48 protein-coding genes and 1 other RNA gene (2 of these 49 only partly in view) are annotated in these 57,671 nt (G+C 63.8%); 32 read left to right on the top strand and 17 right to left on the bottom strand.

What is annotated here, in order from left to right; translation table 11 throughout:
* The 3 genes from hpf to secA form a co-directional block, all read left to right on the top strand.
* Positions 1-478: the 3' portion of a ribosome hibernation-promoting factor, HPF/YfiA family gene (gene hpf, locus BS38_RS0107215; protein WP_028270189.1), read on the top strand. It extends 248 nt beyond the left edge of the window; only the last 478 of its 726 coding nucleotides appear in the window; its start codon lies off the left edge, out of view; its stop codon occupies positions 476-478.
* A 49-nt stretch (positions 479-527) separates the two neighbouring features.
* Complete coding sequence (locus BS38_RS24595) at positions 528-1,775, top strand: winged helix-turn-helix domain-containing protein (protein WP_051628773.1); 1,248 nt, start codon at positions 528-530, stop codon at positions 1,773-1,775.
* A 70-nt stretch (positions 1,776-1,845) separates the two neighbouring features.
* A complete protein-coding gene (gene secA / locus BS38_RS0107205; RefSeq protein ID WP_028270188.1) occupies positions 1,846-4,587 on the top strand; it encodes a preprotein translocase subunit SecA in 2,742 nt (913 codons plus the stop codon).
* Between the two features lie 129 nt (positions 4,588-4,716).
* Here the strand turns inward: secA and BS38_RS0107200 are convergent, their stop codons facing one another.
* Together BS38_RS0107200 and BS38_RS0107195 are read right to left on the bottom strand one after the other, a co-directional pair.
* A complete protein-coding gene (locus BS38_RS0107200) occupies positions 4,717-5,169 on the bottom strand; it encodes an Rv3235 family protein (protein WP_231511110.1) in 453 nt (150 codons plus the stop codon).
* Between the two features lie 54 nt (positions 5,170-5,223).
* The gene (locus BS38_RS0107195) at positions 5,224-5,985 is read right to left on the bottom strand and encodes a hypothetical protein (RefSeq protein WP_043437956.1); all 762 of its coding nucleotides are present in this window, start codon (positions 5,983-5,985) and stop codon (positions 5,224-5,226) included.
* Positions 5,986-6,143: 158 nt separating this feature from the next.
* Here BS38_RS0107195 and BS38_RS0107190 point away from each other — a divergent pair, with 158 nt between their 5' ends.
* The gene (locus tag BS38_RS0107190; protein ID WP_028270185.1) at positions 6,144-6,716 is read left to right on the top strand and encodes a hypothetical protein; all 573 of its coding nucleotides are present in this window, start codon (positions 6,144-6,146) and stop codon (positions 6,714-6,716) included.
* A gap of 63 nt (positions 6,717-6,779) precedes the next feature.
* Here BS38_RS0107190 and BS38_RS0107185 read toward each other — a convergent pair whose 3' ends face one another.
* Positions 6,780-6,995: a helix-turn-helix domain-containing protein gene (locus BS38_RS0107185; protein ID WP_028270184.1), complete on the bottom strand. Its 216-nt coding sequence runs from the start codon at positions 6,993-6,995 to the stop codon at positions 6,780-6,782.
* Between the two features lie 154 nt (positions 6,996-7,149).
* Between BS38_RS0107185 and BS38_RS0107180 the strand changes: the two genes are divergently transcribed.
* From BS38_RS0107180 to BS38_RS0107165, 4 genes are read left to right on the top strand one after another with little or no spacing between them, the layout of a single operon-like run.
* Positions 7,150-7,791: a hypothetical protein gene (locus tag BS38_RS0107180; RefSeq protein ID WP_028270183.1), complete on the top strand. Its 642-nt coding sequence runs from the start codon at positions 7,150-7,152 to the stop codon at positions 7,789-7,791.
* Entirely contained in the window at positions 7,788-9,098 is a 1,311-nt protein-coding gene (locus tag BS38_RS0107175; RefSeq protein WP_028270182.1) for an AAA family ATPase, read from the top strand. The genes BS38_RS0107180 and BS38_RS0107175 overlap by 4 nt, the downstream gene beginning before the upstream one ends.
* Before the next feature lie 57 nt (positions 9,099-9,155).
* On the top strand, positions 9,156-14,009 hold the full coding sequence (locus BS38_RS0107170) for an NAD-glutamate dehydrogenase (protein WP_028270181.1): 4,854 nt from the start codon (positions 9,156-9,158) through the stop codon (positions 14,007-14,009).
* A gap of 33 nt (positions 14,010-14,042) precedes the next feature.
* A complete protein-coding gene (locus tag BS38_RS0107165) occupies positions 14,043-15,512 on the top strand; it encodes a sensor histidine kinase (RefSeq protein WP_028270180.1) in 1,470 nt (489 codons plus the stop codon).
* Positions 15,513-15,606: 94 nt separating this feature from the next.
* Here BS38_RS0107165 and BS38_RS0107160 read toward each other — a convergent pair whose 3' ends face one another.
* Positions 15,607-15,855 (bottom strand): WhiB family transcriptional regulator, encoded by a 249-nt coding sequence (locus BS38_RS0107160; RefSeq protein ID WP_003804966.1) that lies wholly within the window; start codon positions 15,853-15,855, stop codon positions 15,607-15,609.
* 349 nt (positions 15,856-16,204) lie between these two features.
* Between BS38_RS0107160 and BS38_RS0107155 the strand changes: the two genes are divergently transcribed.
* Entirely contained in the window at positions 16,205-16,600 is a 396-nt protein-coding gene (locus tag BS38_RS0107155; RefSeq protein WP_028270179.1) for a hypothetical protein, read from the top strand.
* Here BS38_RS0107155 and BS38_RS24590 read toward each other — a convergent pair.
* The gene (locus BS38_RS24590) at positions 16,557-20,615 is read right to left on the bottom strand and encodes an FtsK/SpoIIIE domain-containing protein (protein WP_051628772.1); all 4,059 of its coding nucleotides are present in this window, start codon (positions 20,613-20,615) and stop codon (positions 16,557-16,559) included. The two genes, BS38_RS0107155 and BS38_RS24590, sit on opposite strands and share 44 nt — an antisense overlap.
* Positions 20,616-20,813: 198 nt before the next feature.
* Here BS38_RS24590 and glf point away from each other — a divergent pair, with 198 nt between their 5' ends.
* The 5 genes from glf to BS38_RS0107125 all read left to right on the top strand — a co-directional run bounded on the left by glf (position 20,814) and on the right by BS38_RS0107125 (position 27,886).
* Positions 20,814-22,001 (top strand): UDP-galactopyranose mutase, encoded by a 1,188-nt coding sequence (glf, locus tag BS38_RS0107145; RefSeq protein ID WP_028270178.1) that lies wholly within the window; start codon positions 20,814-20,816, stop codon positions 21,999-22,001.
* The gene (locus BS38_RS0107140; protein ID WP_028270177.1) at positions 21,998-24,013 is read left to right on the top strand and encodes a glycosyltransferase; all 2,016 of its coding nucleotides are present in this window, start codon (positions 21,998-22,000) and stop codon (positions 24,011-24,013) included. The genes glf and BS38_RS0107140 overlap by 4 nt, the downstream gene beginning before the upstream one ends.
* Entirely contained in the window at positions 24,010-24,891 is an 882-nt protein-coding gene (locus tag BS38_RS0107135) for an ABC transporter permease (protein WP_028270176.1), read from the top strand. The genes BS38_RS0107140 and BS38_RS0107135 overlap by 4 nt, the downstream gene beginning before the upstream one ends.
* Positions 24,892-25,617 carry an ABC transporter ATP-binding protein gene (locus BS38_RS0107130; protein WP_028270175.1) on the top strand — a complete coding sequence of 242 codons (726 nt, stop codon included), beginning with the start codon at positions 24,892-24,894 and terminating at the stop codon, positions 25,615-25,617.
* Between the two features lie 124 nt (positions 25,618-25,741).
* On the top strand, positions 25,742-27,886 hold the full coding sequence (locus BS38_RS0107125; protein WP_028270174.1) for an acyltransferase family protein: 2,145 nt from the start codon (positions 25,742-25,744) through the stop codon (positions 27,884-27,886).
* 4 nt (positions 27,887-27,890) lie between these two features.
* Here the strand turns inward: BS38_RS0107125 and BS38_RS0107120 are convergent, their stop codons facing one another.
* Both BS38_RS0107120 and rfbA read right to left on the bottom strand, forming a co-directional pair.
* A complete protein-coding gene (locus BS38_RS0107120) occupies positions 27,891-29,888 on the bottom strand; it encodes a DUF6541 family protein (RefSeq protein ID WP_028270173.1) in 1,998 nt (665 codons plus the stop codon).
* Positions 29,889-29,944: 56 nt separating this feature from the next.
* The gene (gene rfbA, locus BS38_RS0107115) at positions 29,945-30,808 is read right to left on the bottom strand and encodes a glucose-1-phosphate thymidylyltransferase RfbA (RefSeq protein ID WP_028270172.1); all 864 of its coding nucleotides are present in this window, start codon (positions 30,806-30,808) and stop codon (positions 29,945-29,947) included.
* 83 nt (positions 30,809-30,891) lie between these two features.
* Between rfbA and BS38_RS0107110 the strand changes: the two genes are divergently transcribed.
* Positions 30,892-31,974, top strand: coding sequence for an acyltransferase family protein (locus BS38_RS0107110; protein ID WP_051628771.1), 1,083 nt, complete (start codon positions 30,892-30,894; stop codon positions 31,972-31,974).
* Positions 31,975-31,995: 21 nt separating this feature from the next.
* On the opposite strand, the gene BS38_RS0107105 is transcribed toward BS38_RS0107110, so the two are convergent.
* The 6 genes from BS38_RS0107105 to BS38_RS24585 all read right to left on the bottom strand — a co-directional run bounded on the left by BS38_RS0107105 (position 31,996) and on the right by BS38_RS24585 (position 38,192).
* Positions 31,996-33,894 (bottom strand): hypothetical protein, encoded by a 1,899-nt coding sequence (locus BS38_RS0107105; protein ID WP_028270170.1) that lies wholly within the window; start codon positions 33,892-33,894, stop codon positions 31,996-31,998.
* A gap of 178 nt (positions 33,895-34,072) precedes the next feature.
* The gene (locus BS38_RS0107100; RefSeq protein ID WP_028270169.1) at positions 34,073-34,972 is read right to left on the bottom strand and encodes a glycosyltransferase; all 900 of its coding nucleotides are present in this window, start codon (positions 34,970-34,972) and stop codon (positions 34,073-34,075) included.
* A 12-nt stretch (positions 34,973-34,984) separates the two neighbouring features.
* On the bottom strand, positions 34,985-36,079 hold the full coding sequence (locus BS38_RS0107095; protein ID WP_051628770.1) for an NAD-dependent epimerase/dehydratase family protein: 1,095 nt from the start codon (positions 36,077-36,079) through the stop codon (positions 34,985-34,987).
* A gap of 25 nt (positions 36,080-36,104) precedes the next feature.
* Positions 36,105-36,992, bottom strand: coding sequence for a glycosyltransferase (locus tag BS38_RS0107090; RefSeq protein ID WP_028270167.1), 888 nt, complete (start codon positions 36,990-36,992; stop codon positions 36,105-36,107).
* A 3-nt stretch (positions 36,993-36,995) separates the two neighbouring features.
* The gene (locus BS38_RS0107085; RefSeq protein WP_028270166.1) at positions 36,996-37,439 is read right to left on the bottom strand and encodes a DUF2304 domain-containing protein; all 444 of its coding nucleotides are present in this window, start codon (positions 37,437-37,439) and stop codon (positions 36,996-36,998) included.
* 3 nt (positions 37,440-37,442) lie between these two features.
* A complete protein-coding gene (locus tag BS38_RS24585) occupies positions 37,443-38,192 on the bottom strand; it encodes a glycosyltransferase family 2 protein (RefSeq protein ID WP_043437974.1) in 750 nt (249 codons plus the stop codon).
* Between the two features lie 146 nt (positions 38,193-38,338).
* Between BS38_RS24585 and BS38_RS0107075 the strand changes: the two genes are divergently transcribed.
* The 4 genes from BS38_RS0107075 to BS38_RS24580 are packed head-to-tail and all read left to right on the top strand — an operon-like array spanning position 38,339 to position 42,590.
* Complete coding sequence (locus BS38_RS0107075) at positions 38,339-39,109, top strand: glycosyltransferase (RefSeq protein WP_028270165.1); 771 nt, start codon at positions 38,339-38,341, stop codon at positions 39,107-39,109.
* Positions 39,110-39,159: 50 nt separating this feature from the next.
* Entirely contained in the window at positions 39,160-40,158 is a 999-nt protein-coding gene (gene rfbB, locus BS38_RS0107070; RefSeq protein ID WP_028270164.1) for a dTDP-glucose 4,6-dehydratase, read from the top strand.
* Between the two features lie 3 nt (positions 40,159-40,161).
* Entirely contained in the window at positions 40,162-41,586 is a 1,425-nt protein-coding gene (locus BS38_RS0107065) for a sugar nucleotide-binding protein (RefSeq protein ID WP_028270163.1), read from the top strand.
* An 11-nt stretch (positions 41,587-41,597) separates the two neighbouring features.
* Entirely contained in the window at positions 41,598-42,590 is a 993-nt protein-coding gene (locus BS38_RS24580) for a glycosyltransferase (protein WP_051628769.1), read from the top strand.
* An 8-nt stretch (positions 42,591-42,598) separates the two neighbouring features.
* On the opposite strand, the gene BS38_RS0107055 is transcribed toward BS38_RS24580, so the two are convergent.
* Positions 42,599-43,861 carry a lipopolysaccharide biosynthesis protein gene (locus tag BS38_RS0107055; protein ID WP_156037077.1) on the bottom strand — a complete coding sequence of 421 codons (1,263 nt, stop codon included), beginning with the start codon at positions 43,859-43,861 and terminating at the stop codon, positions 42,599-42,601.
* A gap of 119 nt (positions 43,862-43,980) precedes the next feature.
* Positions 43,981-46,200, bottom strand: a complete 2,220-nt coding sequence (locus tag BS38_RS0107050; RefSeq protein ID WP_442853336.1) for a lysozyme — start codon at positions 46,198-46,200, stop codon at positions 43,981-43,983.
* 589 nt (positions 46,201-46,789) lie between these two features.
* On the opposite strand from BS38_RS0107050, the gene BS38_RS0107045 reads away from it, so the two are divergent.
* From BS38_RS0107045 to ssrA, 13 genes are all read left to right on the top strand, one after another.
* Entirely contained in the window at positions 46,790-48,013 is a 1,224-nt protein-coding gene (locus tag BS38_RS0107045) for a CpaF family protein (protein ID WP_028270160.1), read from the top strand.
* A complete protein-coding gene (locus BS38_RS0107040) occupies positions 48,013-48,867 on the top strand; it encodes a type II secretion system F family protein (protein WP_028270159.1) in 855 nt (284 codons plus the stop codon). The genes BS38_RS0107045 and BS38_RS0107040 overlap by 1 nt, the downstream gene beginning before the upstream one ends.
* A complete protein-coding gene (locus BS38_RS0107035) occupies positions 48,864-49,805 on the top strand; it encodes a type II secretion system F family protein (RefSeq protein ID WP_028270158.1) in 942 nt (313 codons plus the stop codon). Before BS38_RS0107040 ends, BS38_RS0107035 begins: the two co-directional genes overlap by 4 nt.
* A gap of 95 nt (positions 49,806-49,900) precedes the next feature.
* Positions 49,901-50,152, top strand: a complete 252-nt coding sequence (locus tag BS38_RS0107030; RefSeq protein ID WP_028270157.1) for a hypothetical protein — start codon at positions 49,901-49,903, stop codon at positions 50,150-50,152.
* Positions 50,153-50,227: 75 nt separating this feature from the next.
* On the top strand, positions 50,228-50,602 hold the full coding sequence (locus BS38_RS0107025) for a TadE family protein (RefSeq protein WP_043437952.1): 375 nt from the start codon (positions 50,228-50,230) through the stop codon (positions 50,600-50,602).
* Positions 50,583-51,080: a hypothetical protein gene (locus BS38_RS0107020; protein ID WP_028270155.1), complete on the top strand. Its 498-nt coding sequence runs from the start codon at positions 50,583-50,585 to the stop codon at positions 51,078-51,080. The genes BS38_RS0107025 and BS38_RS0107020 overlap by 20 nt, the downstream gene beginning before the upstream one ends.
* Positions 51,081-51,124: 44 nt before the next feature.
* Positions 51,125-51,538, top strand: coding sequence for a pilus assembly protein TadG-related protein (locus BS38_RS0107015; protein ID WP_028270154.1), 414 nt, complete (start codon positions 51,125-51,127; stop codon positions 51,536-51,538).
* Positions 51,539-51,592: 54 nt separating this feature from the next.
* Positions 51,593-52,708, top strand: a complete 1,116-nt coding sequence (prfB, locus tag BS38_RS0107010; protein ID WP_028270153.1) for a peptide chain release factor 2 — start codon at positions 51,593-51,595, stop codon at positions 52,706-52,708.
* A gap of 187 nt (positions 52,709-52,895) precedes the next feature.
* Positions 52,896-53,693, top strand: coding sequence for a cell division ATP-binding protein FtsE (gene ftsE / locus BS38_RS0107005; RefSeq protein WP_028270152.1), 798 nt, complete (start codon positions 52,896-52,898; stop codon positions 53,691-53,693).
* Positions 53,690-54,604 carry a permease-like cell division protein FtsX gene (gene ftsX, locus BS38_RS0107000; RefSeq protein ID WP_028270151.1) on the top strand — a complete coding sequence of 305 codons (915 nt, stop codon included), beginning with the start codon at positions 53,690-53,692 and terminating at the stop codon, positions 54,602-54,604. Before ftsE ends, ftsX begins: the two co-directional genes overlap by 4 nt.
* Positions 54,605-54,631: 27 nt before the next feature.
* On the top strand, positions 54,632-56,020 hold the full coding sequence (locus BS38_RS0106995; protein ID WP_028270150.1) for a M23 family metallopeptidase: 1,389 nt from the start codon (positions 54,632-54,634) through the stop codon (positions 56,018-56,020).
* A 92-nt stretch (positions 56,021-56,112) separates the two neighbouring features.
* On the top strand, positions 56,113-56,583 hold the full coding sequence (smpB, locus tag BS38_RS0106990; protein WP_028270149.1) for an SsrA-binding protein SmpB: 471 nt from the start codon (positions 56,113-56,115) through the stop codon (positions 56,581-56,583).
* A 137-nt stretch (positions 56,584-56,720) separates the two neighbouring features.
* Positions 56,721-57,089: a transfer-messenger RNA gene (ssrA, locus tag BS38_RS26660) on the top strand.
* Positions 57,090-57,203: 114 nt separating this feature from the next.
* Here the strand turns inward: ssrA and BS38_RS27815 are convergent.
* Together BS38_RS27815 and BS38_RS0106980 are read right to left on the bottom strand one after the other, a co-directional pair.
* A complete protein-coding gene (locus BS38_RS27815; protein WP_268760395.1) occupies positions 57,204-57,338 on the bottom strand; it encodes a hypothetical protein in 135 nt (44 codons plus the stop codon).
* Between the two features lie 79 nt (positions 57,339-57,417).
* On the bottom strand, positions 57,418-57,671 hold the 3' portion of the coding sequence (locus BS38_RS0106980) for a hypothetical protein (protein WP_028270148.1). It continues 118 nt past the right edge of the window; only the last 254 of its 372 coding nucleotides appear in the window; its start codon lies beyond the right edge, outside the window; its stop codon occupies positions 57,418-57,420.

The raw sequence follows: 57,671 nt of genomic DNA, 5'->3' as shown, positions 1-57,671 counted from the left end.
TTACAACAAGCTTCTTGAGCGCCTTCGCCGGGCCAAGGATCGTAAGAAGGTCCACCACGGGCGGCACACACCCAAGGCCGTCCGCGAGGCAACTGCCAGCCTTGAGCCGGCAAGCACCACCGAGCCTCTGTATGTGGAGGCCATCAACCACCAGGAGCCCCAGGCCGCGCCCGTTGAAAAGTCGCCCTACGAGGTCGACAACGACATCCCCGCAGGGGATTCTCCGGTTCTGATCCGCCGCAAGGTGTTCCCCGCGGCGTCCCTCACGCTCGACGATGCCGTCGACAACATGGAGCTCGTGGGCCACGACTTCTACCTCTTCGTGGACAAGGAAACCAAAGCACCGTCCGTGGTGTACCGCCGCGACGGGTGGACCTACGGCGTCATCAGCCTGGACCAGACGTGCGAACCGGGCGAAGCAGCTGTCGAGGAAAAGATCCTCGCCTACCGCTCGGAGGATGAACCTGCGCGCCCTTAAGCCGCGCGTCCGCCTAAGCTGGTGTTGACCAGCCAACGGAAGGACTGACATGGGCGCATCGCTGAGCCTTATCCAGGCGCGGCGGATCGCTTTGGCAGCCCAGGGATTGGACAAAGGACGGCCCGCCGGACCCGTGAGCGCACGGGCGGTGGGCCGTACCTTTGACCGGCTCCACCTGGTTCAGATTGATTCCGTCAACGTTCTGTCCCGCAGCCACTATCTGCCCTTCTTTTCCCGGCTCGGAAATTATGACCGCGGCATTCTGCACCGGATGGCCTCAACGCATCCGCGCAGAATGACGGAGTACTGGGCACACGAAGCGAGCTTCATCCGGCCGGACCATTTTCCGGACCTGCTGCTGTGGCAGAACCGGAAATGGGTCGGCGCATCCGGCATGGATCCCGAACTGCGCACGGACGTCGCCGAGAAAGTCCTCAGCGCGCTGACCAGCAGTAAACCCCTGACTGCCGCAGAACTCACCGCACGGATCGGGCATGTCGAAGACCGTCGGACGGACAACTGGGGGTGGAACTGGAACGCGGTCAAGCGGGTCCTGGAGCATCTGTTCGAGGAAGGACTTGTCTCGGCCTCCTCCCGGACCGAACAGTTCGAACGCCGCTACACGCTGTCCGCCAAGGTCTACACCGCGTTTGACGGCGGCGGAGCTCAGGACGCGGATCCCGCGGCGGCAATGGACAGGCTCATCGAGGCCGCCGCAAGGGCCCACGGCATCGGCACCGTCCGCTGCTTCGCCGACTACTTCCGCACGCCGCTGAAGGCTGCGGCCACCGCTGTGGAGCACCTGGTCGACGGGGGCACCCTTGAGCCGGTGTCGGTCCGGGGCTGGGACCGGCCGGTGTACCGGCACGTTGACGCCAGGCTGCCCCGCGCAGCAACAGGGCGGGCGCTTCTGAGCCCTTTTGACTCGCTTGTCTTTGAGCGTCGGCGGCTGGAGGAGCTCTTCGGCTTCCACTTCAGGATCGAGATCTACACTCCGGAGGCCAAACGGCGCTTCGGCTACTACGTCCTCCCGTTCCTCCTTCGGGACGGCATCGTGGCTCGGGTGGACCTCAAAGCTGACAGGCCGGCCGGGCTGCTCCTGGCGAGGGCGGCGCATGCCGAACCGGGTGCCCCAGCCGACACCGCCGTCGAACTTGCCGCGGAACTCCACCTCATGGCTGAATGGCTGGGGCTTGACGGTGTGGTTGTCTCGCCGGTCGGCGACCTTGCCGCTTCCCTTGCCGAGGCCGTCGCTGCCCACGAAACCGGACTATCCGCTCTCAGGGAACAGGCGTAACGTGCCGTGCGTGACTCCCGTAGACTGAACACGCCAGAATTCGGCAGCTTGAGACTGGGAGCAACTTCACGTGGCATCACTTATCGAAAAACTTCTCCGTACGGGTGACAAAAAAACCCTGAGGCAATTGAGGAACTATGCCGATTCCATCAATGCCCTGGAGAGCTCTTTCAAGACCTTCACGGACGCCGAACTGCGTGAAGAAACCGACCGGCTCCGTGGACGCCACCAGGACGGCGAGAAGCTCGACGATCTCCTGCCGGAGGCCTTCGCCGCCGTCCGCGAGGCTTCCTCGCGGACTTTGGGAATGCGGCACTTCGACGTTCAGCTGATGGGCGGCGCGGCGCTGCACCTGGGCAACATCGCCGAAATGAAGACCGGTGAAGGAAAGACCCTCGTGGCCACCGCTCCGGCCTACCTCAACGCCCTGGCCGGCAACGGCGTCCACGTCATCACCGTGAACGACTACCTCGCCGAGTACCAGTCCGACCTCATGGGCCGCGTCTACCGTTTCCTCGGCCTGAGCAGCGGCTGCATCCTGTCCAACCAGGACCCGGCCGTGCGCCGCGAGCAATACGCCGCGGACATCACCTACGGCACCAACAACGAATTCGGTTTTGATTACCTGCGCGACAACATGGCCTGGGACAAGTCAGAACTGGTCCAGCGCGGCCACCACTTCGCGATCGTTGACGAAGTGGACTCCATCCTCATCGACGAGGCCCGCACCCCGCTCATCATTTCCGGTCCGGCCCAGGGCGACACGAACCGCTGGTACAGCGAATTCGCCAAGGTGGTCCTGCGGCTCAAGGCCGACACCGACTACGAGGTCGACGAGAAGAAGCGCACCGTGGGTGTGCTCGAAGCCGGAATCGAAAAGGTCGAAGACTACCTCGGCATCCACAACCTCTATGAGTCCGCCAACACGCCGCTGATCGGGTTCCTGAACAACGCCATCAAGGCCAAGGAGCTCTTCAAGCGGGACAAGGACTATGTCATCCTCGACGGCGAAGTCCTGATCGTGGACGAACACACCGGCCGCATCCTGGCCGGCCGCCGTTACAACGAGGGAATGCACCAGGCGATCGAGGCCAAAGAAGGCGTCGAAATCAAGGCGGAGAACCAGACGCTGGCCACTGTCACGCTGCAGAACTACTTCCGCATGTACGACAAGCTTTCAGGCATGACCGGCACCGCCGAGACCGAAGCCGCGGAGTTCATGGGCACCTACAAGCTCGGAGTGGTGGCCATCCCCACCAACCGGGACATGCAGCGCATCGATCAGTCTGACCTGGTCTACAAGAACGAAGCGGTCAAGTTCGACGCCGTCGTCAAGGACATCGCCGAGCGCCACGAAAAGGGCCAGCCCGTCCTCGTAGGAACCACCAGCGTGGAGAAGAGCGAGTACCTCTCAAGGCTGCTGGCCAAGGAAGGCATCCGGCACGAGGTCCTGAACGCGAAGAACCACGCCCGTGAAGCCGCGATCGTCGCGCAGGCCGGCCGTAAGGGAGCCGTGACTGTCGCCACGAACATGGCCGGTCGCGGTACGGACATTATGCTGGGCGGCAACGCCGAATTCACGGCCGTCGCCGAACTGGCCGCCAAGGGCCTGGATCCGGAAGAAAACTCGGAAGAGTACGAGGCAGCCTGGCCTGCTGCGCTCGAAGCGGCCAAGCAGGCAGTCAAGGACGAGCACGAGGAAGTGCTGAACCTTGGTGGGCTGTACGTCCTGGGCACGGAACGCCACGAGTCGCGCCGCATCGACAACCAGCTCCGCGGCCGTTCCGGACGTCAGGGCGACCCCGGCGAGTCCCGGTTCTACCTGTCGCTCACCGATGACCTGATGCGTTTGTTCAATTCGGGCGCGGCCGAGCGGCTCATGAACAGTTCTGTGCCGGACGACGTTGCACTGGAATCGAAACTGGTGTCCCGGGCCATTGCGTCCGCGCAGGGCCAGGTTGAAGGCCGCAACGCGGAACAGCGCAAGAACGTCCTGAAGTACGATGACGTCCTCAACCGCCAGCGTGAAGCAATCTACGGTGACCGCCGGCGCATCCTCGAGGGAGATGACCTGCACGAGAAAGTGCAGTACTTCATCGAGGACACCATCACTGCCCTCATCGACGCAGCAACCGCCGAAGGCACCGGCGACGACTGGGACTTCAACCAGCTCTGGACGAACCTGAAGACGCTCTACCCCGTCAGCGTTACATCCCACGACGTCATCGACGAGGCCGGCGGCAAGTCCCGCATCACGGTGGACTTCCTGAAGGAAGAGATTCTTTCCGACGCCCGCCTGGTCTACCAGGCCAGGGAACAGGTCATCGGATCCGAGAGCATGCGCGAACTCGAACGCCGGGTGGTCCTGTCCGTGATCGGCCGGAAGTGGCAGGAACATCTCTACGAGATGGACTACCTGAAGGAAGGCATCGGCCTTCGGGCGATGGCCCAGCGCGATCCCCTGGTGGAGTACCAGCGCGAGGGCTTCATCATGTTCCAGGCCATGATGGAGGCCATCCGTGAGGAAAGCGTCGGATTCCTGTTCAACCTTGAGGTCGAGGTGACTCCTGCGGAAGACGTTGTGGTCGCCGACGGCGCCGGAGAACACACGGAGCACCACGAGCCGCAGATCCGTGCGGCCGGCCTGGAAGCTCCGGAGAAGCCCGCGCAGTTGCAGTACACCGCACCGGGAGAAGACGGCGCCAGCCAGACGCGTGTCGAGGGAAGGACTTCCGGGCGTTCAGGGAACCCGGCCAAGGCCGCTGCCCAGGACGGCACCCGGAAGGCCGCTGCGAAAAAGAAGAAGCGCTAGGAATTGACGGCTGCCGGAGCAGCCGCACCTTGAAAACGGATGAGGACCGGAACCACTGTTCCGGTCCTCATCCGTGTTCGCAGGGGGTGGTGGGGCAGGGTTGTGCGGCGGCACCTTTGCAAAGAACCGTCAGCCGATCTCCAGCGCTGTGATCCGCCACACCTGGTTGCTGCGCTCCAGCCTTACTGCCACGGCGCGGACCCGTAGTTCATCCACGACGACGGCACTTGCCTCGTAGATCCCCGCTGCGACTTGGCAGGCGCGGACCGTGCGGACGGCCGGATTGCGGTGCAGTCGCCCTGCTGTCGGGGACGGTCCGGCCGCAACCCGTCGGGTCAGTGCGGCGCGGTGCTGCAGTGATGCCAGGCATCGTTGGTCAAGCCTGCGTGAGAGCTGCTGGATGGGACGAGTGCCCGCCAGTACCTCGATGGCGGCCTGTACCGTCCCTCGGGCAATGGCACAGATTTCCCTGTTCTCATCCACCAGCTGGAGGACGCGGCGGTTCTCCGTGGCTTGAACCGGGCCGCCGGCTGCGGTGTGTTCCGCCTGCGGCAGGGCGGGGACCAGATGCAATGCGCTCATGACGTTTTCCTCTGATTGATGGCGGATATCTATAGGTTCAGGGTTGCTGCGGATTTAGGACGTGGACGGAGGCCGGAGTACCTGTCCCGGAAGAAGGAAATCGGGGTTGTCACCCAGAACGGCCCTGTTCGCCTCGTACCAGCGCGGCCATTCCAGGGCGATGTCGCGATCAGAAGCGGAGCCGCCCAGCTGGTTGGCCGCAATGGTCCACAACGAGTCACCGGCCACCACCGTCACGTATCCGTCCTCGTCAACCGGGTGTTGGCGGGCCGACCGCACAGGATGTGCCGTCATTGGACCCGGGCCGACGACAGGAGCATTCGGTTTCCACCGTGGATCCGTGCCGCCGGGACCTGGGTGAGGTGCTGACGCCGCCTGTTCGGTGGGCATCCACACTGCTGCAGTGGCCTGTGGGGAGGTTGGACTCCACCGAGGGTCGGCACTCACCGTGCCGGCATGGGCAAGCGGGGCTCCCAGCAGCTGAAGTCCCACTGCGGCGAGGGCGAGGCGGCGCATGAAGGCAGGACTGTATTTTCCGGTGATCTCCGCGGCCCGGCGGCTTCCGGCCCGTTCCAGGCCGGCGGATGTTATTGCAATCACCAGCGACAAGATCCACCAGGCGACAATGATGAGTCCCGTTGTGGCGACGACGAATCCGAGCAGGTCTTCGAAAGCCAGTGATTGGTCCCGTGCAGATGATCGCTGCCATCGCTCCGTCAGCGAGGCGCCTGTTGCCGCCAGAAAGAGACCGAGAAGCAGGATCGCCACTGCCAGCATTGCGTCCGAGCGGAGCAGCCTGCCGCGGGAAACTTCCATAATCCCTCTCCTCAAGTCATTTGATAGCGTTTGATGCTGTTTGATCTATTTGAATCCAGTTTGAACTCACTTTCCGACTTTTGTCCAGTGATTTGTTTTTTCGTCGCATTGGCCGGCCGCGAATTGACCGCGGCACGGTGCGCGCCTAGATTGGCGGCATGCGTTGGGACGCCTTGTTTGAGGACATGGAGGCACAGCTGGCCTCAGTTGGCCGGCTGGAGCTCGAATCGGAAATCGCCGAACGGTCGCGGGCAGATGTCGCAGGCGTGGAGCTGGCCGACAGGTTGCGCGGTTCGTTGGGGCTTAGGGTGGCGGTTCACCTGGGATCGGGGGCCGTGTTCGAGGGCGTCTTGAGTCACGTGGGCGGAGAGAGCCTGGTGCTCAACGATCCTCCCCACCAGGTGCTGGTCCCCTTTGCTGCAGTTTCCCGGTACCACGGCCTGGGGAGGTTGGCGATGGCGGAGCCGTCATCCGTCCGGCGAAAGCTGGGGCTGGCCAGTGCCCTTCGCGGGCTGGCGCGAGACAGGGCAGATCTGACGGTAGTTCTCATCGGCGGCCCGCAGGGCGTGGCGGGACTGAATGGAGTTATCGACCGCGTGGGGCGGGACTATTTCGATCTGGCCATGACCAGGCCCGGAGAAGTCCGCCGAGCCGCCAACGTCAGCCAGATTGCCTCGGTACCCTTTTCCTCGCTGGGTGCACTACGTTCGGTACGCGGAGCGGATCTGTGAGCGCACTCCTGCGCTGCGGTGCGTACACCCGCGCACGGTCCCGGCCCCGCCCGGCATCCCAGCTCAGACTGACTTGGACTTGGCTTCCTGGATCATGCGCTCGGCTTCCGCGTACCGCTCTTCGATGTACTGTTCCAGCATCTTTTCTTCCACGCGCCACTGTCCGCGGCCGCCCACCTGGATGGCTTTGAGTTCGCCGCTGCGCACCAGCGCATAGGCCGCCGGGGAGTTGATCTGCAGCTGTTCGGCTACGTCTGCGAGGGTGAGGAATCGGGGCATGCTTCTATTTTGCCACCATTGGCGTCGGGTGGTGCTGTTATCCACAGTTTGACGTTGTTTGTTCTTTTGACTTTTGATCAGGCCCGTTTGCCGTAACAATGAGGTAGTCCGGCGCATCAACCAGTCCGTCGGCACCGATGGGGGGAGCGGGTACGTGAGTTCAGGTACGACGGCCACTGCAGTCAGGCTCAAAAAGCCGTCTTGGAAAGATCCGCGGCTCCTTCTCGGGTTCCTGCTGGTCCTGGCCTCCGTGGCCGGTGTTGTATCGCTGGTCGGGGCCGCCGATCAGACCACCGAGGTGTTTGCGGCAAAGGGCCAGATCGCCGTGGGTGAAAAACTCACTGCCGAAAACGTCAACCGAGTGAAGGTCAGGCTCGGCGACGTGGAATCCCACTATGTCACCGCAGAGGCGGGACTTCCCGAAGGCATGGTCGCTGTACAGCGGATCGGTCCGGACCAGTTGGTCCCTCGGGGAAGCCTTGGCAAGTCCGATGTGCTGAACCGTAAGCCGGTCGCAATTACTATCGACGAAGCCCTGCCGGAACAGGCCGCGGCTGGATCACGGGTTGACGTCTGGGTGGCCCTGCCTGATGCCCGCAACGGCTTCAGCGAGCCGAAGTTGCTGCTTCCAGGGGCCGAGATCGCTGAAGTCACCCCGGGTTCGACCACACTGGGATCGTCACGCTCCACGGTGGTCATGGTCCTTGTCACTGACGAGCAGATGCCAAGGCTGCTGGGTGCCCAAGCGAACAAGGCGAGGATTTCGGTGGTCTGGAACCCGGGCGGAACGTCATGAGTATTCCGGTCGTCACGGTGGGCCAGTCCCGGGAGGACCTGGTCGGCGGCCTTGAACGCCTCCATGGACCGGTCACCGTCGTGAGGAGATGCTCGGAGCTGACAGAGCTGCTGGCTGCTTGCCAGAGCGGCCTCGCCCGGGCGGCCGTTGTCGCGGAGGGCAGTGACGAACTGACGGCCTCGCTCGTTGACCGGCTCACCGCTGTGGGCGTCGTCGTCATCGCATTGACGGACAGCGCAGAAGAAACGGCGAGGCTGACAGCGATCGGTGTCACGGCAGCGCCGGCGGGGGTTGACTCGGCAGCACTTGCGGGCAGGATCTCAGGCGCGGTTGCTCGGTGGGCCAGTCCCGCGCCGTTTCAGGGGCGGGACAGTGGATTCGCGGACACGGGTGCCGCCATCCGGACCGTGCCGGAGGAGATCGATCCCGTCCCGGAAGAACCGTCCGGCAGCGGACAGGTCATCACTGTCTGGGGTCCCACGGGTTCCCCCGGCCGGACTCTGCTGGCCGTCAATGTGGCCGGTGAACTGGCCGCTGCAGGCAATTCGGTTCTTCTGATTGACGCCGACAGCTATGGCGCCAGCGTCGCGGGCATGCTGGGGCTGCTGGATGAATCCGCAGGTCTCGCCCAGGCATGCCGGCTGGCCGACCTCGGACAACTGGATGCCGGCGCGCTCCTGAAAATTGCCACACCCGTCGTCCTCAAGTCCGGGACGCTCCGGATCCTGACAGGCATCACACGTGCGGATCGCTGGACGGAATTGCGCGCAGCAGCCCTGGGTGTTGTGTTTGAGAAGGCCAGGGAGGTGGCGGACTTCGTCGTAGTGGATGCCGGCTTCTGCCTCGAAGCGGACGAGGAACTCAGCTTTGACACCATGGCTCCACGCAGGAATGCCGCCACGCTTCGGAGCCTCGAGCTTGCAGACACCGTCTATGCCGTGGGATCGGCCGACTCCATCGGCGTGCCGCGACTCGTCCGCGGCCTTTCTGAACTCGAGGCAGCGGTTCCGCAGGCTTCACCGAAGGTGGTTCTGAACAAGGTTCGGGCCGCGGCCGCCGGACGCTTCCCCGAGCGCCAGCTGCGCGAGGCATGGGAAAGGTACGGGCCGTCAGAAGGGATCTTCGCATTCCTCCCGGCAGACAGTGCAGCAAGTGATGCGGCGCTCATCGCCGGGAGCCTTCTGCTGGAGGCTGCACCCGAGTCCGGACTTCGCCAGGCCATTGCCGAATTGGTTTGTGCACCTGCCCAGCAAAAACGCAGATCCTCTGTCTTTTCTTCCACAGCGAAGCGACACCTAAAGGGCTAGGCTCGCCATAAGGGCTGCAATGAGGCAGCCATGAACTTGTGATGGAGGCGTTTGTCGATGTCGTCTGGCTCCAATGTGGAGGATCAGTCCGTTTTGCTCGGAGCCCGTGAAGGGTACTTCGGAGACTATTACGAGCATCTCGCGGAGGAGGATTCCCGGGCGTATTCCCCGGACGTCCTGGCCGCCCGCGCCGAGACCCACCGCGAAGTTGCCGCTGTCCGCAGACCGGGCACGGCCAACATCAGGATCGTGGACGAATCGGACTGCAGCGTCGTGTATATCGTCACGGACGACATGCCGTTTCTGGTGGACTCCGTCAACGCCGAGCTCGTTCGCCAGAACTCGGCAATCCACCTTGTCCTCCACCCGCTGTTCGTCGTCACGCGCAACCGCGAAACCTCCCGGCTGACGAAGGTGGACAGGGTTCCGTCCAGCATCGGCATCTCCAGCGGTGACACTGCCGCAATGCCAAGCCTGTCGCACCTGATTGCCCAGGGTGACAACGCCTCGCACATGGAGTCCTGGATCGCCGTCGAAATCGGCCTTGCCAGTGAGGAAGCGCAGGCGCGGCTCATCGAAGGCGTTGAACGCGTGCTCGGCGATGTGCGGGCGGCCGTTGAAGACTGGCCGAAAATGCGCAACAAGGCCCTGCAGATCGCCCAGGGCCTGGACAACGTGGCCAATGCCTCCCAGATCGAGGAACTTCGCCAGGCCCAGGACCTCCTCCGGTGGCTCGATGACGGAAACTTCACCTTCCTCGGCTACCGGGAATATGACCTGGTCACTGAGTCCGGCGAGGACGTCCTGGAACTGCGGGAGGAAAGCGGACTCGGACTGCTGCGCAGCGGCGCGGACGGGCACCACGTCCAGCACCTCACCGTCGCCGGCCGGAGGAAAGCGCGGGAAAAGCGCGCTCTGGTGATCACCAAAGCCAACTCCCGCTCGACAGTGCACCGCCCGGCCTACCTCGACTACATCGGTGTGAAGAGCTTCGACGCCGCCGGCAACGTCAACGGCGAGCAGCGGTTCATCGGCCTCTTCGCCACCAGCGCCTACGCGGGGTCGGTTCGGAACATTCCGATTGTCCGCGAGAAGGTCGAAGCCGTCCTGCGCAGCGCCGGGTTCCCGCCGCATTCCCACTCGGGCAAAGACCTGCTGGGTATCCTCGAAACCTACCCCCGCGATGAACTGTTCCAGATCGAGGTTTCCGACCTCGCCGCGACGGCAACAGGCATTCAAAGACTGCAGGAGCGGCGGCGCACGCGCTTGTTCCTGAGGCCCGACATCTACGGCCGGTTCATGTCCGCACTCGTGTACCTTCCCCGCGACCGCTACACCACCAACGTGCGCCTCCGCATCGAGCAGGAGCTCCGCGAGACATTTCACGCCGTCTCCATTGACTACGAAGCCAGGATGACCGAATCCGCGCTGGCCAGGCTCTTCTTCCGGATCCGGCTTCCGAAGGACGCAGACGTCAGCGACGTCAATGTCGAGGAACTGGAGAAGAGGCTTGTCCGGGCCGCGCGTTCATGGAGCGAGGGCATCACGGAAGTGCTTCGTGCCAGTGGCGCCAACGGCGACAACAAGGCGATTGCCTCTGCCTGGGCCGAGGCCTTCCCGGCCAGCTACCGGGTGGACTACGAGGTTGAAGATGCGCTGACGGACATTGCGCGCTTTGAGAAGTACGGCTCCGCAGCCGAACCGACCGAAAAGGGGCGGCTCGAAAAGCCCGGCGTGCACGTGTACCTGCCCGAGGGCGCAGGGGCAACACTCGAAGAGGACGCCCGCGTTAAGCTCTACATGCTGGAGCCGAAGAGCCTCAGCCAGATCCTGCCGTTCTTTCACAACCTGGGGCTCGAAGTGCTCGACGAGAGGCCCTTCGAAATCGAGACGGCCGACAAACGGGACTTCTTCCTGTACGACCTGGGCCTGAAGTACCCCTCCGGTGTTGCTCCCCTCGCGACGGGCCAGCTGTTGGCGGAGGCTTTCGGCGCCGCCGTTTCCGGCGACGTCGAGTCGGACAGCTTCGACCGCCTGGTCCTGCGCGAGCGCATGCCGTGGCGCCAGATTGTGGTTCTCCGCGCGTATGCGAAGTACATGCGTCAGATGGGCAACACAAATTCGTTCGGATTCATCGCTGACACGCTCCTGGCAAATCCCGACGTGACACGTTCGCTCGTGGCGCTCTTCGCGGCACGGTTTGACCCCGCACTCGAGGACGACGTCCGGGCGGAGCGCCAAGCCACCGTCCGCGCGCAGCTGGCGGCCGCCATTGAACAGGTTGCCACCCTGGACGCCGACCGCGTGCTCCGGACTTTCGCGAACCTCATCGAGGCCACGCTCCGGACGAACTTCTATCAGCAGAAGCCGTACCTGAGCTTCAAGCTAAATCCTGCCGCCATCGACGGGCTGGCCTTCCCGCGACCCATGTTTGAAATCTGGGTGTACTCGCCCAGGGTGGAGGGCGTGCACCTCCGCTTCGGCAAGGTGGCCCGCGGCGGGCTGCGCTGGTCCGACCGGCGTGAGGACTTCCGGACCGAAATCCTTGGCCTTGTTAAGGCGCAGACTGTCAAAAACGCCGTCATTGTGCCCACCGGCGCCAAGGGCGGATTCTTCGCCAAGCAGCTCCCGGATCCTGCCGCTGACAGGACCGCGTGGATGGCGGAGGGCGTGGAAAGCTACAAGACATTCATCCGGGGCCTGCTGGACCTGACGGACAACCTGATCACCACGCCGGACGGTGAAGCTGTGGTTCCGCCGGCCGACGTCGTCCGCTACGACGACAACGACAATTACCTGGTTGTCGCAGCAGACAAGGGAACCGCAACCTTTTCGGACATCGCCAACGGGCTCTCGGCGGAATACGGCTTCTGGCTCGGGGATGCCTTTGCTTCAGGCGGGTCCGTGGGCTACGACCACAAAGCCATGGGGATCACTGCCCGGGGCGCGTGGGAATCGGTCAAGCGCCACTTCAGCGAACTCGACCTTGACACGCAGTCGGAGCCGTTCACCGTGGTGGGCGTCGGTGACATGTCCGGGGACGTCTTTGGCAACGGCATGCTGCTGTCGAAGCACATCCGGCTGCTGGCCGCGTTCGACCACCGCCACATCTTCCTGGATCCGAATCCAGACGAGGCGGCGTCCTACGAAGAGCGGCTGAGGCTGTTCAACCTGCCGCGGTCCTCCTGGGATGACTACGACAAGGCCCTGATCAGCGAAGGCGGCGGCGTGTACGGACGGCAGGCCAAGTCCATTCCTGTCTCCGACCAGGTGCGGACGGCCCTGGGACTCCCGGACGGCACATCCGAGCTGAGCCCGCCTGAGCTCCTTCGCGCGATTCTCCTGGCGCCTGCCGATCTGCTGTACAACGGCGGCATCGGAACCTACGTCAAGGCAAGCACCGAAACGCATGCAGAGGTGGGGGACAAGGCCAACGACGCTATCCGCGTTGACGGGCGTGACCTCCGCGTCAAGGTGGTCGGCGAAGGCGGAAACCTGGGCATGACCCAGCGCGGACGCATTGAGGCAGCACTTCAGGGTGTCATTCTGAACACGGACGCCATCGACAACTCGGCCGGAGTCGACTGCTCGGACCACGAGGTCAACATCAAGATCTTCGTCGACCGGATGGTCGCCGCGGGCAAGCTCGAGTCCGCCGAGCGGGCCGATTTCCTGGCGTCCATGACGGATGAAGTCGGGCGGCTCGTCCTGGAAGACAACATTGACCAGAACATCCTGCTCCTCAATGACCGTATCCGGGTGGCGGAGTGGAGCCCCAGCTACGAACGGCTGATGGACTGGCTGGAGAAGTCCGCCGACCTCAAGCGCGAGCTCGAAGCGCTGCCCACAACCGCGACCCTCCGGGAACGCCTGGCCCAGGGGCAGGGGCTGACGTCGCCGGAACTCTCGGTGCTGGCGGCCTATGCCAAGATCGAACTTGCAACGGCTCTGCGTGAGAGCGATCTCGCCGACGATCCGTGGTTCAGGCAGACGCTGCGCTCCTATTTCCCGAAGCAGCTGAGGGAGAGGTTCGACGTCGAGCTCGACAGCCATCCGCTGCGGCGCGAGATCATCGCCACGGTCGTGGCCAACGACATGATCAACCTTGGCGGCATCACGTTTGCCTTCCGCACCATCGAAGAGACATCAGCCAACGAAGCCGCGGTGGCCAAGGCGTTTGTGGCCCTCCGCGAAATCTACGAGCTGGACATCATGGTCGGCGAGCTCAACGAACTGCCGGCCTCCTTCCCCACCGAGCACTGGAGCACCGTCCACCTGGACATCCGCCGGCTCCTGGACCGGGCTGTCCGCTGGGTGATCGGCCAGGGCAACGCTTCCCGGCCGATCTCCGAAATCGTGGCTGAGTTCAAGCCGCTGATGGATCCGATGCGGGCACGGCTCCTCGATTACCTGCGCGGCGAGGACCGCGCCCGGGTGGCTGCATGGCTGGACAAGGCCCGCAGCTGGGAGCTTCCGGAGGATCTCGCCCATCGCTGGGCCGAACTGTTCGAAAGCTTCGTACTGCTCGACATTGCCAAGATCGCCCACATCAATGCGGAGCCGGTGGAAGACATCGCACACGTGTATTACACGGTGTTCGACCGCTTCCACGTCGATTCCCTCCTGGAACGCATCACCAAACTCCCGCGCCGCGACCGCTGGCAGGCGCTGGCCCGCGCCGCCTTGCGTGATGACCTCTACTCCACCATTTCGGACATTACGACGTCGGTGCTTGAATCGACGTCGCCCGGAACCCCCGCGGAGGAGCGGGTACTGGAGTGGGAAGGCCTGAATGCCGAACAGCTCGGCCGTGCCAGGAGCATGTTTGAGGAGGTCAACTCGCTCGAAGCGGACGATATGGCGTCACTGTCGGTAGCATTGAGGCTCTTGAGGTCAATCGTCCGGCGCTAGGGATCCGTTCCTTGCGTCGAATCTGGAGGTGTAGTGGCAATCTTTACGGACCCCATCAGGGAACACGCTGATTTTGGGCCGGGGGATGCCGAGTGGCTTCACCTCCTGGTGGGCGACTGGCAGATGGTCGCCGACCTCGCCTTCGCTGACCTTGCCTTGTGGTTTCCGCATCCTGAGTTCGGCTACGTGGCCTTGGCCCACGTCCGCCCCTCCACCACGCACACGGTGTTCCACACCGACTTCGTGGGGGAGGGGATCAGGTCGGATCTGCAGCCGCTGGTTGATAAGGCGTGGAGCAGCCGGACCATTGAGCGCTCCAGCGAGACCAACTGGAGCAGCGACATGGCCCTCCGCGTCGAGGCTGTCCCCATGGTCAGGAACGGCCGGACGCTCGCTGTCGTGACCACACACATGGACTTGTCCAGTTCACGGATGCCGTCCAGGCTCGAACTGACGTACAGGCAGTGCGCCTATGACCTTCTCCGGATGGGAACGCTCGGACTGTGGCCCGACTTCGCCTCGCCCACCGGATCCCGCCGCGGCGCGCCGCGCGTGGGAGACGGGCTGATCCGGCTCGACGCAGACGGGATTGTGCAGTACGCAAGCCCCAACGGCGTCTCCGCATTCCGGCGCCTGGGTGACGGTGAATCCCTTGAAGGCAGGTCGCTCGCCGAGGTCACGGCGGGACTGCTGCGGGACCGCCGCATGGTGGATGAAACGCTGCCGCTCGTGGTCACCGGCCGGATGCCGTGGCGGAGCGAAATCGAATCCCGCGGAGTCAGCCTCTCACTTAGGGCCATCCCGTTGCGCGATGAGCAGCAAAGGTTCGGAGCCCTGGTGCTCTGCCGCGACGTCTCCGAGCTCCGCCGCCGTGAAATGGAGCTTGTGACCAAGGACGCCACCATTCGGGAGATCCACCACCGGGTCAAGAACAACCTTCAGACTGTCGCGGCGTTGCTGCGAATGCAGTCGCGCCGGATGGTCAGTGATGAGGCCAAGCAGGGCCTGGAGCAGGCGATGCGGAGAGTCGCAACGATTGCCTTGGTCCATGAGACGCTGTCCCAGGGTTTGACGCAAAGTGTTGACTTCGACGAGCTGATCGGACGTCAGTTCCGCCTGTCCGCCGAGGTCGCCTCGCCGTCGCAGCAGGTCAAAACCGCCAGGTCCGGGCTGTTCGGCGAACTGCCCAGCGACTTCGCCACCCCGCTTGCCCTGGTTATCAACGAACTCGTGACCAACGCCGTCGAGCACGGCCTGGAGGGACGGACCGGAACCGTCTGGCTTCTCGCCGACCGATCGGAGGGCGACGACGGCGACGAGTTCCTGACCGTGACGGTGGCCGATGACGGTGTCGGGCTTCCGGAAACGCCACATGTTGAAGGCCTGGGATTGCAGATCGTCAGGACCCTCGTCACCAGTGAGCTGGGCGGGAGTATCCAGTGGAAACCCCGCGAGGGTGGCGGCACCGCTGTGCAGATCGTCCTGAACCTGCAAAAACGGTGACCGTGAAACCCTAACGACCTTTAAATAGGAAGCGGCCGCGGACTCTGAAGTCCGCGGCCGCTTCACTTTGGCCGGAGGCCGGAAGTTCAGACGGTCAGGAGGCCCGGCGAGCGCGTGCAGCACGGCGCTTAAGGGCACGACGCTCGTCTTCACTCATTCCGCCCCAGACGCCGGCGTCCTGTCCCGATTCGAGGGCCCACTGGAGGCAGGTGTCCACCACCGGACAGCGGCGGCACACACTCTTGGCCTCCTCGATCTGCAGGAGAGCGGGCCCGGTGTTTCCTACTGGGAAGAACAGCTCCGGGTCCTTGTCGAGGCACGCTGCGCGGTTACGCCAATCCATGCTGATCAGTCACTCCATTCCTGGGAACTCGTTTTAGCCACTTGTGAAAATATTCACTAGAAGCAACATAAGAAAGGGACCCAGCCGGGTCCCCTTGGTCATCTGAATTAAGCGTGTCATGTTAACGCTGTGTAAACAAGGGGTAATCGTCCACGAAGTGCCTTATAAGCGTGAGCGATACGTCACATAGCTCGCCAGCGCTCTCCCCGGAGTCGACTATGTCCGGTATGGTGCCAGTGTGTCAAGACCCCCAGAGGACCACTCCGACGCCAGCCCCGAGCCCCGCTTGCCGGGCGACGCCGACGATTCGGTTGCATCCCCGCGCCCTGTTTCTCCGGAAGTTCGGGCCATCCGGCCGCCGCCGGTCACCGTCCTGTCCCTGATCGTGGCCGCTGAAGCAACGGCACTTCTTGCGGCAGCGGGCTGGTATGCAATTCAGCTGATCACGGGAGCGCCCGTCGTTTCCTTTTGGGGGGCTGTTTTTACCCTGGCACTTCTGCTGTCGTTTTCGGCCTGGCTTTACGCCGTTGCCTATTTTCTGTTCCGGGGATTCCGCTGGCCGCGGGCGGGGGCTTTGGTGGCCCAGCTGTTTGTTCTGACGATCGGATTTCCGACGCTCACCGGCGGTTACATTGCCGCGGGATTCGCGATGCTGGTTCCTGCGGTCCTTGCCGTGGTCCTCCTCTTTAACAAGCGCGTGATCAGCTTTGCTTCACGTGCCGGGGGGGCTCCTCCGGCGTTGTGACCCCGGAGTCGGGTCCGGCCGCCAACTGAACGGGCACTGCCCGGCCCTCGGCAATGATGACGGCCCTCCCTGCGGGCGGGTTGGCTTCCACCTCAAAGCGAATGCCGAAGAAATCGCCGTCGCTGATGTGCCGCGGCGCGATCAGGATGCCGGCCCCCTGGCCCCGGGCATGTGCAGCCAGCGGGACGCGTTGGCTGAGTGAAGGACTGAACCCCGCAGTCAGGATTACCCTCAAACCAAAACCATGCAGGGCCTCGAGATGCCGGTGGGCCTCGGGGGTCAGCGTGTCCGCATCGTCCACGAGCAGGACCCCGTCCTTGTTAAGCGTCCCCGCCTCAGCGTCGGCCAGCACGCCGGCCCAGTAGCTGGCGGCTGTATCTTCCGGGCCGGGGCAGAGCCATCCTGGAGCATCAGCGTTGAGCTCCGGGATGGCTGCAAGAAGGGAACTCTTGCCGGAAGACGGGCCTCCCAGAACCGGTAGGACGCCTCCCGGCGGAAGACGGACTGCAGCCGGGACAAGTTCATCACCGCCGAGCCCCACAAGTATCTGGCGGCTGCTGTTGCCGTGTCCGGCTGCAGCAGCGGTGCCGGCTGGTGGTGCGGGAACGCCCGGGACGCGTGCCAGGACATCCGCAACGCTGAGGCGCCTGGGCAGGGCCTCAATTCTGAAGGGCCTGACGGCAGGTTCCTTGCCCGTGGGAGGGGCTGCCGTCGATGCACGAGGGGCTGTGTAAAACTGGGCCGATGAGGCCGGGCTGACCGTCAGCGGGCCGAACATCACTGCCCGTCCGCGGATTAGCGGTATGTCGGGGAGCCGTGGCCAGGCAAGCCGGCCCTCGTCGGTGGAGCCGGCGGGGAAGTAGGCCCGGTTGGGGATGGAGGCGAAGTACCGGGCTGTTACTACTTCCCGGTCTCCGGCAATGAGCACCGTCACGCCCGCTTTGGCACCGTCCCGGACGATGTCCTGGACGAGGTCTTCCGCCCAGGCCAGCGGCCCGGCCCGGAGTGATGAGACCCATGAACCCCAGCCGGAAAGCACCAGGACGACCGGTGGCGGCAGTGACTCCGTCGGGCCGCTGAGCCGCACTGAAAGTTCGAGGGCAACACGTTCCAGGATCCTGACGGCCCGGCGGAGTTCGTGGAGGCCGGCCGCCGCGCCGACCCGGGGCTGGGAACGGACCGAGCTGAAGGCATTTCCTGCATCGAGCAGGTAAAGATGCGATTCCGTGTCATGTTGGATCAGTTGCTGAAGTATTAGGTCCAGGGCTTCGTCCACTCCGCTTCCCGTTCCGCCGACCAAGGCCAAGTGACCATGGTTGGCCGGCTGCCACGTCAGCCGGGAGACCCGTTGCCTGTCCGGTTCGTCCAGCAGGCCGAGCGGTACGGACCAGATGCCGGGATCGGGCCCGCACTCTCTGCCGGCCTCGGGGAGGAGCACTGTCGTTGGCAGGGGCAACGCCACGGGACGGCGAGGCGGGTCTCCCAGATCGTCCCAGAGTTGCACCAGCGACTCCACAATGGGACCGGCCGCCCGGGCCGGCGACAGCCGGCACCCCGGGTCGGCGTCGTCCTCCTGGCCGGCCACTGGCGACACAAGGGCCTCGGCTGCAGGGCGAACCCGGACCGGCGATGCTCTCAACGCTGCCCCGGCACCCGCGAGCGTCGCCGCTTGGAACTCGACCGGATCCTCCGACCCGCGGGCGAGGTAGGCGCGCCCGGGGTTGGCCACAGGAATGCCGGCGGCGAGCCGTGAATTGATAATGTCCACCGATTCCATATCCGACTGGACGCGCAGGGCAATGCTTGTGGTGACGTTGGCGCGGATGTCTGCCGTAAGGGCGCCCTGGGGCCGTTGCGTGGCCATGATCAGGTGCAGGCCCAACGACCGTCCGACGGCCGCGATCCTCATCAGCTCCTTCAGGGCGTCGGGGGCGTCTTCAACGAGCATGCGGAATTCGTCAATGATGAGGACCAGATGGGGAAGCGGACCCGACGGGGAGCCAACGGTCCGATAGCCAGCCAGGTCCGGAGCCTGCGCGGCCTGCAGCAACTCTTCCCGGTGCCGGATTTCCGCACGCAGGGAGATCAGCGAGCGGTCCAGTTCATTTCTGGTGAGGTCGGTCAACATGCCCACACAATGGGGCAGCCCGGTCAGCGGTCCCAGGCCCGAACCGCCTTTGAAATCAAAAAAGAGGAAGTTGATCCGGTCCGGCGGGTGGCCGAGTGCCAGTCCAGCGGCCAGGCTCCGGAGTAGTTCGGATTTTCCGGACCCGGTGGTTCCGGCCACCAGAAAATGCGGGCCGTCCGAGTCGAGGTCCACCACGAGGGGCCCATGCGCAGTCATCCCGATGGGAACGCAGAGTCCTGGCCTTGTGCTGCCTGCAACCCAGCGGCCCGAGACGTCTTGTGCAGCATGAGGAAGGACTTCAGCCAGCGAGCAACTCTGCGGCACGACGGGTGTGGCATTCGGGCTCTGCTCAAGCTTCACGGCCATGTTCCGGCAATACCGGTCGAAGACTCCCTCCGGGACGAGGTCGGGCAGGAAGTCCGTCGCCGTGCCCTCAATCCGCAACCTTGCGGCGGCTCCTCCCAGTTCGATGACCGCACCCGATTCGGGGTGGCCCTCCTGCGGGTCGCCATCCTGGGTACAGTCAACAACGTGCCAGCCCCGGCTGATGGCGGCGGCAGTCATGCCGTGGGACCGGGGCTCGCCGCGGGCATCAGGTGTCAGTATCAGCACGCCCCGCTCCCGGGTCAGGTCGATGCCGCGTTCGAGAAGCTCCGACGTCGTCCGTGCATTGGACGACAGCATGACCCGCGCTAGGTACCGTGCAGTCAGCGGCAGGGAGGTGGGTGTTCCATGAACAACGACCCGGGTCCGGGCCGCTGACCTGAAGCTTGTGAGCTGCATCAGCATGAACCTGACCATCCCGGCCACGTCCTGCCGCGGTCCGCGGACAAGCGTAAGGTCCGAAAGCTGCAGGATAGTCGGCATGAGGCCCGCCGCCGGCGCCTCGAAATCCGGGTCGACCGGGTCCAGTCTGATGTTTGCCCGTTGCTCGGCCACTCCGAGTCGGAGCCCGATATCGTCGGGCACGGCTGGCCCGCCCCGCCGGACGGTGTGTTCCGAGCGCCCCCTCAGGGCGAGTTCGGCCGCTGACGGTGCGGCCCGGCGTCGTCGTTCCCGGTCTTCGTCGACGGCGGCAGCCACCAACGCCTTGAGCCGCCGCCGTTGACGGCGGCCGGCGAGCACGGGAACCAGGACAGAGACAGCAGATACGGCTGTAAAAGCCAGGAACATCCACATTCCGGTGATGACGGCCAGGCCCACGCCAATGAGTAGCGGCAGTATCGCTGTGAGGAGGAGAATTCCCCGGTTGCCGCCTTCCGGCCGGTGCGGAATCGTGAGGGGGTCGACCACGCTGGATCCGGCGGCCTCCCACTCCGGCAGACGTCCAGCAGGACCAGCCCCGAACACAATGGACAGCGTCGAATTTCCGCAGCTGATGAGCGAGTCTGTTGCGACCGCTGCCTGCCCCGCCCGCTTCCCGTCGACGAAGGTCCCGTTGACACTGTCCAAATCGGTGATGGTAACGGCCGTGTCAGTGACATCCAGCCTGGCGTGCTCGCGGGAGAGGGCAGCATCCGGTAAGGCGATTTCCGTGCCGCTCCGGCCGATCCGGTAGCTGCCGCGCCTCAGCGGCAGCACAGTCCCCGCCGCCGGACCGCTGTGTACGGCAACCAGCAGAGTCTCGGCCCTTCCGTCGCCGCTGTCCGGCGGGCGCTCCCGGGCGCCGTCAACGATGACCGCCCCGGTAACCAGCGGCGGTAGACCAACGACCAGGCTGCACAAGGGAAGGCCGGACACGGAGAGTTCACGGGCATCGTACTCCTGCGCTAATGCCTGCTGCAGCATGAGCCCGGAGCCTCCCGGTGGCGCCTCGACGGTCAGTTCGAGCGGTGGTCCCGGACTGGCGGCATCGGGGCCGCGGACCAGGGTGCAGTGGAGCGTCATCAGGTGCTTTCCCTTGGGGAGGAGGTGGTTTCTGCCCAAGCTACCGGCTGGCAGGGCAGCGGGGCATCGCCCCCAACGCACTATGTGGATAAGCCCTGCCAGGTCCTTCGAATCGTTAGTGTCGGCGTAGTCTCGGGTAGGCTAGAGCAGCAGCCAATGCACAACATTGGGCTGCCCGCATTCGAACCAGGAGATTTTGTGACCGCTGACCTCGTCATCGTAGGGTCGGGCTTTTTCGGCCTGACAATCGCAGAACAGGCCGCCACTGAGCTTGGCTTGAAGGTCGTTGTCCTCGACCGCCGCCACCACATCGGCGGCAATGCCTACAGCGAAAAGGAAGAGCAGACCGGCATCGAAGTGCACCGGTACGGTGCCCACCTGTTCCACACGTCCAACGAGCGTGTTTGGGAGTACGTCAACCGGTTCACGACGTTCACGAATTACGTGCACAAGGTCTACGGAGTCCACAAGGGCGAGGTGTACTCGCTGCCGATCAACCTGGCCACGATCAACCAGTTCTTCCGCGCTAACCTCACGCCGGGACAGGCGCAGGCCCTCATCAAGGAGCAGGCCGGCGAGCTCGCAGGCACCGATCCCCAGAACCTGAACGACAAGGGCATCCAGCTGATCGGACGGCCGCTGTACGAGGCGTTCATCAAGCACTACACCGGCAAGCAGTGGCAGACGGATCCGAAGGACCTGCCCGCGGGTATCATCTCCCGCCTCCCGGTGCGCTACAACTACGACAACCGCTACTTCAACGACAAGTACGAGGGACTGCCGACCAACGGCTACACCGCGTGGATCGAGAAGATGGCGGAGCACCCGAACATCGAGGTCCGGCTCAACACCGACTTCTTCGATGAGTCGCACGAGTACAGCAAGAACAAGGTCGTCGGCCAGATCCCGGTGATCTACACGGGGCCGGTGGACCGGTACTTCGACTTCGCGGAAGGCGACCTGTCCTGGCGGACGATCGACTTCGAGGAAGAAGTGCTCGACGTCGGCGACTTCCAGGGAACGTCGGTGGTCAACTACAACGACGACGACGTCCCCTACACACGCATCATCGAACCGCGCCATTTCCACCCCGAGCGCGACTACCAGACGGAAAAGACCGTCATCATGCGCGAGTTCTCCCGCGCGGCGGAGAAGGGCGATGAGCCCTATTACCCGATCAATACTGCCGCCGACCGCGAACGCCTGCTGAAGTACCGCGACCTCGCGGCTGCGGAGAGCGATGTACTGTTCGGCGGCCGCCTGGGCACGTACAAGTACCTCGACATGCACATGGCAATCGGCTCAGCCCTGACCATGTTTGACAACCAGATCCGGCCGCATTTTGAGAGTGGCGCAAAGCTTGAAAGCGGAGGCGTAGACGCATGAGTGTCTCAACCGAAAGCCCGAAGGGCACCGACAGCCTGGAGTCCAGCGAACAGCGTTGGGATACGCTTCAGCGCGTCATCCTGCCGAGCTCCAGCCAGATGGACACGGTGCCCCTGTACATGGACATGGGCACGGCCACCGGCATCCAGTTGCCCACCGTCGGCGACCGCGACGGAAAGGCCAGCAAACCGCAGGCCTTCAGCAGCCCTACCAAGGAAGCCCATGTGGAGGACTTCCTTTCCCGGTTCTCCACGTCCGTGCGGTCCGGCGAGCGGGTTTCCTTCGGCAGCTACTTCAACGCGTTTCCCGCCAGCTACTGGCGGCGGTGGACCACTGTTGAGAAAATTCGCCTCCACGTCCGCACCCAGGGCACCGGCTCGGTCATCGTCTACAAGTCCAACGCCCGGGGATCGCTCCAGCGTGTGGACACCCGCAGGGTCGAAGGAATCTCGGAGAACTTCTTCGATCTGTCCCTCGCGCCGTTCGGCGACGGCGGCTGGTACTGGTTCGACCTCGTGGCCGGCTCGGAACCGCTCGTCATGCTCGACGCGGAATGGCAGGGCCCGGCAGCCGAGAGCAATGCCGGTTCTGTAACCCTGCAGATCACGACGCTGAACAAGACCGACTTCTGCCTCAACAACCTGAGGCTCCTCGCCGAGAACGGCGAGGCACTGGAGCACGTCAAGGAAATCCTGATCGTGGACCAGGGATCGCAGAAGGTCGCGGATGCCGAGGGCTTCGACGAGGTCCAGGATTCCCTGCAGGGGAAACTGCGGATCATTAACCAGTCCAACCTCGGAGGCTCCGGCGGGTTTGCCCGCGGGATGTTTGAGGCAGTGGAGAACGGCAGCGACTACGTCCTGCTGATGGATGACGACGTCGTTGTCGAACCGGAAAGCATCATCCGCCTGTTGACCTTCGCGGACCGCTGCAAGACCCCGACCATCGTGGGCGGGCACATGTTCGACCTCTACAACCGGACGGTTCTGCACACGTTCGGCGAGATTGTGAACCCCTACCGGTTCCAGCCCTCGCTGCCCAGCGAGGAAATGATCCTGGGGCACGACTTCATGTCGTCGAACCTCCGCCAGACGTCCTGGCTGCACCGCCGTTGCGACGTGGACTACAACGGCTGGTGGATGTGCCTGATCCCCACGAAGGTCATTCGCGAAATCGGGCTCTCCCTTCCGCTGTTCATCAAATGGGACGACTCCGAATACGGTCTTCGGGCGAAGGCCCACGGGTTCCCCACGGTTTCCCTGCCCGGCTCGGCCGTCTGGCATGTCTCCTGGATCGACAAGGACGACCTGGTGGGCTGGCAGGCTTACTTCCATGCCCGCAACCGCGTCATTGCGGCCCTGCTGCACAGCCCTTATGAACATGGCGGACGAGTTGTCCGGGAATCACAGTACATCGACGTGAAGCACATGGTGTCGATGCAGTACGCCACGGCCCAGGGCCGCGGCTGGGCGCTCGAGGACATCCTTAGGGGCCCCGAAGCCCTGCGGGAGCTGCTCCCGACCAAGCTGCCGCAGATCCGGGAAATGATGTCCGGCTACTCGGATTCAGTGATCCGCCCCGATCCGGATGAATTCCCTGCACCCAAGATGGACAAGCCCCCTCGCCGGGGACACGGGATATCGCAGCCGTCCAAGGTATCGCTGCTGCCGTGGGCCGCAAAGACTGTCATCCGGCAGCTTGCCACTCCGGTTAGCGGTTCCAGCGCCGAGCGGCCGCAGGCGACTGTTGCCCACCAGGACAACCGCTGGTGGCGGATGGCCCAGTACGACAGCGCAGTAGTGTCCAACGCCGAAGGAACCGGTGCGTCCTGGTACCGCCGCGATCCGAAACAGCTTCGGAAGATGCTGGCTGAAAGCGCACGGCTGCACGCTGAACTCCTGAAGGACTGGCCGGCGCTCAGCAAGAAGTACAAGGCTGCAATGAACGACCTCACGTCGATTGAGTCCTGGAGGAAGACGTTCGAGCAGCACACTCAGAACGAGATCAAGTGAGCGCGACTACTCCTGGGGAACTAACCACGCCCGGACTGGGCGGCGGCCTGCGCGATCTTCGCCAGTCGGGGTTCCTGCTGAAACTCCTGGTGCGGAAGGAACTCAAGGTCCGCTACCGGGGCTCCGTTCTTGGACTCCTGTGGTCCTACGTGAAGCCCGGTGTGCAGTTCATTGTTTTCTACGTGGCTTTGGGGGTGTTCCTCGGACTTGAACGCAGTCCGAGGAACCCCGAGGGATTGTCCAATTACGCCGTGTACCTGTTTTCGGGCATTGTCCTGATCAACTTCTTTTCCGAGGCGCTGGGTAACGCGGCCCGGTCAATAGTCAACAACGGCAACCTGATCAAAAAGATCTACCTCCCGCGCGAGCTGTTCCCCGTCGCGTCCGTCTGGGTGTCAGGTGTCCACTTTTTCCCGCAACTTGTGGTTCTCGTGGCGGGCTGCCTCATCGCAGGATGGCATCCGGACGTGTTCCAGCTCCTGGCCGCGGTCGCCGGCTTTGTGATCGTCGGCCTGCTGGCAACCGGTCTGGGGCTGTTGTTCGGCGCAGCCAACGTCTATTTCCGCGACTCCGAAAACCTCGTGGACATGCTGCTGATGGTGGCCACCTGGGCGTCGCCGGTGATGTACGCATGGACGATGGTGCAGGAGAAGCTTGGCGCCGCGGCTTTCGCGGTCTATCAGGCCAACCCGGTGACGATCGGCGTCGAGCTGTTCCACTATGCTTTCTGGTTCCCGACGACGGACGGCTCCGCGGCCGTTCCGCCGAACCTGTTCAGCCTCTGGACACCGGTCGGACTGGGCGTTGCCCTGTTGGTCCTCGTCCTGGGCCAATTAACCTTTCGGCGGCTCGAAGGCCGCTTCGCGCAGGAGCTGTGAGTGGTCAACGCAATCGAAGTCTCTGACATCAGCAAGCAGTTCGTGCTTCGCCACACACGGTCTATCAAGGAAGCCGTCGTCTGGCTCGCCAAAGGGCGAAAGGGCGACCTGTCCGAGAAGTTCCATGCATTGAAGAATGTCTCCGTAGAGGTAAAAACGGGAGAGACGGTTGCGCTCCTGGGACTGAACGGCTCGGGGAAGTCCACGCTGCTGAAGCACATTTCCGGCGTGATGCTGCCCGACTCCGGCACAGTGCGGACCAGGGGCCGCGTCGCCGGCCTCATCGAAGTGGGCGCGGGATTCCACCCTGATCTTTCGGGCCGCGACAACGTGTTCCTCAACGGTGCCATCCTGGGCATGACCGAGCAACAGGTCAACGACCGGTTCGATGACATTGTCGAGTTTTCCGAAATCGGCCAGTTCATTGACACCGAGGTGAAGTTCTACTCTTCGGGTATGTATCTCCGGCTGGCGTTTTCCGTGGCGGTCCACACCGACCCGGAGGTGTTCCTCATCGACGAGATCCTTGCGGTCGGTGACGAGCCGTTCCAACGGAAATGCATCAGCAAAATCCAGGAACTCGCACAGAACGGCAAGACGCTCGTGGTGGTCAGCCATGACCTCGACCTTGTTTCCCGCATTTGTGCCCGCGGAATCCTGCTGGAGCACGGCGTCGTAAAGTTTGACGGTTCAATTCACGACGCCGTGGCGCTGCTGCGCTCCTAGCCAGGGGTCCGGCTAACCAGAGTTCCGGCGCCGCCGTCGCCGGCCAGCCACGGCACCAATCCGTTTCGTACGGATAGTCCAGCAACGGAGCGGACAACTATCGCTCTCAACCGGAAGGATAGTTGTGCCCGCTCTGCCCGCGCCCGCATCCCTTGCTGCGCCGCCAGCCCCGAACCGTCCTGCACCCAGGCGCGACATCCAGGGCCTCCGGACAGTGGCCGTGGGGCTGGTGATTATCTACCACATCTGGCCGGCGGTGCTGCCCGGCGGTTTCGTCGGCGTGGACGTATTCTTCGTCATCTCGGGTTTCCTCATTGTGGGATCGCTCGTGCGCGAAATCGAAGCGACCGGACGAATCGCACTCCGGTCTTTCTACGCCAAACGGATCAGGCGGCTGCTCCCTGCAGCCAGCCTGGTCCTGGTGGCAACGCTGGCGGCCATGGTGCTGCTGCTCCCGCAGAGCCGCTGGCAGTCAATTTCCTTTGACGTGATCATGGCCGCCCTCCAGGTGCAGAACTGGAACCAGGCCTTCGGTTCCGGCAGCTACGAAGGAGCCACGGCCCTCGTCTCTCCGGTCCAGCACTACTGGTCGCTGGCCGTGGAGGAGCAGTTCTACGTAATCATCCCGCTCTGCCTGATCGCCGCGGCCGCGTGGGCAACAAGGACCGGGATGGCCAAGAAGTCGCTGTGCCTTTACCTGCTGGTTGCACTGTCCGCGGCGTCGTTCCTCCACAGCGCCTTCTTCTCGGTCTCCGACCACGACGTCGCCTATTTCGCCACCACTACCCGTATGTGGGAACTTGGGCTGGGCGGGATCCTGGCGCTGGTTCTTCCGCGGTTCCAGCTTGGGGAGCGGTTACGAATGCTCCTCGGATGGGCCGGACTACTGGGCGTTACGTGGTGCGCCTTCACGTTCTCCACGTCCATGGCCTTCCCGGGTTACGTCGCACTGCTACCCGTTGCGGCCACCGTTTTCGTTCTGGCCGCAGGCACGACGGCGGCGGGCAACCACTCTGCAGCGGCCGCCTCGGTAGTGAAGCCGGGTAACGGCCGGTTCAGCGCGTCCTCGCTGCTCTCAACCGGTCCGGCGAAGTTCCTCGGGGACATCTCTTATTCCCTTTACCTGTGGCACTGGCCCGTGGTTGTACTGTATGTGTTCTTCCTGGGGAGGGCACCGGGGCTCCTGCATGGCTCCGCAATGGCCGCCATCAGTCTGGTGGCGGCGGTGGCGTCCTACTACCTTGTCGAGCAGAAGTTCCGCCACGATGGCGGGCACGGTGGCGTGGAGGTCCCCGTCCGAGGGTCGAGGCACAGGGGCCATCGCAAGGCCTTTGTCATGGCAGCCGGGCTGGTTGCAGCTACCACGCTGACCGCACTCGCTCCCTGGGGAATCGTTGAGGCGAAATCTCAGCAGCTGGACGGGGCCCTTAACTTGCGTCAGTATCCGGGAGCAATGGCGCTCGATGGTGACCGGCCGGCGGCGGTGCCTTCAGGACTGGCGGTGCGGCCCGATCCGGCCGTGGCGATGAAGGATGTTCCCGTGACAGGCGGCAACGAATGCGGAGCGTTCGACCCGGCGAAAATGGGCGAGGAGAAGTGCCGCTACGGGAGTGCCGACGCCGGGAAGACCATGATCGTCGTTGGTGACTCGCACGCAGCGCAACTGGTGGATCCGTTGCTGCTGGTGGGGGAGCAGTCCGGCTGGAACGTCCACGCGATGGTCCGGAACGGCTGCCCGTTCACCCTGGCCCCGCCGGAATCCGCAGACACGGTCTTCCACAACTGCTCCAACCAGAACCGGGAGACGCTGGGCCGGATCCTGCGCCTGAAACCTGACCTGGTAGTGGTCTCGGGCATGACGCCCGCAGGCTACGAACGGGCCCTTCAGTGGGGGTGGAAGGACCCGGAGGCCCTGGTCTCGGGCTATGCGGGCCTGCTGAAGCCGCTTCGGGACGCCGGAATCAGGGTCTCGGTCGTAATGGATATTCCGTATCCCGAGTTCGCCGCACCGGACTGCGTGCAGGCGAACGGCAGCGGCTCGGACGCCTGCGTCATCCAGCAGCCCGTCGGGGACCGCCCGGTCGATCCCTTGCCTGCGGCTGCCGCGAGGGTTCCCGGTGTGGACGTAGTCGACCTGTACCCGTACTTTTGCACCGACGGCCGCTGCCCGTCCGTCATCGGCAACGTGATGGTCTATCGGGACAACCACATGACCAACAGCTATGCCAGGACGCTCGCATCGCCGCTGGCGAGGATGCTCCGGCTCTAAAACGTCAGTAGCAGGCGGTCACTTCAAACAGCTTGGCGTCACCGTGGCGGGCCAGCAGTTCAAACCCGGGCGTTGCGTCGGGTATCTGCAGGCCTACGAAACCATGGTTTCCGCCGTGGACTTCCCGCGTTCCAAAATCGAGGACATAGCGGACGTTGTCCGCGCGGGCGGCGTCGCAAACGGCAGGATCGGTGCCAGCCTCCCGCAACTTGTCGTTCAGCAGTTCGGTGGCCTTCGTGTACGTGGTGAGCGTGTGCTTGGACGTGGTGTTGCGGTCGGCGATCGCAAAGGCCATTGCGCCTCCGGTCCAAGGGTTGACGGCGATGGTTGCATCGGCGGGGACGATGTCGTCCAGCTCGTCGATCAGGGCCATCTCGTCTGAACTGACCAGGGCGGAGTCCGGGGTTGTTGAGTAATTGACCTTGGCCGACTGGATGGAAGCACCCAGCGGCACTGTCTGGGCGGCCAGGATCAGGCCAAGGAGTGCCAGCGGCACCACAGCGGACACCATGAGGCGGGATTTCCGGATTCCGGCAGGGACGGCCTTCAGCGAGTCACGGTGCGTCACCCAGATGTGCTGAAGCTTTCCGACAAGCCAGCCCGCTCCGGCGGCTGCCAGCGGGACGGCGGCAACGGGCAGGAGGGCCGCAAGGCGGTAACTGTCGTTGTACCAGACGCCGGTCAGCGTATTGCGCAGCCACCCGGTGGGCCCGGCGGAGACAACGATGAACAGGGCGGCTATGACAGCGAACGAGCCAAGGAGCCAGATGCGCTTGTGACGGCGGCACAGGACCACAACGCCGGTGATCAGCAGGATGCTGACAGCCCATGCTGGCGGACGCTGCATTGCGGAGTTGGTGAGGATCTCACCCACGGCTTGGCCGGGTGTCTGGAAAGGAAGCCAGGTTGCCGCCGCCGCGGGCGGACGAATGTACTTCCACATGACGGCGATGACGCCGAGAATTCCAAGCAGTCCGGCCCCCATGAGAAGGGTTCCCCTGTGGCCATGACCGTTCCTGTACCTTGCCAGCGAGAACGCGACGAAGGACACCAGAAGGATGGGGATCGACAAGGCCAGCAGGGACATGAACCCGTTTGGATGCGCCAGGGCGACGCCGATTGCGGCCACGGGGGCCAGGACGAACCGTGCCATCCCCATGGGGCCCGGAGCATCGCTGACGCCAAAGAATATGCTGACGCTTGCCAGCGCGGCCGGAATCAAGCTGACGGACAGGAAGTTCGGGTAGAGCACCCCGAAGTCCAGCAACAGCAACGGGAATGATCCAAACCCGGCGGCCAGCACTCCGGCGGAGGCAACGGCGTAGGCGTTGGGTCCGATGACTGTCCGCGCCAGGAACATGCAGCCTGCGGTCCAGACGGCCGCGGCAACGCACAGGTTGACGATGTTGACGGCGACGCTGATCTGGGCGCCGGTCATTTGGACCAGGAGGGATGCCAGCCCGTGCCACGCGGCAGGGTAGAAATAGGGCGGGCTGTCGCCGCTGGTCATGCCGGAAAGGGTCAGGGACGAAGCGTTGCCCGAATCCAGGATGTATCGGATCGCATTGAGGTGAAAGACATTGTCGAACGTCTGGGAGATGTTTTCCGGCCTGCCGAAAGCCCGGTGGAGTTGCAGCGCGATGGCACTCGAGCCTGCGAGGAAGCCCACGGCAGCTACGATGTCCGCTTTGGCCGGCTTACGCAGTGCCCGACGTGCGCGGAGCGACGCGCCGGGCCCGGCGCTATGACTACGGATCTTGCGGACTCCGAAGAGCACGCCGGAGACCAGAACAGTGGTGACGGCAACTGGAAGGGGGGACCAGCCGATTCCCAGATATGGTGCCGCTATGGCAGTGACCGCTGCGAGGCTGACGGTCAGAACGGGCGCGAGGGCCAGGTAGGACCAGCGCTGCAGCCCGAGTCCGGCGAGCACCAGCGTGCCCGGCGCAAACAGCAAAAGCAGGCACGCCAGAACGACGGGCACGGTAGCAAACCAACTCATTGAGACTCCACTCGAAAATACGACGGCGGTAGTCCCGCCAGCTGGCCGGAGATGCCCTAGTTCTCCAAGAGGCCCAGAAGGTAGCTTCCGTAGCCGCTCTTGACCAGCGGTTCAGCACGTTCGCGAAGTTCGTCGTCGGTCAGGAAACCCTGGCGCCAGGCGATTTCTTCGGGGGCGCCGATTTTGAGTCCCTGGCGGTTTTCAACCGTACGGATGAAGTTCGAGGCGTCACTGAGGTCGTTGAATGTTCCGGTGTCCAGCCACGCTGTACCGCGGGGGAGGATCTCCACCTGAAGATCACCGCGCTCCAGGTAGGCACGGTTCACGTCGGTGATCTCGAGCTCGCCGCGAGGGGAGGGCTTGAGGTTCCGGGCAATGTCGATGACGTCGTTGTCATAGAAGTAGAGGCCGGGAACGGCGTAGTGGCTGCGCGGCTTTGCCGGTTTCTCCTCCAGGGAGAGTGCTTTGCCGTCGTCGTCGAACTCAACGACACCGTACGCTTTCGGATCATTGACCCAGTAGCCGAACACCGCACCGCCCTTGATGTCAGCGTGGCGCCGGAGCTGGGTGCCCATGCCCTGGCCATAGAAGATGTTGTCACCAAGCACCAGGGCGACCGTCTCGTCGCCGATGTGGTCTGCTCCAAGGATGAACGCCTGTGCCAGGCCGTCCGGAGAGGGCTGCTGCACGTAAGTTAGGTTGATACCGAACTGCGAACCGTCTCCGAGCAGCCGCTTGAACTGATCTGCATCGTGGGGAGTGGTGATGATGAGAATGTCGCGAATGCCGGCAAGAATGAGCGTGGACAGCGGATAGTAGATCATCGGCTTGTCGTAAACAGGGACAAGCTGCTTGCTGATGCCAAGAGTAATCGGGTGCAGCCGGGACCCAGTTCCGCCGGCCAGAATAATTCCACGCATGGTCCCCATCCTCCCGTACCGAAGGCCGAGACGCCAAACGCTGTAGAATGGACCGTCTGCCGACACCCAAAGGAAGCAAAGGTTTGAGCACTCTCACTCTGAAACCCAAGGCCGTTCCGGCGCCCCAACTGGGGCGGGCACTCGACCCCAGGGGAAACAGCCTCAACCTTATCCGGCTGGTTCTTGCACTGGCGGTGCTGTTCGCGCACAGCTGGCACATCGTTGGTGCGGGGAATGGGCCGACCTTCCAAGGGGAGAATCTGGGCGGGTGGGCCGTCGCCGGGTTCTTTGGCATCAGCGGCTATCTGATCACGGCAAGCAGGTTCAGCAACCGGATCGGCCCGTACCTGGTGCACCGTGTGGCCAGGATCTTCCCGGCGTTCATCGTGTGCCTTGTCATGATGGCTTTTGTCTTTGCACCGGTTGCCTACCTGGTGCAGCGCGGGAACCTGCTGGGGTTCATGTCCACGCCCACCACGCCGCTGAACTCGATATTCGCAAACCTCTCGCTCCGCATTGTCAGCTACGACATCGCGGGCACACCTGCAGCGGTTCCCTACCCGGGAGCTTGGAACGGGTCGCTCTGGACGCTGTATTTCGAGTTCATGTGCTACCTGCTCGTGGCCTTCCTCGGGTTCCTGCCGATCGTCAAGAAGACCCCGTGGCCCGTCATTGCCGCGTTTGGACTCAGCGTTGTGCTGTGGGCAAATATCGGCATGCTCAAGCCCTACATGCAGTCCAACCTGGACTTTGAACTGGCGGCCCGGCTGATCCCGTACTTCCTCGGCGGTGCCGTAGTCCAGGTGCTGAGTTCACGTCTTGGCATCCACCGGGTGGCAGGTCCCGTGGCTGTCGCGATAGCTGCTGCATTGATTCTGTGGGTTCCGGGGTTCGGCGGGCAGCTCGCGGCGCCGTTTATTGCGTACGGACTCCTGTGGATATCCACCTGGTTGCCGCAGCCTGCGATGGTCGCAAAGAATGACATCTCCTACGGGGCGTATATCTACGCGTTTCCCGTTCAGCAGTTGCTCGCGGTTTTCGGCGCGTATCACTGGGGAGTCTGGTGGTTCACCATCGCCGCGACCCTGTGCACTATTCCGCTGGCAGCCGCCAGCTGGCTGTTCATTGAACGCCCGGTAATGCGCCGGGCGAAGAAAAGCGTCTAGAGGCCTGTCGCCTGTGACGGGCTAAAAGCCGGCAAGGCGTATCAGCCGCCCTTCGAGGCCTTTCAGGATCAGGTGCTGGCGGACGGGTTCGTAGAGCTCCGGGTCAACGATCACCGAGACAGCCGGATCGTCCGCAAGGAGCTGCGCAATGATTTCGGGTGCGTGGCTGTAGTCCTTGTAGATGGCACCGATCGCCGGGCTCAATGCCGTCGTCTTTGACGTGGAGTTTCCACGCAGGGTCCAATGCCACCGGGCCGCAAGCACCCTGTCCATCGTGCCCTGCGCCACGATGTAGATGGTTTCGTCCGGTTGCGGCTGGCGTGCACTGGCCAGGAGCCGGGCAACGTAGTCCGGCGTTGCCTCCAGCCGTGCCGCCTGCTTTTCCATTTGGGATATGGCCCGCGCTGTCGGCGGGAGCCCTGCGTCGTCCAGACCTGTCACCGAGAAACCGAAGAACTGGGTTGCCGCCAGGGCCAGGACGCATAAGGCTGCCGTCAAACGCTTGTCGTTTCCAGGGGCGAACCCGGACGACGGCGGAGGCAGGATGGATGCCACTGCGGCCACGGCCACCGGCCATGCAAACAGCAGTACGGCAATCAAGTACTTGTAGAAGTAGTAGGAAACAGCGCCGCCGTCCGCGCTTTGCGAGACGGCGAGCCAGAGACAGAGCCCGATGGGAACAAAGAGCCCGAACGATGCCAATGCCGATCCTCGCCGTTCGGCTTCAAGCGATGGGCTGGCCACGGCAACCGCGATGTTGGCGAATCCGAGGGCCACCGCGAACGTGATGACTGCGAGGGCTATCCCAAAGTCGGGAAGTTCGATTCCCCCGGTAAGGCCGAGTATCTGCTGGCTCTGTCGCACCAGCGGGGATAGCTGGATTACCGGCAGCAGCACCCCTGCGATAGTGAACGCTGCCACGACGCCGGCCGGCCACCACCATGACCGTGGATAGGTCCCTGGCCGCCGAAGGACATGCCAGAGCCGGCCCATGCAAGCGACCGCAACGAGGCTGACCAGCAAAACCCAGTTGTTGGCGACACCGACCAGGCCGGCGCCAACGGCAGCCAGCCCCCAAAGCGGAATCCTGCGGGGGAAATTCAGCAGAGCCAGCACCGTTGCGGTCGCCAGGCCGCATGCGAGGTAGAAGTTGGCGAAGCCGTCGTAGACGGGAAGCGAACCTGGACCGAAGATCCAGGCGCTTGCAGCCACGGCGGTGACCGGCGCCATCGCGGCGGGACGCCGCCGGATCGCGGGCAGGGCACAGAGCCCGGCCATGACCAGCACAACCGTCACCACGCAGACGGCGGCCTGGAGGTTAACAAAGGAAATCAACTCGGCGTCGAGGGAGCCGCTATCGGGCCGGATGAGGTCAGCGAAGGTTGCCAGCAGGGCATGAAATCCCTGGGGATACTCCGCGAAGCCCCATGTGCCCCCGGAGGAAGGACCGGGGATAGTCGGAATGACGCCGCCATGGCTGCGGATCATGAAGTAAATGTTGAAGTGCGACTGGTAGTCCCACTTGTCGGTCATGAGCGACAAAGCATCCTGGGCCGACCTGACCGCCAGCATGGTGCCGAGCGAACTTGCGGCGAGCCCTCCGGCCAGGAAGGGAACAGCGTCGATCCATTTCACCCCCGGCATCAGGCGCCGGAGTCTCGGCCGGGATGGCTTCGTCGAAAGAATCCACCATGAAATCGTCCCGGCTGTCAGGGCCATCAGCAGTGTGCCGTGGTCGATTCCGAGGACGCGTTCCGGCACCCACCAGGTGAGAGGCGCGAATCCCATGGCCAGGAGGCCGTTGAGGAGCAGCCGGAGGGATAATCGCTTCGCCGTCGGAAGGAGTACAACAAGTGCGGCTGCGAAAAACAGGCCCAGGATTCCGTCCAGCAGGCCGTTCAGGCGGAGAACGACGATCACAAATGCAGCCGCGACAAACGCGGCTGGTCCGCGGAGGGACCGAAACTTCGGTCCCCGCCCTTGAGCGCTTGCCTCGAACTTCCGGGCAGCCCGGCGCGGACGCCGCGACTCCTGCTGCAACGCTGACCTCACGGACCTGCCCCCAATCGTAATTACCCGGCGTGCCGTGCCCCTGAATCTAGCTGACGCGTCGTTTTCCGGCCCGACCTGCGATGCCGTCGGCAATCCCCGCCATGGCGGAGGACAACCGTTCCCACCTGTTCGGGGCGAGCAGCGTCACGATCGCCAGGTGCCGGTAGTCTGCCAGGAAACCCTTGATCGCCCACCAAAGGTGTTGGCGTCCGTATTTCCTCGCGAGCAGGATACGGTTCCTGAACAGGTAGTAATAGCGCCACGATGCTGCGGTCCGCACCCTGACGGGGCGGCCCCGCAGGGCAAGGTCCGTACCGAACAGGCGGGCCTGCGTCATGGTTCCCAGGGAGTGGCCAAGGGCTGCTTTCGGAGCAATCACGGTCTTGAAACCGGCTGACTGGGTCCGCAGGAAATATTCGGTGTCCACGCCGTCGATAAACAGGTCGCTTTGCAGGGGCCCGAGTTCCTCAATGACTGAAACCGGCAGCAGCAGACCCGACTGGATCGGCTCGCCCCCCAGCTGCACGCCGTTCACGACGCCGGCGCGCCGGGTCGGGAGCCCCCTGATCGAGGCCGGAGCGACCATGCCGACACGGACTCCGGCCTGTTCAGCGGCCAGTGCCGACTCTTCGAGAGCGGCGACGTAGCCGCCGTCGAGCAGGCTGTCCTGATCCATGGTGAGGATGAAGGCGGGCCGTTCTGCTGACGCCAGGGCCACCGCAATCCCGGCGTTCAGCGCCGCGGCGATGCCCGAGTTTACGGCGAGCCGCTCCACGGTGCAGCCGAGATCCTGAAGCTGCCCAAGAATCTGGCCGGGGTCCCGGGAACTGCCGTCGTCAACGACCACCACACGGTTGACCTGGGCCAGTAGGGCGGAGGCGTTGGCCAGGACGTGCTCGTCGGCGTTGAACAGGCTGACAACCGCAGTGGTCGCGTTGGACGACATTCGCTCGCCGGATCAGGCAGGCTTGACGTCTGGCTGCGCGTCAATCCATGTGGCCAGCAGTTCGATTCCCTGGGCAAGGTTGTACTTCGGCGTCCAGCCCAGCACCTTTTCGGCGGCGGTGATGTCGGCCCAAGCATGCCTCACATCGCCCTGCCTGTACTGGCCGGTCACGTGCGACTCGGGAGCGTTGTAGTGCTCCGCAATCAGCTTGGCGGCGGTGCCGATGGTCTGGAACTCGCCAGATCCGATGTCCATCGGTTCGCCCTGGACGGTGGGGGAGACCGCACCGGCAACAATGGCCGACGCGACGTCGTCGATCAGGATGAAGTCACGGCGCACTTCGCCGTCCTCGTAAAGGGGGATGGACTTGCCGCCCATGGCCATCCGGCAGAACAGGCTCATGATGCCCGTGTAGGGGTTGATCAGCGACTGGCCCGGACCGTATACGTTCTGAAGGCGGAGGATCACGGTCTCCACGCCGTAGGACTTCGCCCATGCCTGCAGGACATTTTCCTGGGCGAGCTTCGTGGCACCATAGACGCTCACTGGGGCGGGGAAAGTCTCGGACGCCTTCATTGCAACAGGCGAGGCACCCGGGAAATCCCACTGTGCTTTGTCGAGGGTTTCGCTTGTCCTCTGACCCGGGTAAAAGACTCGGCCGTCGGCATCCTTCCAGGCGCCTTCGCCGTACACGGCGCGGCTGGAGGACAAGACAATCCGGCGGGGAAGCTTGCCGTGGCGGTTGAGGCCGTCCAGGAGCTGCGACGTCCCCACAACGTTGACGAGAGTGTGCCGGGTGGACTCTTCCAAGGACTGACCGGTTCCGGTTTCCGCCGCGAGGTGAATGACGACGTCGGGAGTCACGTCCTGTAGGACGGCGTCCCAGGTCTTCGCCTCCGTTACATCCGCAACGACCAGTTCGGCTGCCGGGTTCAGCTGCTCGGGACGCTCGCCCGTGGCATGGATCTGCGGGTGGAGATTGTCGACGACGACCACACGGTCGAATGCGCTGACGAGGGCATCGGAGATGGCGCAGCCGATGAACCCGGCGCCGCCGGTGACCAGGACGGTGCCGCCAGGACGGGCGGAAGTTGAAGAGGAAGTCACTTGGGACCTTTCGTAGCGAACGGTGTTACTTGCCGAAGGTGTGGCGGACCAGGGCCTTGACGGCAGAGGAGTTCTTGCTGAGCACTGCCTTGGGGAGCAGGGACGCCGCGTGCGCACGCGATGTGAACCTCAGCCGTGCTGACCGGGCGGGCCGGTTCCATCCGAGTTCCTGTGCCTGCGCGGCAGCCACGGCGAAATACTCCCGCTCGCCGGCGAACCGTGAACCGTCCACAAGCTTGGTGGATGAGGCACTGTTGGAGTGCCTGCGGTACTGGAAGCAGACGGTCGGCTCGATCAGGAGCTGGTCACCGTTGTAGATCATGTCCATGATCAGGGCGAGATCCTGGATGATGGGGAAGCCGTCCCGGAAGTCCACCTGCCGGATTTTATCCGTCCGGAAGGCCAGCGACGGCCAGTAGAGCCAGTCGCCGTGCATCAGGTTGGAGGCGATGGCCTCGCCGGAGACGAGTTGGCGTCCGCCGCCCCTGGGCTTGATGAGCTTCTGCTTGACGGTGTCCACAAGGGTGACCACCACCTGGCCCGCTTCGTCGATGACCTGCACCCCAGGCTGGATCAAGGCCGCCCCGGGGTACCGCTTGTGGGCATCGAGGATGGTGGAGACGTAATTCGGCAGCAGGACGTCGTCACAGCCGAGGATCACCAGCACCTCTTCGGTGGCCATGGCTACGCAGGTCCGGTAGTTCTCCGTGATTCCTGCGTTCTGGTCCTTACGGATGTACTTGACGCGCGGATCGGAGATTCCGGCCATGAAGTCCTTGATCTCATGGCCGGGGTAGGCGTCGTCCACGACGGTGAGGAGCCAGTCATCGCTGTCCTGGGCCAGGACACTGTTGACGGTTTCCTTCATGTAATCCGGATCGCCCCAGTAGGGAATGAAAATATCCAGTGGCATGTGTTAATCCGAACCTTTGTGTTGTGTGTCGGGCTTCGCCGCGTGGGGTCCGGCGGTATCAGGCGTTGTTGCCAGCGAGTCGGAGGGCACCTGCGAGTCGGTGCTGGCCGCAGTGCTGAGCGCTTCAACCTGGACCCGCAGTATCGCCACTTCCTCGGCCAGGGTCCGTGTCTCGTCTTCGACGACCGAGATTTCCCACGAGAGGTGGAGGCATACGCCCAGGAGCATGAGGATGCTCATGGCGAAGAGCAAGTTGGAGGGCAGCTGGACGCCGACGAACTCCGCCACGATGTTGAGCAGGCGGGGGAAAGCTGCCAGGACAAGCGTGGCGACGCCGACGATCAGCCAGAGGGCAGCGTACTTCTCCCGGAGTTTCTTCCGGCGGAGCATTTCGACAACCAGTCCGACAATAGCCAGGGCAAGCAGGAAGGCAGCAATGTTTCCCATGCTCTAGGCTCCCGATGCTTGCGGAGCAGGTACGGCCAGGTGGGACCGCTTCCGGGTCAGGGCAAACAACAGGGCGAACACCGATCTTCCGAGGTATATGGCGGCCTTGGCCGGATTATGACTGGGTTTTCCGCCCTGCCGGGCACGCATTTCCACGGGCACCTGAGTCACGGTGCACCCCGAGCGAATGGCGACCACGAGGGAGTCAATGGTGTCGCCCAGGTATTCGGCCGGATAGTGGTCAAGGTATTGGTCCACAGCGCGTACGTTGGCGGCACGGAACCCGCTGGTCACGTCGGTGAGGCGGGTCTTGGCCAGCCCGGAAATTACCTTGGCGAGCAGCTGCATGGCCCACTTCCGCGGGCCCGTGACCTTGTAGTCCCCGCGGTCCGCGAACCGGGCACCGATCGAGATGTCGGCATGGGCAAGCCCTGCGAGGACTTCGTCGATGCTCCGCGGATCGTGCTGGCCGTCGGAATCCACCTGGATCACCTGGCGGTAGCCACAGCGGCGTGCGTACTTGAAGCCTGCCCGCATAGCGCCGCCGACGCCAAGGTTGAAAGGAAGGTTGAGCACCGTAGCACCGGCCTCGGCGGCAACGGCTGCAGTGTTGTCGGTGGATCCGTCGTTGACGACAAGAACGTCGTACCGGGAGTCTGTATTCAGCACTTCCCGCACGGTATTACCGACGGCTTCCGATTCATTCCAGGCAGGCATGATGACCAGAACGCGCGGATTGGGGGTGGATTCCATGGTGTCCAAACTATATCAATTCCATGATTCGGGTCGGCGGCGGCGCCGCGGGGGAGAGCCCGAGCAGTACAGCCTAAGATGGGACGGGCCCTCCGGACGTCACCCGGCGAGCCCCGGAACTATCTTGCGCAGGCGGAAGGACCAGATTGAGAACAGATCCTACGGACGTCCCGGGCACCACCGGCAAGGGGGAAACGAGGGTAAGTGTCTGCCTCGCGAGCTACCGGGGCGGGCGCTACATCAGGGAGCAGCTCGAATCCATCCTTGCCCAGCTCGGCCCGGACGATGAGCTGGTAATCGTAGACGACGCTTCACCTGACGACACTGTCGAACACATCCGGACCTTCCACGACGGAAGGATCCGCCTCATTGAAGCGGCTGTGAACCAAGGTTACGTCCGGTCATTCGAACAGGCAGCCCTGGCATCGAAGGGACAATACATTCTGCTCGCCGACCAGGATGACGTGTGGGTGCCGGGCAGGCTTGAACTTATGCTTGGTGCGCTGCAGACATCAAGGGTGGTGGCCTCCAATTTCGACGTGCTCGGAGACGGCCCGCGTCCGAACATTCCGCGGCTCCGGGGCGGGGACAGCCGGCGCCATGCCGCAAATATCCTCGGAATCCTCGTGGGATACCGGGCTTATTACGGCTGCGGCATGGGTTTCCGGCGCGACATGCTCTCAGTGTTCACGCCCGTTCCCCGCTACGTGAACGAGTCCCACGACCTTTGGCTGGCCATCTGCGGAAACCTGGCCGGCTCCATGCGGCACTTGGACAAGTCAACGTTGCTGCGCAGGATCCACGATGACAACGCCACGCCGCGGAGCTGGCGCTCGCTGCCTGTGATCCTCCGCGCACGCATCATGCTGCTCCGTTGTATCGGGCAGGCATGGCGCCGCCTTCACCGGCCGTCCTAATGAGTCCCGTCCTGATTAGGACGCCATTGCTCAACCGGTAAGCTGGCTGAATGCAGAAACTCCTTGTCACCGGCGGTGCCGGCTTCATCGGTTCCAATTTTGTCCACTACGTTCTTGAGAACACTGATGATCACGTCACTGTCCTGGACAAGCTGACGTACGCAGGCAACCTGGAATCCCTGAGCGGGCTCCCGGAGGAGCGCTTCCGCTTCGTGCAGGGTGACATCTGCGACGCCGCGCTGGTGGACACGCTCGTGGCAGACGCCGACGTCGTGGTCCACTACGCCGCCGAGTCGCACAACGATAACTCCCTGCATGACCCGCGCCCGTTCCTGGACACGAATATCATCGGCACCTACACGCTGATCGAGGCCGCCCGGAAGCACAACAAGCGTTTCCACCACATCTCCACCGACGAGGTCTACGGCGACCTCGAACTCGATGACCCGGAACGGTTCACCGAAGAGACGCCGTACAACCCCTCCAGCCCGTACTCCTCCACGAAGGCCGGCTCCGACCTGCTGGTCCGTGCCTGGGTGCGCTCCTTCGGGCTGCAGGCCACCATCAGCAACTGCTCGAACAACTACGGCCCCTACCAGCACGTGGAGAAGTTCATCCCGCGCCAGATCACCAACGTGATCGACGGGATCCGGCCCAAGCTCTACGGCAAGGGCGAGAACGTCCGCGACTGGATCCACGCCAACGACCACTCCTCGGCCGTGCTCGCCATCATCGCCAAGGGAAAGATCGGCGAGACCTACCTGATCGGCGCTGACGGCGAGAAGAACAACAAGGACGTCGTCGAGCTCATCCTCAAGCACATGGGCCAGTCCCCGGACGCCTACGACCACGTCGTGGACCGTCCCGGCCACGACCTGCGCTACGCCATCGACTCCGCCAAGCTCCGCGACGAGCTCGGCTGGGAACCGAAATTCTCCAACTTCGACGCCGGCATCGAAGACACCATCGCCTGGTACCGCGAGAACGAAAACTGGTGGCGCCCGCAGAAGGCCCAGACCGAAGCCAAGTACAAGGAACAGGGCCAGTAGACGATGTCGATCGAGTTCTCCAAGAAGCTGACCGCGCACGAAACCCCGATCCCCGGCGTCGTCCTCTACGACCTCCCGGTCCACGGTGATAACCGTGGCTGGTTCAAGGAAAACTGGCAGCGGGAGAAGATGGTGGCCCTCGGGCTGCCGGACTTCCGCCCTGTGCAGAACAACATTTCGTTCAACGAAAAAGCCGGCACCACCCGCGGTATCCACGCCGAACCGTGGGACAAATTCATTTCCGTGGCCACGGGCAGGATCTTCGGCGCCTGGGTGGACCTGCGCGAAGGACCGTCCTTCGGGGCTGTCTTCACGGCTGAACTGGACCCGAGCCAGGCCATTTTCATTCCCCGCGGCGTGGGCAACGCCTTCCAGACCCTGGAAGACAACACCGCCTACACCTACCTGGTCAACGACCACTGGTCGGCCGACGCGCAGGGCCAGTACACATTCCTGAACCTCGCGGACGAGACGGCCGCAATCGCCTGGCCCGTCCCGCTGGAGGAGGCTGAGCTTTCCGACAAGGACAAGGCCCACCCCCGCCTCGCGGACGTTGTGCCGATGCCGGCGAAGAAGATCCTCGTGGTCGGTGCCGACGGCCAGCTCGGCAAGGCGCTCCGGGAACTGTACGACGGCGACGCGACCGTTGAGTTCGCCGGCCGTGCCGGCTTCGACCTCGGCAGCGAAGCGTCGTTCACGGAGCGGAACTGGAAGAACTACTCAACGATCATCAACGCCGCGGCCTACACCGCCGTCGACACCGCGGAAACTGCGGAAGGCCGGGCAGCTGCCTGGGCCGTCAACGTTGCCGCCGTTTCACGGCTGGCCCGGACCGCCGTCGAACATGACCTCACCCTGGTGCACGTCTCCTCGGACTACGTCTTTGACGGCGTCCGAGAGAGCCACGACGAAACCGAGCCTTTCACCCCGCTGGGTGTCTACGGCCAGACCAAGGCCGCCGGCGACGCGGTCGTCAGTGTGGTGCCGCGCCACTACATCGTGCGGACCAGCTGGGTCATCGGTGAAGGCAACAACTTCGTCCGCACCATGGCATCCCTGGCTGGCCGCGGCATCGAACCGTCCGTGGTCAACGACCAGATCGGCCGGCTCAGCTTCACCGAAGACATCGCCGCAGGTATCCAGCACCTCCTGGAATCCGGCGCCGACTACGGCACCTACAACCTGAGCAACGACGGCGAACCGCAGTCCTGGGCCGACATCGCCGCGGACGTTTATGAGCTCTCGGGACAACCGCGCACCGCTGTTACCGGTGTCAGCACGGAAGACTACTTCAAAGGCAAGGCGGCCGCGCCCCGGCCGCTGAACAGCGTGCTGGACCTGACCAAGATCAAGAACTCGGGTTTCAAGCCGAGGCCTTCCCAGGACGTTCTGGAGACGTACCTCGGCCGGCGGACGGCCGCGGAATAGCGGTCCGATCCATGCGCTTCGATTCGACTACCTTCGGTGTGGTCGCCCTGGCGGCCTACCAGCCGGACTGGGAACTGTTCAGGACCCAGCTTCGATCCATCCAGAACCAGACGCATTCGCAGTTCCAATGCCTCATTTCGGCGGACGGCGGCTTTGCCGAAGTTCGTGACTTCGTGGACCGGGAACTCGGCGGCGACGAGCGGTTCCGGGTACTCGGGTTCGAGGACAGGCTGGGGTTCTACGGCAACTTCGAACGCGTCCTGCAGCACGTTCCGGCCGAAGCGGCGTGGATCGCGTTGTCGGACCAGGACGACTCCTGGTATCCGTCGAAGATTGAATCGATGCTCCCGCGTTTGAACGAGGTCAGCCTCGTGGCCGGGCAGGCACGCGTTGTCCGCTTGCCCGGCAACGAGGTGGTGACCGAATCAACGCAGCGCCAGAATGTCGGTCTCGATGCGCTTCTTGCCCAGAACCAGGTGACAGGAAGCCTTTGCGTCTTCCGCCGGGATCTTCTTGACCTGGCGTTGCCGTTTCCCCGTTTGAACACCATCTCGCAGGTACACGACCATTGGCTGGCCGTCTGCGCCAAGGCAACCGGCGGTGCGCTCGTCGTCGAAGACGTTGTCCAGGACTATGTCCAGCACGGCGGCAATGTCCTCGGCGAAGTCGGCGGCAGGAAGAGCATCGCCAAATCCTTCGAACATGTCACTGCGCTGTCCCGGAAATTCCAGGGCAGCAGCAGCCCGCTCGCCTTGCTCAGGACGGCCAACGACCTGAGCTTCGGATGGCGCCGGGTCATGGCTGACGCCCTGCGGGAACGGGTTGCTGCGGGCACTCCCGGACTGGAAGGTGGCGTGGCTGTTTTTGAAACAGGCCACGGGTGGGTGCCTACTGCGCGTGCGCTTGTCTCCGGCCTTCGCAGCGGCGACATTGCCCTGCCGTGCTTCGTTGAGTTTGTGGCCGGCGTTCCGGTTGAGCTTTTCACCAAGGGGCGCCGGAAGTAGCTGCCGGCCTAGTGTGGCTGTTCCGCGGTGGGGACCGGCGGCTGGACCAGGTGCTTGAGGCTGTCGCGGACCACCATGATCTGGTAGCCGGCGACGACGAGTTCGGCCAGGCCGACCGCCCAGGCGACGCCGGGGGCGCCGTAGAAGATGCCGAGGACGAACATCATCGGAACGTTGAAGGCTGCGCCGATGGCTGTCGATTTAGCCAGGGCGGCTCCCTTGCCGAGCGGAATGAGGCAGGCGAGGCCCACTACCTGGGCAACAATGACGCCGGCGAGGATCAATCCAAAGGGGATGCTGAGGCTGTAGTCGATAGTGATGACTCCGCCGGAGAACAGCGGGCTCGCCCAGGGGGTGAGGAGCGCGAGGAGGACTCCGGCAAACAGGCCGACGATCGGGGCAATCCTGGCCACGGTCCGGATCCGGTGGGAGCTTCTCGCCGGTCCGGCCTCCGGGATCCACCCCTGAATCACCTGGAGGATGGGACCGAACCCGGCGACAGCAAAGCGGAAAAGCTTGTCTGCCAGGGCGTATTGGGGGAGCGCGGCAGCAACCACCTGGCCCACCGCGAGCAGCGGCAGGTTGCTGTTGAGGCTTCCCGTGCCTGCCGCGATCACGCCGTATTTCTGGTCGCGGAGGCGTTTCATGGCCGGAACGACGCGAAGATCCGCCTTCACCGGATGCCCTGCGCGTGAGAGTGCGCCGCCGGCGCCAATGACGACTGCCAGCAGGTTAAAGACCAGCAGTGCAAGCACAAAAACCACCGGCTGCGGGAAGAACTGGATCAGCACAACGCCCGCCACGATACCGAGCCCCTGGGGGAGCACGTCACAGAGGAACAGCTTCCACGGTTTTGCCTGGCCGATGAAGAACCACGAGGCACCGACGAACGGCAGAACGTAGGCCACTGACGCCAGGGCTGCTACCGGAGGATCGATTTTGCCCATCAGCAGCATCACGAAGTACATCACGGGCGCGGCGAACAGGAAGAGATAAGCCCTGCTGACCAGGGAGTCGAGGAACATTTGCGGGCGCTCCCGCTCAGGCAGTGAGGCCACCAGGGCGGCTCCGACGGTTCCCCAGCCGAAGGCGACGGCGATCCCGAAAATTGCTGCCGTGGCCTGGGCCAATGCCAGTTCGCCCCAGGTCTCCTTGCCCAACGTGGAAATAACGAACGGGATGGCGAGGAGATTGATGACGGTAGAGAACACGAGCGATGTTGCGAAACCGCCAAAACGGCGGAACAAAGCGGGTGCAGCTTTCGAAGCCACGCGAGATCTCCGATCCTATGGGTCCAGGCATGTGGCCCATGCGAGTCGGCTTTAGGCCAGTTTGAATCCTACCCCGCGTGTTGCGGCGGCCAGGAACCGTGCCGCACCAACTTCCCGTCCTAGTACGAGATGTTTTTGCAGCCCAGCAGCGAGTTGCCGGTGGTGAACGGTGAGGCCGCGATGGCATAAGTGCAGATCCGGTAATTGCCGCGCTGGCTGATTGCTTTCTTTGCCGTGTAGCCATGGTTGCCGCTGATCCCGAGAATCTGGTTCACGTCCGGCCGAGGCTGGTTGGCCATCACCGCGAAGTTGGTGGTGCTTCCGTCCGGTGCTGTGACATAGGTGTGAACGCTCAGGGACTCAGTTGGCACGTCGCGGTCCACGGTCCAGCCTGCAGCAACGACTGATGCAACGCCATTAGCCGTTTCGATTCCCACCGAATCCAGGTATCCGATCGGGCTGGCGCTGAAGCCGGCGTCAATATAGCTGCAGCCGAGGAGCGGGTTGCCGGGGGAGACCGGGCTGAGTGCTATGGCGTAGGTGCACACCCGGTACTTGCCGGGAGCTTTGATGGGGAGGTCGGCTTCATAGCCGTGGTCGCCCGGCACACCGAGAATCCTGTTGACGTCAGCGCGGGGCTTTGTCGCCGTGAACTCGTGCAGCGTGCTGGTGCCGTCGGGTGCCAGGACGTAGGCGTGCACCGGGATCTGCGCGGACGTGTTGCCGTAGTCGATCGCCCAACCGCGGACGCTGAGAGCTGCCTGGGTGCTGGTCTTCTTAACGCTGACCGAATCCAAGGTTCCTACGGGCGTCGTGCCCGGAGCGATGCTAATGGACCGGCAGCCAAGTTCCGAGTGGAGGTAGAGCCCGATCGCATAGGCGCAGAGCTTGTAATTGCCGGCCTTCTTGATGTCGATATTGGTTTCGAAGCCGTGGTTGGAGCCGACTGACCAGATCCGGTCCACATCCGGCCGCGAGGTATTTGCGGGGATCTTGTAGAGCGTGCTGCTCCCGTCCGGGCTGTAGAGGTAGGCGTGGACTTCGGCGGTAACCGAGGGACGGCTCATATCCACGGCCCAGCCGCGCACTTTGATTGATTCCTTGTCCGGAGACCGCTGTTCGGACACTTCGTCCAGGCTGCCGATAGGTGGTTCGGCGCCGTCCACCGTGAGCGACTTGCAGCCTATGCCAGGGTTGATGAACTTGCCGATGGCGTAGACACAGATGGTGTATTTTCCGGACACGTTAATCGGAATCTGGTTGTCGAAGCCGTGATAGTCGCCCAGCCCCAGGACCTTGTTGACGTCGGGCCGGTACGTTGTTGCCGGGAACTCATGCAGGGTCTTCGTCCCGTTCGGTGCCGTTACGTAGGCATGCACTTCCGTGGTGGCGCCTGGCAATGCCCGGTCCAGTGCCCACCCCCGAATCTTGAGGGCGGTGGTGGTGCCGGTGCGTTCGATGGTTGCCGTGTCGAACGAGCCTTGCGGCCGCGTGCCCGTGAACAGTGAAAGGGAAGCGTAGTCGCCGTTCCAGACGTTCGAATCGCCGGCGAAGGGTCCTGTGCTGCTGTACTGCCACATGCTGTACGTGTCCCAGCTGGACGGAACCGGTCCGGCGTCGTTCGTGGCGGAGCTCGGGTAGGCGGCGATCCACAGCGGATAATCGCCGAAGCCGGCGGCGTCCGCCGTGCACTGTTTCCACCAGGATGTATTGGTGTAAATCATGGGGAGGCGGCCGGTCATGGCCAGCATGGTGTTGCCGAAGTCCCGCACCCAGCTGGTCAGCTGCGCCGGTGACATTCCGTAGCACGTGTTGCCAAAGTAGAACCCGTTGATGGTCCGGCCCTCATAAGGGTTGAATTCGAAATCCAGGACGGGAGGGAGGGTATAGCCGTCGGGGCTCCAGCCGCCACCGTTCTGCACAAAGTAGCGGGCCTGGTCCGCCCCCGAGGACCAGTTGGGGATGGCGAAGTGATAGGCGCCGCGGATCATGCCGACGTTCCGCGAGCCGTCGTACTGGGAGCTGTAGGAGGGGTTGGTGTAGTAATTGCCTTCGGATGCTTTGACGTAGGCGAACCTGACCCCCATGTTCCATTGCTGCAGCCAGTCAACGCTTGACTGGTAGGCGCTGACGTCCAGTCCCTTGACGCCGAACGTCGGGGACCAGGTGCCCTGGGTTTCGAGTGACTGCGTCGTCAATGACTTCGTGCCCTGCAACAGTTTGGCGGAGGCCGTGACGCGTGCGGACCGCTGGCCCATCTCGGCTCCTCCGGGACCGACAGCCGTCGCCATCGCTGCCCGGCCGGCGTCGGAGTTCGGGTCCGGGACGGGGGCGGCCACGGTCGGTTCTGCCGTGGTGGCCGGTTTGGCGACGGGAGCGGTCTGGGCAGTCGGGGCGGGCGCCGGTGCCTGCGTCCCGACCGGCGCTGGAGCGGGAGATGATGTCGGAGGGACCGATGGTGCCGGAGTCGGCGATGCGGTTTCCGTAGGAGTGGCCGAGGTTGCCGTCGGTGCCGGTTCAACGGCATTGGCCGGAACGGCAAGGCCCGGACCCGTCAGCAAGGCCATAGCAAGCAGTAGCGACCCCAACCGGATGCAATGGTTGGGTGGGAAGGGTTCTGGGTTCCGCTTCATTTTTCGCTCCGGAATAATGACATGCCCCGAAGAACAGGTCACTAGGTCGCATCTACAGCTGAATCCCGCAGGAATAACCGAACTGTGAGATATGTCTGACTTAACGCGCCTACCATAACACCAGTGTGCATGGAGCGACTAGTGGTTCTGGTGTTACCAATGTGAATCAGAATTCACTCGAATTTTCGCTTTATCCACAGCTTTGCCGATGTGACTTGGCTGACATGTGCAAGTCCCATAGCGTTAACGCAGTTGTACTGCCTCAGTCGGGGGCGGCAGTCGTATTGGGGAACTCATGGATGCTGTTCGAATTGTGGAGGACGAGGTCCGCGAACTGATTCGGCGCCGAGGCCTGGACCCGCTTCGGCAGGCCGGCGAGGTCAGGCGCCTGGTCGAAGCGGCGGTCAGCGACTACGACGAGCGTGCGCTCATGGGACCGCTTCCTCCGATCGGCCCCCTGGAGACAGCCCGCCGGCACGTGTACGACGCCGTTGCTGGTTTCGGCGCGTTGCAGCCACTGCTGGATGACCCCGCCATCGAAGAAATATGGATCAACGCACCCAGTGAAATCTACGTGGCGCGGAACGGCGAATCTGAACTCACATCCCTGAGTCTCTCGGATCAGCAGGTTCGGGACCTGGTGGAACGCATGCTGAAAAGCTCTGGCCGCCGGCTCGATATGTCTTCGCCGTTCGTGGATGCGGCCCTCCCGGACGGGTCCCGGCTCCACGTTGTCATCCCGGACGTTACGAGGCGCCACTGGGCGGTCAACATCCGAAAGTTTGTGGTCAAGGCAAGCCGGCTCGACCACCTCGTGGAGCTCGGCACCCTCACGCCCCAATCGGCCCGGTTCCTGGGTGCCGCGGTAGCCAGCGGGCTCAACATCCTGGTGTCGGGGGCGACGCAGGCCGGGAAGACCACCATGCTGAACTGCCTGGCTGCCAGCATCGGGGCGCGCGAGCGAGTCATCACGGTGGAGGAAATCTTCGAACTGCAGTTTCCCTTGCGTGATGTTGTGGGCTTGCAGTGCCGCCAGCCGAACCTTGAGGGCGAAGGAGAGATCCCGCTGCGCAGGCTTGTCAAGGAAGCGCTAAGGATGCGGCCGGACCGCCTGGTGGTGGGCGAAGTCCGCGAGGCGGAAAGCCTGGATATGCTCATCGCGCTCAACTCCGGCCTTCCCGGCATGTGTACTGTGCATGCGAACTCGGCGCACGACGCCGTTACCAAGCTGTGCACTCTTCCGCTGCTGGCCGGTGACAACATCTCCAGTGCGTTCGTAGTGCCGACGGTCGCCTCATGCATTGATCTGGTGGTCCACTGCAGCCGCCACGCGAGCGGCCGCCGCCAGGTGACAGAGATCCTCTCCCTCGGCAGACGGGTTGAGAACGGCATCATCGAGTCGTCGATGGTCTTCTCAATGGCCGACGGCCAGCTGCAGCCCAGAGCCAACTCCATGCCCGCCGTCGAGAAGTTCGCCGCTGCGGGCTTCGACGTTGCGGCACTGCTGGAGGTCCGCTGATGGCCCCCGTGCTGGGGGTGGTTCTCGGTGCAGGTTTGTTCCTCATCTGGTGGTCAGCATGGGAACAGCCGCAGACCGCCAAACGGCCTCCCCGCTCCAGCCGGCTCCAGGACCTGCTGCGGGCAGCGGGCATTGAAAACGTCTCCGGTCCCGGATTGGTAGCTACGTGCCTTGGCCTCGGGGCATTCGTGAGTCTGGTGTTCTTCGCCGTGACCAGGTCCTGGCCCATCTCCGCCTGCTTCGGCCTGTTTGGCGGATGGCTTCCGATGGCAGTTGTCAGGTGGCGGGCCCGCAAGCGTACGGCGACGCTGCGCCAGCTCTGGCCCGATGTTGTTGACCACCTTCGCTCCGCAATCAGGGCAGGGTTGTCCCTGCCGGAGGCGCTGATCCAATTGGGCGACAAGGGTCCTGAGGAACTGCGGCACGTCTTTCGTGATTTTGGATCCGACTACCGCGCCGGCGGCCAGTTCGATCCGGCACTCAACAGGCTCAAAGAACGGCTTGCGGATCCCGTCGCCGATCGGATTGTCGAAGCCCTGAGGCTCACGCGCGAAGTGGGCGGCTCCGACCTCGGCCGGCTGTTGGGAACCCTGGGCGAATTCCTGCGGGAAAGCGCACGGACCAGAAGCGAGCTCGAAGCCCGGCAGTCCTGGACGGTGAATGCCGCCCGGCTCGCAGTGGCTGCTCCGTGGATTGTCATGGTCCTCCTGGCCACCAGACCCGAAGCGGTCGCCGCATACAACACGGCGATGGGGGCTGCGGTGCTCCTCGGCGGACTGGTCGTGTCTGCCATCTGCTACTCCGTCATGCTGCGCATCGGGGCCCTTCCCGAAGACGAGCGGGTGCTCCGATGACGTCGCCCGCAGCCGCTGCCGTGATCTGCGGCCTCCTTCTCGGAGCCGGACTCTGGCTTCTGGTGGTCCGGCTGCCGTTCATGCGGCCCATGAGCTTTGCGGAACGCATTGAACCGCAACTCAAGTCCCAGAACCTGGAGTCCCGGCTGCTTATGGCCCCTGCGGGCAACCTCACGCCTTTCGGTCCGCTCGAACGCATCCTGCGCCCGATGCTCAAGGACGCGCACGCGTTCCTCGGGCGGTTCAACCTGGGGTCTTCGGCGTTGAGCCGCAGGTTGGCGCAGGCCGGAATCCGAAAGTCTGTTGTCGACTTCAGGGCAGAGCAGCTGCTGTGGGCTGTCCTGGCGTTCGTCGTTGCCACGGGCCTGGTGTTGGTCGGAGCGGCCGCAGGACAGTTCAATCCGTTCCTCGCCGTCGTGGCCGTCCTCGGCAGCGGCCTTGGCGGATTCCTGTTCAGGGACTACTGGCTTGGCGCCCAGATCAGCAGGCGGGAAAAGCGGATGATGGCCGAGTTCCCTAGCCTCGCCGAGCTGATGGCGCTTGCCGTCAGCGCAGGGGAAAGTGCCTCGGGCGCCCTGGACAGGGTCTGCAGGACATCACACGGCGAACTCGCCGCGGAATTTGAGCTGGTTCTTGGGGAAACCCGGGCCGGAAAACCGCTCGTCGAAGCGTTGCAGCGGTTCTCGGCGCGGACCGACCTGGGGCCCTTGGTGCGATTCGTCGACGGGATCATCGTGGCAGTGGAGCGGGGGACACCCCTTGCTGACGTCCTCAGGGCCCAGGCGCAGGATGTTCGCGACACCGCCAAGCGTGAGCTGATGGAATCGGCCGGAAAGAAGGAGATCGCCATGATGGTCCCGCTGGTCTTTGGCGTCCTCCCGTTGACGGTCATCTTTGCCGTGTTTCCCGGCCTCGCCGCCATCAGCATCGGCCTATGACTGAACCTGGATCACCCGGACACCTCGATCACCCGGACCGCCGGAAACGAACTCCAGCCCGAACCCACAGCCCGAACCCACAGAATGGAACCTCGATGAAGCACATAGGAATCCGCGCCCTGGCAGTCATCCTCCCCATCGTCCTGCTGCTCCGGACAACGGCGGAGTTCGTCGGGAACAGCCGCCGCGGTCCGGCCCGGACCGCGGACCACCCGGAACGAGGCGACGTGCCGGGCTGGGTAATGATCACCCTGATGTCGGCCGTGCTCGTAGCTGCCCTGCTGGCCCTGGCCGGACCTGCCCTCGAGGGGCTGTTCAACCAGGCCATGGACAAGGTCGGAAACTAGCAGATGCCTCCGGCGGTCCCGGCGGCGGACGATCAGGCTTGCCGGACATCGGGGAACCCGGCTGAGCGCGGAGCCATGTCCCCGCGGGAACGGGGTTCCGCGGTGGTGGACTTCGTACTGGTCGGCGGGCTACTCACGATGTTCTTCCTGGCAATCATCCAGCTGACGCTGGTGCTGCATGTCCGCAACACCCTGATCGACGCCGCCGCCTCCGGAGCCAGATACGGCACGCTGGCCGACCGGAACGCGGCCGACGCGGGGGACCGCACCACCGAGCTCATCGGAATGGCGCTCAACGCCGACTTCGCTCAGGACGTGACCACCTCGGAGGTCACTTATCAGGGAATCCGCGCCCTCGAAGTCACGGTCAGGGCGCCGTTGCCGGTGATCGGGTTGATCGGTCCCCGGGAGGCTCTGGAGGTGAAAGGCCATGCTGCCATCCAGCCGTAAGATCGCGGCCAGGCTTTCCCGGGCCGGCAGCGGGGAAGCCTTGGCCCGGAGCGGGGAGGCCGCCTCTGACGAGCGCGGAAGCGCCGTCGTCGAATTCACGTTCCTTGCCCTGCTCCTGATGGTGCCCCTCGTGTATTTCATCATCACCGTCGGGCAGATCCAGGGCGGCGCCTTCGCTGTGGTCGGCGCGGCGGACCAGGCCGCCAAGGTGTACGTTGCCCAGCCCGACGCGGAGAGCGGCCGTCTTGCAGCCGAGCAGGCAGTCATGCTCGCCCTCGCGGACTACGGACATCCGGCGGACAACGCGAGCATGGACGCGAGCTGCCAGCCCTCGGACTGCCTCGCCCCGGGGTCGGCCGTCACCATTACCGTCCACCTCACGGTGCCGCTGCCTTTTGTACCGTTTAGCGATTCGATGCGGCTCAACGCGAGCAGGCTGGACGCCTCCGCCACCCAGATTGTGGGGCGATTCCGATAACGTCCCAACACCGTGACACTGAACCACGCCGGGAAGAGGGGCAGATGATGGTCCTGATCATCGGCTACGTGTTCCTGGCGCTTCTGGTGACCACCGTAGTCATGGCGGCATCCTCGCTCTACCTTGAACACAAGAAGCTGCTGTCCGCGGCTGACGGGGCATCGGTGGCAGCGGCCGACAGCTACACGCTTGGCCAGGTCGAGACAGGCGCCGGCAGCCCGTCCGCGGTCCTCAACGGCGGGCGCGTGCGCAGCGTCGCCGCTGACTACCTCAGCCGGAACGGCGCCTTTGCCAGGTTCGACGGGCTCGCCGTGGCGCCGGAGACCGGGAGCCCGGACGGATCCACCGCCGTCGTTGTGCTGAGCGCCGAGGTGCATCCTCCGATCGTGAACTTCCTCATTCCGGACGGAATCAGGATTGAGGCCACCTCCACAGCACGCTCCCGGCTGGTCCGGTAGTGCCGCTGAGCCGGTGCCGGGCGGCTAGGAACCATAGCGTAGGCTTTAACAACCATGGCTCAAATAGATTTTTCCGCAGAAATCCGCGCTTTGCGCGCCACCTACACCTCCATCGAAAACGTCTCGAATGTTGAGGAGCTGAAGGAAGACATCGCTGAACTGAGCGAGCGCGCAGGCGAGCCCAACCTCTGGGACGACCCGGCGGCGGCGCAGAAGATCACCTCCAGGCTCTCCCACCGGCAGAGCGAGCTCGAACGCCTCAACAAGCTCGTTGCCCGGATTGACGACCTGGAGGTCCTGGTGGAACTCGGCCAGGACGAGGACGACGCGGCTTCCATGGGCGAGGCCGCGGCCGAGCTCGAGTCCATCCGGAAGTCCCTGAAGGACCTTGAAGTGGTGACGCTGCTGTCCGGCGAGTTCGACGAACGCGAGGCAGTGGTCACGATCCGTGCCGGCGCCGGCGGCGTGGATGCCGCGGACTTCGCCGAGATGCTGCTGCGGATGTACCTGCGCTGGGCGGAACGCCACGGCTACCCGACGACGATTATGGACACCTCCTACGCCGAGGAAGCCGGGCTCAAGTCCGCCACGTTCGAGGTCAACGCACCCTATGCTTACGGCACACTGAGCGTCGAGGCCGGTACCCACCGCCTGGTGCGGATCAGCCCCTTCGACAACCAGGGCCGCCGCCAGACGTCGTTCGCGGCCGTGGAAGTTATTCCGCTGATCGAGCAGACGGACTCCATCGAGATCCCGGACAACGAAATCCGCGTGGACGTCTTCCGGTCCTCCGGCCCCGGCGGCCAGTCAGTCAACACCACTGACTCGGCGGTGCGCCTGACGCACATCCCCACCGGCACCGTGGTCTCGATGCAGAACGAGAAGTCCCAGCTGCAGAACCGTGCGGCGGCCCTGCGCGTGCTGCAGTCCCGGCTCCTGCTGCTCAAGAAGGAGCAGGAAGACGCGGAGAAGAAGGCGTTCGCGGGCGACGTCAAGGCCTCGTGGGGTGACCAGATGCGTTCCTACGTCCTGAACCCGTACCAGATGGTCAAGGACCTCCGCACCGAGCACGAAGTGGGCAACACCTCTGCAGTGTTCGACGGCGAAATCGACGACTTCATCGATGCCGGCATCCGCTGGCGGACAGATAACCGCAACGCCGCCGACTAGGCCCTGGACCGGCGGGGCTCTCCATTCGGTGGCTGAAATCCTGCGACACGCCAGGTAACTCCAGCTTTTCTGCAGGTGCCGGTGCGTATAGTCGAGGAGCCGGAGCTCTACTTCCCCCAAAAGAAAGCCCGTGCACCGGCTGCAGTACTGGGCTCCATAAGCCATGTCCTGCAGGGTTCTTAGGGCAATGATCCGTTTCGAGAATGTCACCAAGGTCTACGACCAGACAGCCCGGCCTGCGCTGGACTCTGTCAACCTTGAAATTGACCGTGGTGAGTTTGCGTTCCTTGTGGGCGCCTCCGGTTCCGGCAAATCAACTTTCCTCCGACTGGTGCTGAAGGAAGACCGGGCCACTTCCGGCGCTGTCTACGTTGCCGGCCAGAACGTGGCGAACATTTCAAGCTGGCGCGTTCCGCGGCTGCGCCGTGGGATCGGCGTCGTGTTCCAGGACTTCCGGCTCCTCCCGCAAAAGAACGTCTTCGCGAACGTTGCCTTCGCCATGCAGGTCATCGGCAAGAGCCGCAGCATCATCCGGGACACAGTTCCCGAAGTCCTCAAGACGGTGGGCCTGGAAGGCAAAGAGCACCGCATGCCGCACGAACTCTCCGGCGGTGAGCAGCAGCGTGTCGCGATCGCCCGTGCCGTGGTCAACCGCCCGGGGATCCTCCTGGCGGATGAGCCCACCGGAAACCTTGACCCCACGACGTCGATGGGAATTATGGGCGTCCTGGACAAGATCAACCAGAACGGCACCACAGTGGTGATGGCAACGCACGACGACGACATCGTCAACGAGATGCGCAAACGTGTGGTTGAACTCCGGAACGGTATCGTCATTCGCGACGAAGCCCGGGCACTGTACACATCGATGATGCCGGTGGTGGGGCAGTCCCGCCGGTTCAAGGACGCCAGCGGACGCCCGGACGGGTCTGCAGCGGACCCGGGTGACGGGGTCGCTTCCACCCAGTCGGGGGAGGAGCTGTGAGGCTGGCTTTCATCCTCAGCGAGATCGGCAGCGGCCTGAGGCGCAATCTGTCCATGGTAGTCTCGGTCATCCTGGTGACCTTTGTGTCGCTGACCTTCGTCGGTGCCGCCGGCATGCTGCAGCTCCAGATCAACCAGATGAAGGGCTACTGGTACGACAAGGTCCAGGTGGCCATCTTCCTCTGCGGTGACGGATCGACGGCGGCCGGCTGCGCCACCGGGACGGCGACGCCGGAGCAGCAGGAAAACCTGCGCACCCTGCTGGAATCACCCGCTGTGGCCCAGTACATCAACGACTTCCAGTTTGAGTCCAAGGACGACGCCTACAAGCACTTCAAGGAGCAGTTCTCCAACTCGCCGATCGTTGACTCGGTGACCCCGGACCAGCTGCCCGCCTCCTTCCGGATCAACATGAAGGATCCGGAAAAGTACCAGATCATCAGCGAGACGTTCTCCTCCCAGCCCGGCGTCGAGACGGTCATCGACCAGCGCCAGGTCCTGGAACGGCTCTTCTCGGTGATGAACGCGGCTTCCCTGGTCGCAGTCATCATCGCCGGCGTGATGATCGTCTGCGCCATCCTGCTCATCGCCACCACCATCCGGCTGTCCGCGTTCAGCCGGCGCCGGGAGACCGGGATCATGCGGCTGGTGGGCGCCTCCAAGACCGTGATTCAGCTGCCGTTCATCCTCGAAGGCGTGATCGCCGCCGTGATCGGCGCGGCGCTGGCCTCGGGCACGCTCTGGGCCGTGGCCCATTTCTTCCTCGGCGAATACATGTCAAAGCAGTATCCGGACACGGCGTTCATCTCTCCTGCGCAGACCCTGATTCTGGCTCCGGCGCTGCTCGGCCTGGGCGCAACTTTGGCGGGAATTTCGTCTCTCTTGACCTTACGTAGATATTTGCGGGTCTAGGCTGTGCATACCAACGAAGGAATGACCATGACAGATCTGGACCGCAAGGCCCGCCGGCACCGGACCGCGGGACGGGGAAGCCGCATCATCAGCGCTGCCCTGGCACTGCTCCTGGCCGCGAGCCTGGGCGCCTCGACCCCTGTGGCCTTCGCGGACGAACTGGAAGACAAACAGGCGGCGCTGGAAGCCGAAGCGGCCCGCGTTCAGCAGTCCCTTGAATTCGTGGATGCCAAGATAGCCAAGGCAGCCGGCGACCTGGTGATCTACCAGGGCCAGCTCCCGGCCGCACAGCAGGCACTGCTTGAGGCGCAGGGCCGGGTGGCGAGTGCAGTCAAGGAAGTCGAGGCACTGGCTGCCCGGGTGGACCTGGCGCAGCAGAACAAGGCCAAGATCACGCAGCAGCTCGAGACCGACAAAAAGAAGATCGCCGACACCAAGAAACTCATCGGCCAGATCGCCACGCAGGCCTACAAGTCCGGCGGCGTGCCCTCGAACCTCACGCTCTTCTTCGGCTCCAAGGGCGGCGGCAGCCTGACCGACACCATGGACCTGGCGGACCAGGCCATGCGTAGCCAGAACTCCGCCATGGACAAGCTGTCCCAGCAGAACGCAACGAACGTTAATTCGGAGGCGCGCCTGCAGGCCGTTGAGGCGGAGATCAAGGACCTCAAGGCCAAGGCGGATGCCGCGCTGGCCCGGGAAAAGGCCGCCCGGGATGAAGCCGCCGCCAAGAAGGAACAGGTGGACAAGCTGATTGCTGACACCACCCGCATCAACAACGAACTCCAGGCGGCCAAGCCTGGCATCCAGAGCCAGCTCTCCAAGGTGCAGGCAGCCCAGGATGCGGTGGCCGCGGAAATCGTCGAACGTGACCGGAAACTGCGCGAAGCGTGGGAGGCCGAGCAGCGCCGCATCGCCGAAGCCGCGGCCGCGGCGGCCAGGGCAGCCGGCCAGGCGGCCCAGCCCTACGTTCCGCAGGTCGGACCGCCTTCGGCCTTCGGCCTTCGGCATCCGTTCTCGGCCGACGTCCCCATCACCTCCGGTTTCGGCTGGCGTGCGACGCCGCCCGGCACGGTCGACTTCTACGGTTCCGGCGGCTACATGCACACCGGTATCGACTTTGGCGCCAGCTGCGGGACCCCGGTCTACGCCCCGGCGGCAGGCACTATCGTATCGGCGGGGTGGAGCAACGACGGCGGCGGCAACAACGTGAAGATCTCGCACGGCGTCGTCCAGGGCAACTCGCTGACCACCATCTATTACCACAACAGCAGCGTGGTGGTCTCGTTGGGGCAGCAGGTCAGCCAGGGTCAGCTCATCGCGTATTCGGGTACAACCGGCAACTCAACCGGCTGCCACTCACACTTCGAGACCTGGCTCAACGGCCAGGCCGTCGATCCGATGATCCTGCTCTGACGGGCAGGCGCTGCGGCTGCCGTAGAATTAAATAGCCCCCGAGCCTCAAGGGCGGGGGCAACCATCCAGACCAAGAGCTGAGGAGTTCCACCGTGCCGAAAGAAAGTGGCCGTAAGGTAGTGGCCACCAACCGGAAGGCCCGGCATGACTACCATGTCCTCGACACCTACGAGGCGGGCATTGCCTTGATGGGGACAGAGGTTAAGTCCCTTCGCGAGGGCCACGCGTCCATGGTTGACGGGTTCTGCACGTTCTACAACGACGAGCTGTGGATGGAGGGAATCCATATCCCCGAATACAACCAGGGGAGTTGGACGAACCACTCCGCCCGCAGACGGCGCAAACTGTTGTTGCATCGCGAGGAACTGACCAAGATTTCGCACAAGGTCCGTGAATCAGGCTTCACTATCGTGCCGCTCCAGCTGTACTTCCTGGACGGCAAAGCGAAGGTGGAGATCGGCGTCGCCCGCGGTAAGAAGGAATACGACAAGCGGCAGACGCTCCGCGAGCAGCAGGACAAGCGCGAAGCTCTGCGCGTCATGCGGGAAAAGAACCGCAGCTGAACCTTGCTGCGGAGCGGGCTGCGCACGTCGGGGAATGATTCCGGGCGGCAGTGCGTTATGATTGGTAGTCCGGGAAGGAACGGCGCGGAGTCCGCAAGGAGTCCGCAAGGAACCTGACCGGTTTGGTAACAAAATACGGGGATGATCGGTTTCGACGATGTTAGTCGCGACAGGTGAAGCGGGCCGAGGATGCAGAATTATCTCGTAAACGCTGTCTGCAAAACAATAAGTGCCAAACAAACGCGCACTGACTTCGCTCTCGCTGCCTAAGCAGTAAGACAGTCCGTCAGCCCGGGATTGCTATCGTCCCGGATCCTGGCGTCATTAAGATAGCCACTGCTGTTTACCTTCGTCATTGGGGTGAACGGGACTCTTAAATGACTGGGCCCGGATCAGCTACTCGTTTGCAGGATAGCTGGGGCCGAGAAAATCCGACGCAAACTGCGCCCGGAGAAGCCCTGACAACACGACATCGGACGGGGGTTCAATTCCCCCCATCTCCACCATCGGGACCGCGGCAACGCGGTCCCACCCCGTGCAAAAGGCCGGAAGCGGAAGCTTCCGGCCTTTTGTTTTCGGCACCGATCTGGCATTCTCCAGCGGCCGTCCGCGGCCCCGGGTCAGCGCTTCTTGATATGCGCGACTGGGTCCACGTGGGTGTCCAGCTCATGCTTGGACTTCTTTTCGGCCCTCTTTTGCTTGATGGACTTGTCCGACTTCTTGGTAACCTGCCGGTGCGGCGATTTGTCAGGCATGTCGCCCTCCCTAACATCGGGGCCCTCGAATAGGCCCCGTGCTTGTAAGGTACGCCTGTTTTGCTCCGAATGTAACTGGTCAGGAACCCGGCACTTCAACGTCGACGATGCCCACGAACCGGCTCCCGATGCCCTCGTATTCGCTGCGGACCAGACCCGGCAGAACCGGGGGCAGGTCCGACGCCGCGTGGTGGACGCAGCAGACGTACGTGAACGGCGGCCACCATTTCTTGGGCCGGGCGGCTTCCGAGAAGCCGCAGACGGCGCAGGTCAGCTGGACCCAGACTGGCCGCTTGCCGGTCCGGTTTGCCTTGGACTGGACAAGCCAGGCCG

Source organism: Arthrobacter sp. UNC362MFTsu5.1, assembly GCF_000685965.1.
GTDB lineage: Bacteria > Actinomycetota > Actinomycetes > Actinomycetales > Micrococcaceae > Arthrobacter.
This window is presented reverse-complemented; position numbering and strand designations above follow the sequence as displayed.

Bases quoted from the DNA above. Each gene is read 5' to 3' on its own strand.
- BS38_RS24595 (WP_051628773.1), top strand. From the start codon at position 528: ATGGGCGCATCGCTGAGCCTTATCCAGGCGCGGCGGATCGCTTTGGCA.
- BS38_RS0107200 (WP_231511110.1), bottom strand. From the start codon at position 5,169: ATGAGCGCATTGCATCTGGTCCCCGCCCTGCCGCAGGCGGAACACACC.
- BS38_RS0107195 (WP_043437956.1), bottom strand. From the start codon at position 5,985: ATGGAAGTTTCCCGCGGCAGGCTGCTCCGCTCGGACGCAATGCTGGCA.
- BS38_RS0107190 (WP_028270185.1), top strand. From the start codon at position 6,144: ATGCGTTGGGACGCCTTGTTTGAGGACATGGAGGCACAGCTGGCCTCA.
- BS38_RS0107185 (WP_028270184.1), bottom strand. From the start codon at position 6,995: ATGCCCCGATTCCTCACCCTCGCAGACGTAGCCGAACAGCTGCAGATC.
- BS38_RS0107175 (WP_028270182.1), top strand. From the start codon at position 7,788: ATGAGTATTCCGGTCGTCACGGTGGGCCAGTCCCGGGAGGACCTGGTC.
- BS38_RS0107170 (WP_028270181.1), top strand. From the start codon at position 9,156: ATGTCGTCTGGCTCCAATGTGGAGGATCAGTCCGTTTTGCTCGGAGCC.
- BS38_RS0107160 (WP_003804966.1), bottom strand. From the start codon at position 15,855: ATGGATTGGCGTAACCGCGCAGCGTGCCTCGACAAGGACCCGGAGCTG.
- BS38_RS24590 (WP_051628772.1), bottom strand. From the start codon at position 20,615: ATGACGCTCCACTGCACCCTGGTCCGCGGCCCCGATGCCGCCAGTCCG.
- BS38_RS0107140 (WP_028270177.1), top strand. From the start codon at position 21,998: ATGAGTGTCTCAACCGAAAGCCCGAAGGGCACCGACAGCCTGGAGTCC.
- BS38_RS0107120 (WP_028270173.1), bottom strand. From the start codon at position 29,888: ATGAGTTGGTTTGCTACCGTGCCCGTCGTTCTGGCGTGCCTGCTTTTG.
- rfbA (WP_028270172.1), bottom strand. From the start codon at position 30,808: ATGCGTGGAATTATTCTGGCCGGCGGAACTGGGTCCCGGCTGCACCCG.
- BS38_RS0107100 (WP_028270169.1), bottom strand. From the start codon at position 34,972: ATGTCGTCCAACGCGACCACTGCGGTTGTCAGCCTGTTCAACGCCGAC.
- BS38_RS0107090 (WP_028270167.1), bottom strand. From the start codon at position 36,992: ATGCCACTGGATATTTTCATTCCCTACTGGGGCGATCCGGATTACATG.
- BS38_RS0107085 (WP_028270166.1), bottom strand. From the start codon at position 37,439: ATGGGAAACATTGCTGCCTTCCTGCTTGCCCTGGCTATTGTCGGACTG.
- BS38_RS24585 (WP_043437974.1), bottom strand. From the start codon at position 38,192: ATGGAATCCACCCCCAATCCGCGCGTTCTGGTCATCATGCCTGCCTGG.
- rfbB (WP_028270164.1), top strand. From the start codon at position 39,160: ATGCAGAAACTCCTTGTCACCGGCGGTGCCGGCTTCATCGGTTCCAAT.
- BS38_RS0107065 (WP_028270163.1), top strand. From the start codon at position 40,162: ATGTCGATCGAGTTCTCCAAGAAGCTGACCGCGCACGAAACCCCGATC.
- BS38_RS24580 (WP_051628769.1), top strand. From the start codon at position 41,598: ATGCGCTTCGATTCGACTACCTTCGGTGTGGTCGCCCTGGCGGCCTAC.
- BS38_RS0107045 (WP_028270160.1), top strand. From the start codon at position 46,790: ATGGATGCTGTTCGAATTGTGGAGGACGAGGTCCGCGAACTGATTCGG.
- BS38_RS0107040 (WP_028270159.1), top strand. From the start codon at position 48,013: ATGGCCCCCGTGCTGGGGGTGGTTCTCGGTGCAGGTTTGTTCCTCATC.
- BS38_RS0107035 (WP_028270158.1), top strand. From the start codon at position 48,864: ATGACGTCGCCCGCAGCCGCTGCCGTGATCTGCGGCCTCCTTCTCGGA.
- BS38_RS0107030 (WP_028270157.1), top strand. From the start codon at position 49,901: ATGAAGCACATAGGAATCCGCGCCCTGGCAGTCATCCTCCCCATCGTC.
- BS38_RS0107025 (WP_043437952.1), top strand. From the start codon at position 50,228: ATGTCCCCGCGGGAACGGGGTTCCGCGGTGGTGGACTTCGTACTGGTC.
- BS38_RS0107020 (WP_028270155.1), top strand. From the start codon at position 50,583: ATGCTGCCATCCAGCCGTAAGATCGCGGCCAGGCTTTCCCGGGCCGGC.
- BS38_RS0107015 (WP_028270154.1), top strand. From the start codon at position 51,125: ATGATGGTCCTGATCATCGGCTACGTGTTCCTGGCGCTTCTGGTGACC.
- prfB (WP_028270153.1), top strand. From the start codon at position 51,593: ATGGCTCAAATAGATTTTTCCGCAGAAATCCGCGCTTTGCGCGCCACC.
- ftsE (WP_028270152.1), top strand. From the start codon at position 52,896: ATGATCCGTTTCGAGAATGTCACCAAGGTCTACGACCAGACAGCCCGG.
- BS38_RS0106995 (WP_028270150.1), top strand. From the start codon at position 54,632: ATGACAGATCTGGACCGCAAGGCCCGCCGGCACCGGACCGCGGGACGG.
- BS38_RS27815 (WP_268760395.1), bottom strand. From the start codon at position 57,338: ATGCCTGACAAATCGCCGCACCGGCAGGTTACCAAGAAGTCGGACAAG.